Annotated in this window: 25 protein-coding genes (2 of these 25 cut by a window edge); 13 read left to right on the top strand and 12 right to left on the bottom strand. The window is 72.6% G+C overall.

Translation table 11 applies throughout. The features are described 5' to 3' along the window. The 3 genes from ACIGAN_RS03805 to ACIGAN_RS03795 form a co-directional block, all read right to left on the bottom strand. Nucleotides 1-109, bottom strand: partial view of a hypothetical protein gene (locus tag ACIGAN_RS03805; RefSeq protein WP_365096959.1) — the 5' portion only. 173 nt of this gene lie to the left of the window's left edge; the window shows 109 of its 282 coding nt (coding positions 1-109); its start codon is at nucleotides 107-109; its stop codon lies beyond the left edge, outside the window. A 70-nt stretch (nucleotides 110-179) separates the two neighbouring features. Then, nucleotides 180-866, bottom strand: coding sequence for a response regulator transcription factor (locus ACIGAN_RS03800; RefSeq protein WP_365742603.1), 687 nt, complete (start codon nucleotides 864-866; stop codon nucleotides 180-182). Then, nucleotides 838-2,142 carry a sensor histidine kinase gene (locus tag ACIGAN_RS03795; protein WP_399854678.1) on the bottom strand — a complete coding sequence of 435 codons (1,305 nt, stop codon included), beginning with the start codon at nucleotides 2,140-2,142 and terminating at the stop codon, nucleotides 838-840. Before ACIGAN_RS03795 ends, ACIGAN_RS03800 begins: the two co-directional genes overlap by 29 nt. Before the next feature lie 273 nt (nucleotides 2,143-2,415). Here ACIGAN_RS03795 and ACIGAN_RS03790 point away from each other — a divergent pair, with 273 nt between their 5' ends. From ACIGAN_RS03790 to ACIGAN_RS03755, 8 genes are all read left to right on the top strand, one after another. Then, nucleotides 2,416-3,204, top strand: coding sequence for an ABC transporter ATP-binding protein (locus ACIGAN_RS03790; protein ID WP_365096966.1), 789 nt, complete (start codon nucleotides 2,416-2,418; stop codon nucleotides 3,202-3,204). After that, on the top strand, nucleotides 3,204-5,780 hold the full coding sequence (locus ACIGAN_RS03785; protein WP_399854677.1) for an FtsX-like permease family protein: 2,577 nt from the start codon (nucleotides 3,204-3,206) through the stop codon (nucleotides 5,778-5,780). Before ACIGAN_RS03790 ends, ACIGAN_RS03785 begins: the two co-directional genes overlap by 1 nt. 227 nt (nucleotides 5,781-6,007) lie before the next feature. Continuing rightward, nucleotides 6,008-6,982 (top strand): LacI family DNA-binding transcriptional regulator, encoded by a 975-nt coding sequence (locus ACIGAN_RS03780; protein WP_365096970.1) that lies wholly within the window; start codon nucleotides 6,008-6,010, stop codon nucleotides 6,980-6,982. A gap of 292 nt (nucleotides 6,983-7,274) precedes the next feature. Beyond that, nucleotides 7,275-8,630 carry an ABC transporter substrate-binding protein gene (locus ACIGAN_RS03775; RefSeq protein ID WP_399854676.1) on the top strand — a complete coding sequence of 452 codons (1,356 nt, stop codon included), beginning with the start codon at nucleotides 7,275-7,277 and terminating at the stop codon, nucleotides 8,628-8,630. A gap of 66 nt (nucleotides 8,631-8,696) precedes the next feature. Continuing rightward, nucleotides 8,697-9,608, top strand: a complete 912-nt coding sequence (locus ACIGAN_RS03770) for a carbohydrate ABC transporter permease (RefSeq protein WP_399854675.1) — start codon at nucleotides 8,697-8,699, stop codon at nucleotides 9,606-9,608. Continuing rightward, a complete protein-coding gene (locus ACIGAN_RS03765; RefSeq protein WP_365742615.1) occupies nucleotides 9,605-10,504 on the top strand; it encodes a carbohydrate ABC transporter permease in 900 nt (299 codons plus the stop codon). The genes ACIGAN_RS03770 and ACIGAN_RS03765 overlap by 4 nt, the downstream gene beginning before the upstream one ends. Next, on the top strand, nucleotides 10,501-12,534 hold the full coding sequence (locus ACIGAN_RS03760; RefSeq protein WP_399854674.1) for a beta-galactosidase: 2,034 nt from the start codon (nucleotides 10,501-10,503) through the stop codon (nucleotides 12,532-12,534). The genes ACIGAN_RS03765 and ACIGAN_RS03760 overlap by 4 nt, the downstream gene beginning before the upstream one ends. A gap of 54 nt (nucleotides 12,535-12,588) precedes the next feature. Then, nucleotides 12,589-14,742: an alpha-galactosidase gene (locus ACIGAN_RS03755; protein WP_399854673.1), complete on the top strand. Its 2,154-nt coding sequence runs from the start codon at nucleotides 12,589-12,591 to the stop codon at nucleotides 14,740-14,742. An 8-nt stretch (nucleotides 14,743-14,750) separates the two neighbouring features. Here the strand turns inward: ACIGAN_RS03755 and ACIGAN_RS03750 are convergent, their stop codons facing one another. Beyond that, entirely contained in the window at nucleotides 14,751-15,944 is a 1,194-nt protein-coding gene (locus ACIGAN_RS03750) for an alkane 1-monooxygenase (RefSeq protein WP_365742621.1), read from the bottom strand. Nucleotides 15,945-16,176: 232 nt separating this feature from the next. Between ACIGAN_RS03750 and ACIGAN_RS03745 the strand changes: the two genes are divergently transcribed. Next, complete coding sequence (locus ACIGAN_RS03745; protein ID WP_399854672.1) at nucleotides 16,177-16,845, top strand: TetR/AcrR family transcriptional regulator; 669 nt, start codon at nucleotides 16,177-16,179, stop codon at nucleotides 16,843-16,845. Between the two features lie 51 nt (nucleotides 16,846-16,896). Here the strand turns inward: ACIGAN_RS03745 and ACIGAN_RS03740 are convergent, their stop codons facing one another. From ACIGAN_RS03740 to ACIGAN_RS03705, 8 genes are all read right to left on the bottom strand, one after another. Further along, nucleotides 16,897-17,121, bottom strand: a complete 225-nt coding sequence (locus tag ACIGAN_RS03740; protein ID WP_399854671.1) for a hypothetical protein — start codon at nucleotides 17,119-17,121, stop codon at nucleotides 16,897-16,899. 167 nt (nucleotides 17,122-17,288) lie between these two features. Next, nucleotides 17,289-18,452: a hypothetical protein gene (locus ACIGAN_RS03735; RefSeq protein WP_399854670.1), complete on the bottom strand. Its 1,164-nt coding sequence runs from the start codon at nucleotides 18,450-18,452 to the stop codon at nucleotides 17,289-17,291. Nucleotides 18,453-18,907: 455 nt separating this feature from the next. Continuing rightward, nucleotides 18,908-20,665 (bottom strand): ThuA domain-containing protein, encoded by a 1,758-nt coding sequence (locus ACIGAN_RS03730; protein ID WP_365096997.1) that lies wholly within the window; start codon nucleotides 20,663-20,665, stop codon nucleotides 18,908-18,910. A gap of 16 nt (nucleotides 20,666-20,681) precedes the next feature. Further along, the gene (locus ACIGAN_RS03725) at nucleotides 20,682-23,525 is read right to left on the bottom strand and encodes a PQQ-dependent sugar dehydrogenase (protein WP_399854669.1); all 2,844 of its coding nucleotides are present in this window, start codon (nucleotides 23,523-23,525) and stop codon (nucleotides 20,682-20,684) included. A 342-nt stretch (nucleotides 23,526-23,867) separates the two neighbouring features. Next, nucleotides 23,868-24,698, bottom strand: a complete 831-nt coding sequence (locus ACIGAN_RS03720; protein WP_399854668.1) for a VC0807 family protein — start codon at nucleotides 24,696-24,698, stop codon at nucleotides 23,868-23,870. Nucleotides 24,699-24,759: 61 nt separating this feature from the next. Further along, nucleotides 24,760-25,380, bottom strand: a complete 621-nt coding sequence (locus tag ACIGAN_RS03715) for a TetR/AcrR family transcriptional regulator (protein WP_399854667.1) — start codon at nucleotides 25,378-25,380, stop codon at nucleotides 24,760-24,762. A gap of 67 nt (nucleotides 25,381-25,447) precedes the next feature. Continuing rightward, nucleotides 25,448-26,452 (bottom strand): Gfo/Idh/MocA family protein, encoded by a 1,005-nt coding sequence (locus ACIGAN_RS03710; RefSeq protein WP_399854666.1) that lies wholly within the window; start codon nucleotides 26,450-26,452, stop codon nucleotides 25,448-25,450. Continuing rightward, entirely contained in the window at nucleotides 26,449-27,825 is a 1,377-nt protein-coding gene (locus tag ACIGAN_RS03705) for an NDP-hexose 2,3-dehydratase family protein (RefSeq protein WP_399854665.1), read from the bottom strand. The genes ACIGAN_RS03710 and ACIGAN_RS03705 overlap by 4 nt, the downstream gene beginning before the upstream one ends. A gap of 445 nt (nucleotides 27,826-28,270) precedes the next feature. Here ACIGAN_RS03705 and ACIGAN_RS03700 point away from each other — a divergent pair, with 445 nt between their 5' ends. From ACIGAN_RS03700 to ACIGAN_RS03685, 4 genes are all read left to right on the top strand, one after another. Then, entirely contained in the window at nucleotides 28,271-40,729 is a 12,459-nt protein-coding gene (locus ACIGAN_RS03700; protein ID WP_399854664.1) for a type I polyketide synthase, read from the top strand. 24 nt (nucleotides 40,730-40,753) lie between these two features. Then, a complete protein-coding gene (locus tag ACIGAN_RS03695; protein WP_399855317.1) occupies nucleotides 40,754-55,663 on the top strand; it encodes a type I polyketide synthase in 14,910 nt (4,969 codons plus the stop codon). A gap of 234 nt (nucleotides 55,664-55,897) precedes the next feature. Further along, nucleotides 55,898-56,965, top strand: coding sequence for a glucose-1-phosphate thymidylyltransferase (locus tag ACIGAN_RS03690; protein WP_365099088.1), 1,068 nt, complete (start codon nucleotides 55,898-55,900; stop codon nucleotides 56,963-56,965). After that, a protein-coding gene (locus ACIGAN_RS03685; RefSeq protein WP_399854663.1) for a futalosine hydrolase crosses the window boundary here: on the top strand, nucleotides 56,962-57,671 show its 5' portion. The gene runs 49 nt beyond the window's last position; the window shows 710 of its 759 coding nt (coding positions 1-710); it begins with the start codon at nucleotides 56,962-56,964; its stop codon lies beyond the right edge, outside the window. The genes ACIGAN_RS03690 and ACIGAN_RS03685 overlap by 4 nt, the downstream gene beginning before the upstream one ends.

Below are 57,671 nucleotides of genomic sequence, written 5' to 3'. Positions count from 1 at the left end.
TGTGGTCCAGGCGGGCGATCCGCCGGTCCAGCCGACGGGCCCGGCTCTCGAACGTCGCCATGACCGTCAGTCCGACGAGGACGACGAGCAACCCGATCAGTGTGTGCATGACAGTGCCTTTCCGGTGGGGTGGTACGGGCCGGGAGCGCTCCGGGCACGGCGTGCCCGGGCCTCCGGAATCAGGGCTGTGCGGGTCCGCGGGCCGGGCGCGGCTCCACCAGGCCCGAGTCGTAGGCGAGGACGACCGCCTGCACCCGGTCGCGCAGGCCGAACTTCTCCAGGATGTGCGCGACGTGCGTCTTCACCGTCGTCTCGCCGATGTTCAGCTCCACGGCGATCTCGGAGTTGGACAGTCCGCGCGCCAGGACCCGCAGCACGTCCAGTTCGCGACCGGTCAGCACGTCCAGACGCGGGGGAACCGGGGGAGCGGCGTCCGAGGGGAGGCGGGCGAAGCGCTCCAGCAGGCGCCGGGTGACCCGGGGCGCGAGCACGGCCTCGCCGGCGGCCACCGTTCGGATGGCCGAGACCAGGGAGTCGGCGGGACCGTCCTTGACGAGGAAGCTGCTCGCCCCGGCCCGCAGGGCGTCGACCACATGCTCGTCCAGGTCGAACGTGGTCAGGACGACGACCCGGCTGGGCAGACCGCTCTCGGCGATCAGCCGGGTCGCCTCGACCCCGTCCATCCGCGGCATGCGGATGTCCATGAGGACGATGTCCGGTGACAGCCGCCGGGTCGCCTCGACGGCCTCGTGACCGTCGGCCGCCTCGCCGACGACCTCGATGTCGGGCTCCGCCTCCAGGATGTAGCGGAAGCCGGTCCGGATCATCGGCTGATCGTCAGCCAGCAGGACGCTGATGGATCCCATGGCGCGCACGTTCCCCCTCGTTCGTGATGCCGTCGTCCTCGGGCAGGTCCAGGACGGCGTGGATGCAGTAGCCGCCGCCCGGGCGGTCACCGGTGTGCAGTGTGCCGCCCGTGGCGGCGATGCGCTCCCGCATCCCCAGCAGACCATGACCGGAGCCCTCCGCGGCCACGGGGGGCCCGGCCGCGGCCTGGCCGGTGCCGCCCGGCCCGTCGTCGCAGACGCGGACGTGCAGCCGGCCCGGTTCCTCCTCCCACAGCAGCCGCACCCGGGCGCGGGTGGCGCCGGCGTGCTTGACGGTGTTGGTGAGCGCCTCCTGCACGACTCGGTACACCGTCAGGTGGTAGCCCGCGGGCAGCGCCACCTCCGGGCCCGACACCTCGTAGTCGACGTCCAGGCCGGTGGCCCGCACGGCGTCGACGAGGGCGGGCAGCGCCTCGATGGTCGGCTGGGGCGGTTCCTTCGACGGTGCGCCTTCCGCGTCCTCCTCGGTGCGCAGCACGTCCAGCAGCCGGCGCAGCTCGGTGACGGTGTCCCGGCCCGTCTGCTCGACGGTGGCGTGCAGTTCGTGCGCCTTGTCGGGCGAGCGGTCCTGGATCCGGTCGGCCGCGATCGTCTGCACCACCATCAGGCTCACGTTGTGGGCCACGATGTCGTGCAACTCGCGTGCGATCCGCGCCCGTTCCTGCATCACCGCGGCCCGCGCGTTGGCGGCCTGCTCGCGTTCCAGGGCGGCCGCGCGCTGCATGGCCTCGTCCCGTACGGCCGTCCGGGCCCGGGACAGCCGGCCCAGGGCCCACGCCGCCAGCAGCAGCACCGCGTCGGTCAGCAGTGCCGCGAGCCGGTGTCCCGCCGGTGCGAGGAAGGCCTCCGTCAGCGCGCTCAGCGGAATGAACACGGCCGCGACGAAGGTCGTCACCCTCGGCGAGCCGCGTACGGCCGTCAGGAACACGGCGGTGGCCACGGCCAGGTAGGTGGGACCGATCGACGTGCCCTCGGGGCCGGCGAGCTGCGGGACGTAGGACAGGTGCTGCAGCGTCCCGGCCGCGACCGCCATCACCAGCAGGCCGGCCAGCGGCGCTCGGCGGTGCACGGCCAGGGGGAGCGTGCACAGCAGCACCAGCACGAGCCACCACGCGTCCGGCTGCCGCAGGGACACACTGTCCGGGGGGATTGCCTGCGGCAGGGCGAGGCACGCGGCCGCCGCCAGGACGGCCAGCGTCGCGTCCGTCACCGCGGCGGGCACCTGACGGCCCGCGAGTGACCCCGGTTCTTTCATGCTCCCACGGTAAAGGGCCTGCTCATCCGGCCTGCCCCCTCCGGGGTCGGAATCGTGTGGCCGCCTTCCTCCTCCCGGTCTCCTCCCTGAGGAGGAGACGCGCCCCGCACGAGGTGGCGGTGTACCCGGCGATCTCGTCCCGGCGGCGGAAGCCCCGGCGCGCCTCACCCGCCGGGCGGAGCGGGTGATTCGACGTACCGGCGGAGGTCACGGGCCCCGGACGCCGGTGGACTGGACACATCCCCGCACCCCTCGACGATCCAGAGGCAGCACATGCTCGGAACACGCGGCCGGAACGCCACCCCCGGCGCCCCCATCGGCATCGACCCGTCCCTCACCGCCGTACGCCTGACCCAGGTGACCAAGAAGTACGGCCGCGGGCCGTCGGCGGTCGTCGCACTCGACGACGTCAGCACCGGCCTCCCCGCCGGCGGCTTCACCGCCGTCATGGGCCCCTCCGGCTCCGGCAAGAGCACCTTCCTGCACTGCGCCGCCGGGCTCGACCGGCCGACGTCCGGAACCGTGCAGCTCGGCGGGCAGGATCTCGGCGAGCTGGACGAGAAGCAGCTCACCCGGTTCCGCCGGACCCGCATCGGCTTCGTCTTCCAGGCCTTCAACCTGCTGCCGTCGCTCACCGTCGAGCAGAACGTCACCCTGCCCCTGCGGCTGGCCGGGACGCAGCCGGACCGCGACGCGCTCCACGGCGTCATGGCCGCGGTCGGCCTCACCGGGCTGCTCGGCCGGCGCCCCTCGCAGCTCTCCGGCGGACAGCAGCAGCGGGTCGCCATCGCCCGCGCCCTCGTCACCCGCCCCGAGGTGATCTTCGCGGACGAACCGACCGGCGCGCTCGACCCCGACACGGCCGACGAGATCCTCGCCCTGCTCAGGCAGGCGGTGACCGACCTGCACCAGACCGTGGTGATGGTCACGCACGACCCGGTCGCCGCCCAGCACACCGACCAGGTCCTCTTCCTCGCCGCAGGGCGCGTGGTGAGCCGTGTGGACTCGCCGTCCGCCGCCGAGGTCAAGAGCGTCATGACCGAGCTGCGGAGGACCCGCTGATGCTGCGGATCGCCCTGGCCACCCTGCGCGCCCGCGGCGGGGCTTTCGCCGCCACGTTCACCGCGCTCCTGCTCGGCGCGGCCGTGATCAGCGCGTGCGGCGTCCTGCTGGAATCCGGGCTGCGCTCCGCCCTGCCGCCCGAACGGTACGACAGGGCTCCGCTGATCGTCGCCGGCCGGCAGTCCGTCGACCTCGACGTGAAGTCCGCCGACGGAACCGACTACCGCAGCTCCCAGCCGCTGCTGGAACGCCCGCGCCTCGACGCCTCCCTGGCCCGCGACCTGGCCGCGGTCGACGGGGTCGCGTCCGTGGTGCCCGACCGCCGCGTCACGGTGCGTCTGCTGGCCGCAGGGGGTGCCGTCACCGGCGCCAACGGGTCCCTGCCGCAGGCGCACACCTGGTCGAGCCGCGTTCTCGGAGGCTTCCGTCTCACCGAGGGGAGCGGCCCCAGAGGGGCCCACCAGGCCGTCCTGGACACCCGCCTCGCGGCACGCGCCGGGGTACGGACCGGCGACACCGTCCGGCTCATGACCGCGTCCACGCCGCTCACCTTCCGGGTGGCCGGACTGGTGGCCCTGGACCGGGACCGCACGCCCCGCCAGGCGGTCCTCTACGTCTCCGGAGCCGCGATGCAGCGGCTCGCACCCCACTCCGGTGCCTCCGCCGACGCGTTCGGCGTGTTCACCACGCCCGGCACCGCGCCCGCCACGGTGGCGCCCGCCCTGGAACGGGTGCTGGCCGGACACCACGCGGCCGTGTACACGGGGGACGCACGCGGTGAGGCGGAGTTCACCGACATCGCCGTAGGCGCGGCCAACCTCGTAGGGCTGGCCACCGCCATCGGCGGCAACGTCCTGCTCGTGGCCGTGTTCGTGCTGTGCGCCACCACGTCGCTCGCCGTCCGCCACCGCCGTCGCGAGATGGCCCTGCTGCGCGCGATCGGCACCACGCCCGGGCAGCTGTACCGCATGATCACGGCGGAGTCGGCGGTGGCGGGCCTCGTCGCGGGTGTCCTCGGCTGCCCGCTGGGCGTCGCGGTCGTCCACTGGCTGAGCGGACAGTTCGCCGGACGGGGCCTGGTGCCGCCGGACTTCCGGCCGGTCATCGGCCCGCTCCCGTTCCTCACCGCCGTCGGCGCCACCGTGCTGACCGCGGTGGCGGCGACCTCCGTCGCCGCCCGGCGGGCCGCCCGCGTCCGCCCCACCGAGGCGCTGCGCGAAGCCGCCGCCGAACCGGCGGGCCTCGGCAGGGGCCGCCTGATCACCGGCGGTGTCCTGCTCGTGCTGGCCGTGTCCGCGCTGGGCCTCGGCCTCGGCTACCGCACCGACTTCCTCACCCTCGTCGGACTGGCCAACTCCCTCGTGCTGCTGCTCGTGATCGCCGCCGCGGTCCTCGGACCGCTGATCGCCCGCGCCGCCACGGCCCTCCTCGCACCGCTGATGGACCGGACCGGTGTCACCGGCTGGCTCGCCGCGGTCAACTCGCGTGCCGGGGCCGCCCGGACGGCGGCCGCGATCACCCCCATCGTCCTCGCGGTGTCCTTCGCCGCGACGGTCGTCTTCACCCAGACCACCCAACTGAGCCGGTCCGCCGACGAGATACGCTCCGGCACCGTCGCCGACCACGTGGTCACCGCGCCCGCCGGCATGTCACCGGAGCTCGCGCGCCGGGCCGCCGAACTGCCGGGGGTGACGGCCGCCACCGGTGTGGTCCGCTCCAAGGCGATCGGCGTGGGTTCGCTGCTCGGCACGCAGGAGACCGTCTCGCTGACCGCGCAGGGACTGCGGCCCGCGGCCCTCTCCGCCACCGTCGACCTGGACGAACGGGAAGGAGACCTCTCCGCTCTGGCCCCGGACACGGTCGCCCTCAGCACCACGGCCGCCTCCTGGCTGGGACTGGGTGTCGGCGACCGGGCCCGGCTGTACCTCGGGGACGGTACGCCCTTCACCGGCGAGGTGATCGCCGTCTACGGGCGCGGACTCGGCTTCGCCGACCTCACCTTCGACCACGACCTGCTGCTGTCCCACACCACGGCGGGCCTGGACCAGGCGGTGCTGGTCCGGTCGGCCCCCGGCGCCGGCGGCGACACCGCGCGCGCACTGTCCGCGCTGGCACGGGACTACCCGGGTGCCACGCCGAGCGGCGCACTGGCCGCCGACGCACAGGTGGCGGAACAGCGGGCCGTGGCATGGGTGAACTACGTGGTGGTCGGGGTCATCCTCGCGTACACCGCCCTCACCGTCGTCAACACGCAGGCGATGAACACCGCCTCCCGGCGCAGGGAGTTCGCGCTGCTGAGGCTCACCGGCAGCAGCCGGGCCCAAGTGCTGGGGATGGTGCGGCGGGAGAGCTTCGCGGTGGTGGCGGTCGGAGGGATCCTGGGCACGCTGCTCGCGGTGCCGCCGCTGGCCCTGGTCGCCCTGGCGCTGACGGGCGGACCGGTCCCGGCCGTGCCGCCGCTCGGCTGGCTCGCGATCGTCGGATCGACGGCGCTGCTGGCCATGGCCGGCGCGATGCTGCCCACCCGCCTGATGCTGCGCGTCCGCCCGGTGGACGCGATCGGGACGAGGGAATGACGGAGGGCAGCGTGGCTCGGTGAGGTCATGGGCACATGGCCGCCAGGCGCCGGAACCACCCGACCGGGTCCGGCAGCCAGAGGCCACCAGCCCAGGACCTCCGGGCACCGGCCCCAGGCTCGCGGCCAGCCGTGTTCCCGACATGGAAGCGCTTCCATCGGCACATCTCCCGTGAAGTAGGGTGACGGCGCACGAAGGGAGCGTGAGCAGTGCAAGAGCGGGTCACCATGGCAGACGTCGCCCGTGCGGCCGGAGTCTCCACCGCCACGGTCTCCTACGTCCTGTCCGGCAAACGGGCCGTCGCACCCGGGACGCGGGCGGCGGTCGAGGCCGCCATCTCCGAGCTGGGTTTCACCGTGAACACGGCGGCGCGCACCCTGCGGACAGGCCGGTCCAGCCTGGTGGCGCTGATCGTGCCCGACATCGCCAATCCCTTCTTCGCCCAGCTCGCCGCGACCCTGCAGGAGGAGTTGCGGGGCATGGGCATCCATGTCGTCGTGTGCAACACACGGGCCCGCCGGGACGAGGAGCGCGCGCTGCTGGCCGAGGCGGTGCAACAGCGTTTCGCCGGTGTCGTGATCACGCCCTTCCGGCTGCTGCCCCGTGACATGCAGACGCTGACCGACGCCGGGATTCCCGTGGTGGTCAGTGCCGACGTTCCGTTCGGTCCGGTCGATCTGGTGACGCCCGACGCTCGCATCGCGACGCGGCAGGCTCTGGAGCGCGTGACCGCCGCGCAGCGCCGCCGCATCGCGATGATCGCGGGCCCCCGCGATGCGACGGGCGGTGATCCACGTCTGGAGCTTCTCCGGGCCCTGGCCCGCCAGTTCGGTACCTCCCTGCCGCGGGAACTGGTGATCCGGGGCGAGCACACCCGGGAGGCGGGGGCGGACGGGTTCGCTCAGTTGATGAGCCGGCGCTACCGGCCGGACGCCGTGTTCTGCGCCAACGACGTGATCGCCATCGGTGCCATGGACAAGGCGCGGGAACTGGGTGTCGCCATCCCCGGTGAGGTGGCCCTGGTGGGGCACGACGACGCCTCCTTCGCCTCTTTGGTGCATCCGCAGCTGACGACGATCCGCTACTCCGCCGAGAGCGTCGGCCGGGCCGCCGCCCGGCTCCTCAAGGAACGACTCGACGGCCGCAGCGTGCATCGGGTGGTCCATGTGAAGGCGGAGTTCATCGCGCGGGCCTCGGCCTGAACTGTCGCTCAAATCGGTTCATAGTGGGTGAACTGGCGCCCACATACTTCGGTGAGCCACCGTAGCGTAATCGATTCCGTCTTGCGAGGGCCTGGCGCAAGTCGGCTCCCTGGCTCGATAAAAGGCCAGCTCAGAGGGGTGTTTGGCGCTTTCGGGCCTCGGCTGCAACGGTCACGATGAGGGCTCGATTCTCATCAACGTGTGTCGACACTGTTGACTTCTGTGGATTCCTGTTGTGAAGGTTGCGGCCACCGCTTCTCCGAGGCGGACCCTGAACGCAAGGAGCAACCTCATGGCAACGCGTGATCGCACTTCAGCTCTGCTCAGGCGCTGCGTCGTCGGTGCGACGGTCATGGCCCTCGCCGCGGCCACCGGCTGCGGAGGCGGCGGCGAGGACGACGCCGCGGCGGACACGTCCTGCGAGAAGTCCTCCGGCAAGGTCACCTTGCAGTACTGGTCCTGGGTCCCGGGCATGCAGGAGGCGGTGGACGCGTGGAACAGGAAGAACCCCGACATCCAGGTGAAGCTCAAGACCACGCCCGCGGGCAACGCCGGCACGTACCAGAATCTGTCCAACGCCCTGAAGGCCGGCAAGGCCCCCGACCTCGGTCAGATCGAGTACGACTCACTGGCGAGCTTCCGTCTCAAGGACGGCCTGCGTGACATCTCCTCCTGTCCTGGAGTGGAGGCGGCGGGGGAGAAGTTCGTGGACTGGACCTGGTCACAGGTGGAATTCGGAGCCAACGGGGAGGACGGCGTCTGGGCGGTGCCGCAGGACACCGGTCCCATGGCGCTCTTCTACCGCAAGGACATCTACGACCGGCTCGGGCTCAAGGCGCCGGCCACCTGGGACGAGTACGCCGACCAGGCCCGTGAGTTGAAGCAGGCGGGCAAGTACATCACGCACTTCTCCCAGACCGACCCCAACTGGTTCACCGGCCTGCTGTGGCAGAACAAGGCCACCATGTTCGAGCGCGACGGCGACGCATGGAAGGTCACCGTCGACCGGCCCGAGAGCCGTCAGGTCGCCGACTACTGGCAGAAGATGATCGACGACAAGCTCGTCGCCACCGACCTGCAGGGCTTCTCGCCCGCGCTGTACAAGGCGTGGAACTCCGGCGAAGTGGTCACCTGGATCAGCGCCGCCTGGGGCTACAGCACCATCCGCGACAACGCCAAGTCCACCGACGGCAAGTGGGCCGTGGCGCCGATGCCGCAATGGCAGGCGGGCTCGAAGCAGGCCGGCAACTGGGGCGGCTCCACCACGGCGGTACTCGGCAAGAGCAAGCACCCGGCCGAGGCGGCCGAGTTCGCTCTCTGGCTGAACACCGACCCCGAAGCGCTGGAGATCCTGAACCGCGAGGGCGGGCTCTACCCGGCCGCGAAGGCCGGCCTCGACCTGCCCGCATTGAAGAAGCCGGTCGACTTCTACGGTGGGCAGAAGATCTTCGACGTGTTCGCTCAGGCCTCCGCGAACGTGGACACCGACTTCACGTGGGGCCCGACCATGACCGACACCTACCGCTACCTCAGCGACGGCACCGCCGGGGTGATCGGCGGCAAGAACACCCTCGCCGACGTGCTGAAGCAGACCGACTCCCAGAGCGTCGAATCCCTGCGCAAGCAGTCCCTCGACGTCGCGGACTGACCGGACCTCCTCCCCGTCCTTCCCTGCCGCCCGCGCGGCAGGGATCAGCACCCGCAAAGGCTCTCCGTGACTCCCACCACCGTCCGACCCGGGCCGCGCCGCCGTCCGCGCCGAACCCGCGCGCCCTACGCCTTCCTGGCTCCGTTCCTCATCCCGTTCGTCCTGTTCACCCTCGTGCCGGTCGGCTACGCCTTCTGGCAGAGCCTGCACAAAACCGAACGCACCGGCGGCACCTTCGGCCGCACCCAGTCGGTCTTCGCCGGATTCGAGCAGTACGCCGACATCCTCCAGGCGGACTTCTTCACCGACAGCGTGCTGCGCGTCGCCGGCTTCGCCCTGGTCCAGATCCCGGTCATGCTCGCCCTCGCCCTGTCCCTCGCCCTGCTGCTGGACTCGGCGGTCGCCCGCGCCAAGCGCTTCTTCCGCCTGGTGTACTTCGTGCCGTACGGCATCCCCGGTGTGGTGGCGGCACTGATGTGGGCGTTCCTGTACGACCCCCGCCTGTCGCCCGTCGTGGATCTGCTCGACTCCGCCGGAGCGCGCGTCGACCTGCTCGGTCCCGGCGCCGTCCTGTGGTCCATCGGCAACGTCGTGACCTGGACGTACACCGGCTACAACATGCTGATCCTGTACGCCGCCCTGCAGGCGGTCCCCTCCGACATCGAGGAGGCCGCCCGGATGGACGGAGCCACCGGCTGGACCATCGCCCTGCGCATCAAGCTCCCGATCATCCGGCCGGCCCTCGTCCTCACGGGCGTGTTCTCCATCATCGGCACCTTCCAGCTCTTCACCGAGCCGCAGGTCTTCCGTTCCATCTCCACGAGCGTGACCAGTACCTACACCCCCAACCTCGCCGCCTACTCGCTCGCCTCCGGTGACGACTACAGCGGCGCGGCGGCCCTGTCGGTCATCCTGGCCGCGGTCACGTTCCTGCTGTCCTTCCTCTTCCTCCGCTTCACCGCAAGGAGGCAGGCATGAGCCTCCTCACCCGCACCGCGGGAGCCCACGCGACCTCGGCACCGGCCGGACGCCGCCCCCGGATCAGCGCCTCGACCGTCGTCGCCGTGACCTTCATGGTCCTGGTCGCCTGTTACATGCTGCTGCCGGTCTACTGGCTGCTCATCTCCTCCACCAAGAGCCAGAGCGACCTGGTCACGACCCCGGGCCTGCTGCCCGCTGCGTGGCACCTGGGCGACAACCTGACCTCGCTGTTCTCCCAGCAGGACGGCGTGTTCGCGCGCTGGCTGCTCAACAGCCTGCTGTACGCCGGTGCCGGTGCTGCCGTCGCCACGCTGCTGGCCGCCGCGGCCGGCTACGCCCTGGCCAAGTACGCGTTCCGGGGGCGCGAGCTGGTCTTCTCGATCGTCCTGGGCGGTGTTCTCGTACCGGCGACCGCTCTCGCCCTGCCCCTGTTCCTGCTGTTCGCGCAGGTCGATGCCACGAACACCTTCTGGTCGGTCTTCCTGCCCAGCATCGTCAGCCCGTTCGGCGTCTATCTCTCCCGTATTTTCGCCGCCGCCTCGGTGCCGGACGAGGTGATGGAGGCCGCCCGTATGGACGGGGCGGGCGAGTTCCGCATCTTCCGCACCATCGCCCTGCGGTTGATGGCGCCGGCGCTGGTCACCATCTTCCTGTTCCAGTTCGTCGTCATCTGGAACAACTTCCTGCTGCCGCTGGTGATGCTGCAGGACGACCGTCTCTACCCGGTCACCCTCGGCCTGTTCACCTGGCAGTCGCAGACCAGTCGGCTGCCCGAGTTGCAGACCCTCACCATCGTGGGCGCGTTGATCTCCGTCGTCCCCATCGTCCTCACCTTCCTCCTCCTGCAGCGCTACTGGCGCGCCGGACTCGCCGCCGGAGCCGTGAAGTCGTGAACCACCCCCTGACCGAACTCAACCGGCGGCTCGGCGGCATCGCGTACGGCGGGGACTACAACCCCGAGCAGTGGCCGCGGGAGACGTGGCACGAAGACGTACGCCTGATGCGCGAGGCCGGGGTCAACCTCGTCACCGTGGGAGTGTTCTCCTGGTCGCGCCTCCAGCCCCGGCCCGGCACCTACGACTGGAGCCTGCTCGACGAGGTGCTCGGCCTGCTGCACGAGAACGGCATCGCCGTGGACCTCGCCACCGCGACGGCCGCCCCACCTCCGTGGTTCACCCGCCGGCACCCCGACGCGAGGCCCGTGACCGCCTCGGGCACCCGGCTGTCCCACGGCAGCCGGCAGGTCTTCTGCCCCAGTCACCCGGCCTACGCCGCGGCCGCCGACGCCCTGGTCGCTCAGCTGGCGGCACGCTACGGTGACCACCCCGCCCTCGTGATGTGGCACGTCCACAACGAATGGGGCAACCACAACGCCCTGTGCTACTGCGATGTCAGCGCGAGCGCCTTCCGGACCTGGCTGCGCGAGAGGTATCGCGAGCTGGACACCCTCAACGAGGCGTGGGGGACGGACTTCTGGGGCCAGCGGTACAGCGACTGGGAGGAGATCGACCCGCCGCGTGAGACGACAGCCTTGCGCAACCCCGGGCAGGAACTCGACTACCACCGGTTCTCCTCCGACGCCCTGCTCGACCGTCACCGCGCGGAGGCGGCCCTGCTGCGCCGCTTCGCACCCGGCACGCCCCTGACGACCAATCACCTGGGAACCCTGGAGAAGAAGGTCGACGCCTACGCCTTCGCTCCGGAGTGCGACCTGATCTCCGTGGACCACTATCTCCCCGCCGCCGACCCGGACGGGCACATCGACCTCGCCCTGAACGCCGACATGACCCGGGGCATGGCAGCCGGCCGGCCCTGGCTGCTCATGGAACACTCGACCTCGGCCGTGAACTGGCAACCCGTCAACGTGGCCAAACGCCCGGGGGAGATGCGGCGCAACAGCATGGCGCACCTGGCCCGAGGCGCGGACGGCATCATGTTCTTCCAGTGGAGGCAGTCCCGCGCGGGCGCCGAGAAGTGGCACTCCGCCATGCTGCCCCACGGCGGCACCGACACCCGGATCTGGCGTGAGGTACGGGCGCTCGGAGCAGACCTGGCAAGCCTCGCCGACGTGGTGGGCACACGCGTCCGGGCCGACGTCGCGCTGCTCTTCGACTGGAACAACTGGTGGGCGCTGGAACTGCAGGCCCGCCCCTCGGCCCGCACCCGCTACCTCGACCTGGTGCGCGAGTGGTACGAGGCGCTGTGGGCCCTGAACATCACCTGCGACGTCATCCCACCGGGGCAGGATCTGACGCCGTACAAGGCGGTTCTCGCCCCCAACCTGTACCTCCTCGCCGACGAGCACGCCGACGCCCTCACCCGGTACGTGCGTCAGGGCGGCCATCTCGCCGTCGGCTGCTTCAGTGGGGTGGTGGACGCGCGCGACCAGGTCCGTCCGGGCGGCTACCCGGGCGCACTGCGTGAGGTGCTCGGGCTGCGCGTCGACGAGTACCTGCCGCTCCGGACGGAGGACACGATCCGGTTGAGCGACGGCAGCGTGGCGGTCCAGTGGGCCGAACGCGTCGAGCCGCGCGGATGTACCGCCACGGTGCGCTTCGCGGACGACGCGGGCGGAGGCCCGGCTCGGGGCGGACCCGCCGTCACACGGCATGCCTACGGCGCGGGAACCGGCTGGTACGTGGCCACCAGGGCCTCCGGACCCACCTTGCGGGAAGTGGTCCGGCAGGTCGCCGAGACGGCGGGCCTGCGCTCCGTGGCCGACGTCCCCGAGGGCGTCGAGGCGGTGCGCCGTACCGGGCCCGGAGGATCGTTCCTCTTCCTGATCAATCACACCGACGGCGACGTCGACGTGCCGGTCGGCGGGCTCGGGCTCCTGGACACCGTGAGCGATGGCTCTCACACGAAGATCCCGGCCGGCGGTGTGGCCGTCCTCCGCGAGGAACGGCCGCCGCAGCAGGCCTGACCCGGCAGTCACGTCCCTACCGTGCCCATCCCCCTTGCCTCCAGGAGTGTCCTGATGTCCGCCCAGACGACCGCGCAGCTCCACCACGGGGCAGTGGAGATCGACGAACCCAGTGGCACCGTGCTGCTGCGCACCGCGACCTGGTGCTACGTCCTACGCGTCGACTTCCGTGAGGGGACCGTGCGCCATGTGCACTGGGGCGCGCCTCTTCCTTTGGCCGACGCCGCGAGGCTGCCGGTATGGGCCGAACACGACGACAGTTTCGCCGGCCGTTCGGACGGCGTGGAGGAGTACCCGGTCGAGGGAGGCGCACGGTTCGGCGTGCCGGCGCTGGAGGTGCGGTTCGCCGACGGCAGCAACCCGGTCGAGCCCGGAGTCGAAGGGTGGAGGATCGTCCGCGAGGGCCACGTCGCCATCCTGCAACGCGACAGGTCGCGGCCACTGGCATGGGAACTGCACTACCGGGTGCAGCCCGGCGGGGACATGCTCGAGCGCTGGACGGAGCTGACGCACACCGGCCAGACCGGTGCCCAGGCGTTGCTCCTGTGGCGCAGCGCCGCCGCGCACTGGCCGCTGCCCCAGCGCGCGGACTGGAGGCTGTCCTCCGTCCACGGCGGCTGGTCCGCGGAGAACCGGCTGGAACGGTGTCCTCCGGCGGTCGGAGAGACGACGCTGACCAGCCGTCGCGGTCATACCGGCCACCACGCCGCGCCCTGGGTCATGCTCGACGCCGCGGGCGCCGCCGAGGAGAGCGGCGAGGTCTGGGCCATGGCCCTGGCCGCCGGCGGCAGCTGGCGCCTCACGGTGCAGCGCACCGCGGCCGGCCGCGTGGGCGTCGTGGCGTCCGAAGGCCACGAGGGTGTCGAGATCGCCCTCCCTCCGGGTGGGCGGCACATCACGCCGGTCAGCGTGGCGGTGTACAGCCCGGACGGCTTCGGTGCCGTCAGCCGCGCATTCCACACCTATGTGCGCCGCCATGTTCTGCCGCACCCGGACGAACTCCGGCCGATCCTGTACAACTCCTGGGAAGCCACCTCCTTCGAGGTCAGCGAGGAGAACCAGCTGGCGCTGGCCCGGCGCGCGGCCGACCTGGGGGTGGAGCTGTTCGTGGTCGACGACGGCTGGTTCGGTACCCGGGACGACGACCGGTCGGGTCTCGGCGACTGGACGCCGCATCCGCGCCGCTTCCCCAGAGGCCTGCGCCCCTTGGCCGACGAGGTGCACCGGCTGGGCATGGCGTTCGGAGTGTGGGTGGAACCGGAGATGGTCAACGCCGACAGCGACCTGTACCGCGCCCACCCTGACTGGGTGGTGCATCTGCCCGATCGCTCCGCCACCGAACTGCGCCACCAACTGGTGCTCGACTTCTCCCGGTCGGAGGTGACGGACTGGGCGTACGGATGGCTGTGCGATCTGATCGGTGACCACGACGTCGACTTCCTCAAGTGGGACTTCAACCGCTCCTTCACCGAAGCCGGTGCGCACGCGGGTGGGCCGGACGCGCGCAGCGTGTACGTGGAACACGCCCGAGGCCTGTACCGGTTGCTGGACCGGCTGCGGGCGACGTTCCCGCGCCTTCGCGTCGAAGGGTGCGCCGGCGGGGGAGGGCGGATCGATCTCGGCATGCTGGGGCGCAGCGATCAGGTGTGGACCTCGGACAACACCGACGCGGTGGACCGGCTGACCATTCAGCACGGTTTCGGGCAGCTCCACCCGGCCGCGGTGATGTCGGCCTGGGTGACCGACAGCCCCAATCCGCTGACGGGCCGCGCCGTCCCCCTCGCCTTCCGCTTCCACTCGGCCATGGCGGGAGTCCTGGGGCTCGGAGGCGACCTGACGAAATGGAGCGCGCGAGAGCTGACCGAGGCGGCTCGTCTGGTCGCGCAGTACAAGGACATCCGGCCGGTGGTGCAGCACGGGCTCCAGTACCGGCTGCTCGCACCGGGACAAGGACCTCTGACAGCCGTTCAGTACGCGAGTGCCGACGCCGACCGGGTGGTGGTGTTCGTGTGGCGGCCCACCGCCTCGTTCGGGCCCGGCCATCCACCGCTGCGGCTGCGCGCGCTCGATGTGCGGGGCCGCTACCGGGACGAGGACACCGGTGCAGTGCGGACGGGGCAGACCCTGATGGGCTACGGGCTGCCTGTCCCTCGGCTTCCGGCCGGTGACTGCGCGAGCGCCCTGGTCCGGCTGCGGCGAGTCGGCTGACGGCGGCGTCAGGCACTTCTGCGCGAGGAAGTCGTCCCGGACGGCGCCGGACTGTCGTGGGGTATGCCGAGGCGGCGGCGCATGCGGGGGTGGAGGTTGGCTCGGGACAGGTCACCCTCGTAGTGCGCCGCAAGCCGCGGGTCCATCACCCTGCGCCACAACGGGGGGAACCAGGCCAGCACGATCATCGACGCGTACCCGGAGGGCAGTTCGGGCGCCTCGTCGAAGTGCCGCAGGGTCTGGTACCGGCGCAGCGGGTTCGCGTGGTGATCGGAATGGCGCTGCAACTGGAAGAGGAACAGGTTGCTGACAGTGTTGTTGCTGTTCCAGCTGTGCCGTGGTGCCACCCGCTCATAACGGCCGTCAGGGCGGCGCCGGCGGAGCAACCCGTAATGCTCCAGGTAGTTGACCGTCTCCAGCAGACAGGCGCCGAGGGCGGCTTGCAGCGCGAGGTACGGCAGGACCGCGAGACCGAAGCCCGCCGTCAGCAGGGCGAACAACACGGCGGACATCGCCCAGGCGGTCAGGATCTCGTTGTGCGGGCCGAGAACCGGCCGGCTGCGCCGGCTGAGGCGGCGCTTCTCCAGGTGCCAGGCGGAGCGCAGGCCCCCGAACACGGCACGAGGCAGGAAGCGGTAGAAGTTCTCCCCCATGCGGCTGCTCGCCGGGTCCTCCGGTGTGGCGACCCGGATGTGATGGCCGTGGTTGTGCTCGACGTAGAAGTGCCCGTACCAGCTCTGGGCGAGTGCCATCCGGCTCAGCCGTCGTTCCAACTGCTCGCGCTTGTGGCCGAGTTCATGGGCCGTGTTGATCGCTACGCCCGCGACCACGCCCGTGGTGACGGCCAGTCCGAGTGCGTCGACGACGGGCAGGTGACCCGTGGACCACATGCCGCAGGCCCACACCAGAGCGCCGAACTGGAGAGGCAGATAGAGGTAGGTGCACCAACGGTAGTAACGGTCGGCCTCCAGCGCCGCCATCACCTCCTCCGGCGGATTGGCACTGTCCCGGCCCGTCAGGTGGTCGAGGACCGGGACGAGCACGAAGGCGAAGAAGGGTCCCCACCACCAGAAGACCCCGGCGTTCGTGACGGACACGAGGGCGCCGGCCTGGAAGGGAAGCGTCGGTACGGCGAGTGCGAGCAGCCACAGGGGTCGTTTACGGTCCCGCCAGGGACGGACACGGTCCGGAGTCGGCTCCATCAGGACTCCCTTCGAGTTCGATGAGGGACGCACGCTGCTGCCGACCGGTCATCCGGCCGGCAGCAGCGTGCGCTGGAGGGGTCCTACGACAGTGGCAGGTCGCCGAGCCGCTGACAAAGGCGGCGCAGTGTAAACGTTCTGACGGGTCGTCATATGAGGCTGATCGAAGTCGCGGCGGCCCGACGCGGCGGTCTTCGAGGCGAGGCAGACCGCCCCTCAATACCCTGTGCCTATGACAGAGCCTGCAACGAGGAAGGCGGATGCGCGGGCGTCCACTGCCGACTCGCCCCCCGATCCGCCGAGGGTCGCCTGGCGCAAGAGCATGCGGGAGCGGGTACTGCGGGAGGCGTGGCTGCTGGCCGCCGAAGCGGGCTGGGACCGGGTTCGGGTGGCGGACCTGGCACAGCGGGCAGAGGTGTCGCGTCCCTCCGTCTACGCCGAGTTCGGTGACCGTGCCGGGATCGGGCGGGCGTTGGTGCACCGGGAGACCGAGCGCTTCCTGCTGGGCGTCGGCGCCGTGCTGGACGGCGCACGCGACGACATCTTCGCTGCTGTGACTGCCGGTGTCGCGCACGCCCTGGCCGAGGCGGAGCGCAGCCCCTTCATAGCGGCCGTGGTGACGGCTGCCCGAGGGGGAACGGACGCGCTGCTCCCGTTCCTGACCAGTCGGCCGGATCCCGTGTTCTCCGAGGCCCGCCGTCTGGTCGCGGCGTGGCTGGAGACCGCGGCGGCCGGTGTTCCCCCGGCGCGGCGTGCCGAGGCGGCGGACGTGGTGGTGCGCCTGACGATCAGCCACATGCTGCAGCCGTCCGCGGATCCCTCGGCCGTGCCCGAGCGGGTGGCCCGCGTCACCTGCGCCGTCCTCGGTCTCCCGTCGCCCGCCACCGAGCCGGAGTGGTGAACCCCCTGGAGCCCGCCCGGCCCCGCACCGGCAGGCGCGGCCGGCCGGCGATCACGACCGTCCCCGGGCGGGTCCGGACAGCACTGCCCCTGCCGTCACGACACGGTTGCTCAGACTGGACAGGCCGATCCGGACACCCCGGCGGGCCAGGTGGTGGCGCAGCCGTTCCAGGGACAGGCCCCGGCGCTGGATGGCCGACTTGAGCGCCACGTCGAACGGTTCGGTATACAACTGTGCGCTGCCGGACGGCTTCTCGGCATTCTCGAATCGCGACATCACGTCACCCGCGTCCGCGTCGAGCGGTCGGCGCCATGCGAACGGTCTGTCGATGCGACCGCTGTGTACGGCGATTGTCGCCGCTCGTGTGCCGGTGGCCCAACCACGCACGGCGGCATCCAGGACGGCCGTCCGCAGTTGCGTGACCGGCCGCCCTGGGTGGGGTGCTACGGAATGGTGACCCCGAAGTCGCGGTTGGCCGTCGCGAAGTCCTGGAAGCCGAGGCGGTTGCCGCCGGCGCGGGTGACCGTGCCGTTGGCGACGACACCACCCGAGCCGTTCGACGAGTACACGGATCCGCCGCTGTCACCCCCTCGCGCGGCCGTCTGCCCCTGGACCTGTTCGGCCTCGACGAGGTCCTCGCTGTCCTGCCAGAAGAAGAGGACCTTCAGGTTGCACACCGGTGCTCCGGTCGCCTCGGCGCTGGTCACGCCGGACTGGCACAGGTACTGGCCCACGAAGACATGTCCCCACCCGACCACGTCGACACCGGTGTTGCTGTCGCCACCGCCGATGTACATACGGTTCTCGCTGTCGGCGGGGACCAGGCCGATGTCGTGGTCGTCGTGACCCGCGCTGACGTTGCCGATGAACTCGCCTTTGCCGTCCGCGATGCGGTGTCCCACCTGCCCGCAGTGCTCGGCGGTCAGGAGGTAGCGGCGATTGGACGCGTCACGGACGCCGAACCCGGAGGTGCACAGCGTGCTCGCCGTCTGGTTCCAGGTTCGTGCACCGCCCCACCATGGGCGTGAGTCGTCCTGGCGGGAGACGTTCTTCATGGGCTTCTCGTACAGGACCTCGAGCGGGACGTCGGCCCGCTCGCCGAGCGCCGCGAGGTTCTCGGTGGCCCGTGCGGCGCGGTCCGGGTGCGCGGTGAGCACCAGGCCGCTGCCGTCACCGGGGCTTTTCACGCCGTGGAACCCGCTGCCGGGGTTGGCGTCCAGCCACGCGCGGATCCTGCCGGCGGCGGCCCGCAGCTCGGTCTGCGAGTGCGCTGCGCGCCGTACCCGCACCGCCACCCGACGAGCCGCGTCCTCCACCGCCTCCGCGACGGACGCCGGAACCTTCCCCTTCCACCACAGGGTGACGTCGTGGTCGCCCAGGACGATGCCGGCGTAACCGCCTCGCGTGTCGCTCTCGATCGCGGCGCGTATGCTCTCGGCCGCCCGCACCAGGGGGCGTTGGGCGTGCGACCGGTCCACCGCGGATGCCGGGGCCGCCGCCTCGGAGGCCTGGGCAGGCGGGGAGCCGGGCGCGATCAGTGCGCTCGACGACAGTGCGGCGGCCAGCAGGATGCCGGCCCGCCGGATCGTTCTCCTCGACGCATGCATGGTGCGACTCCTTGACGAGTGGGGGGGGTGGAGTTCTCGACGACCCGAGGAGATGTCTCCTCCCGTCGGATGACAGCGCACCGCGGGTCGTCGCGGCAACGCGTGGACCGAGGGCCGGCCACCCCGCAATTTCGACCCAACGGCGTCGGACGTAGGCGAGGAACGTCGGTGCAGGTGGCGAGGTTTCGGAGGGGGGCCGTCGGCTCGGTGGTCAGGACGGACAGCCGCGGGTGTTGCCCCAGGTGCCGTCCGGAGGTATGGGGGCGCGCCCGTCGCAGACGTCCCCACCGGGCGGGAGATGCCGCCGCGGCGTTCACCGGTGTGCAGCATTCGGCGGGCTGCCGCTGCCCACCCCGGCCGTGTCGAGCACCGCCGGAGATGGGTGAGGGCCGGGGTGTCTGCCAGCCCTCACCGTCAGGTGGTGTGTGTCATGCCAGGGCTGCCGTTCACGAACGTCAGGGAAGGGTCCACTTCTGGTTGGGGCCGGTGTGGCAGGTCCACAGGTGGACGGGGGTGCCGTCGTTCCAGGTGCCGCCGGAGGCGTCGAGGCATTTGCCGGACTGGGGGTTGCGGATCGTGCCGTCGGCCTGTGGGGTCCATTTCTGGGCGCCGGTGCCGTTGCAGGTCCACAGCTGGATTCTCGTGCCGTCGGCGGTGGCGCCGCCGGAGATGTCCAGGCACTTGCCGAGGGCGCGCAGGGTGCCGTCGCCGGGCAGGGTCCACTGCTGGGCGGTGCTGGCGTTGCAGGTCCAGAGCTGCACCTTGGTGCCGTCGGCGGTCTGGGCGTTGTCGATGTCCAGGCACTTGCCGTTGACGCCCTTCACCTCGCCCGAGCGGGGGCCGGGCGAGGTGCCGCCGCCCTGCTTGATGCGGATGTTCCGGAACGACACCGAGTCGCCGTCACCGTGGTTCTGCAGGCCGATGTGGCCCTGCCTGAGGGAGCGCGCCGGGTCGGTGTTGGTGAAGTCGTTGATCTTCCGGCCGTTGAGGAAGATCTCCAACCGCTCCCCGGTGACCCGCAGTTCGTAGGTGTTCCACTCGCCCGGCGGGTTCAGTGCCGCGTCGCGCGCGGGGAGGTCGGCGGACTTGAAGCCGTAGACCGCGCCGGTGGTGCGCGCCGCCTCGTCGGTGGCGTCGATCTGGATCTCGTAGCCGTTGTCCACCGCCGACCACGGGTCGTCCGACGCCGGGAAGCCGATGAAGACGCCGGAGTTGTCGTCGCCGTCCGCGCGCCAGTCCAGTTTCAGCGAGTAGTCGCCGGTGAACTCCTTCGCGGAGTGCCACAGCATGCCGAGCCCGCCGTGCGAGGTGAGGGTGCCGTCGGCGAGCGTGAAGCCGCCCGGGCCCGCCTGCTTCCAGCCCGCGGTGCCCGAGCCGTCGAACAGCGGCGTGTAACCGGTCTCCGGACGGCAGTCGGCCTCGGTCATGCCGGCGGCCCAGCGGACACCGCCGAGCAGATGGCGGCGGAAGGCGGGTTCGCTGTACGACTCGTCGGTGTGGCCGCCACCCGTGTAGAAGGCCCGGCCGCCCTGGTAGTCCTTGCACCAGGCGATCGGATGGTCGCCCGACATGGTGCCGCCGGAATAGCTCGACTCGTCGAGCGCGGCCAGCACATGGGCCGTGGTACGCGGATTGGTGCGGTAGTTGTACCACTCGTCGGTGCGCTGCCAGGTGCCGCCGAGGTGCGCGGTGGCGTCGTGCGCACGGTCCTCGACCTCGACGGTGGCGGACTGGATGGCGGGATGGGAGTGGAACAGCGCACCCGCCAGCCCTGCGTAGAAGGGCCAGTCGTACTCCGTGTCGGCCGCGGCGTGGATGCCGACGTACCCGCCGCCGCCCTGGATGTACTGCTCGAACGCCGTCTGCTGGGTGCCGTTGAGCACGTCACCCGTGGTGGACAGGAAGGCGACCGCCTTGTACTGGGCGAGGTTGCCGGGGATGAAGGCCCCTGCGTCCTCGGTGGCGTCGACGGTGAAGTTGTGGGCCGCGCCGAGATCGCGGAGCGCCGCGATGCCCTCGTCGATGGAGGAATGGCGGAAGCCCGCCGTCCTGGAGAACACGAGGATCTTGTAGGCCGGGTCGGCGGCCGCCGCCTTCGTCCCGGTGCTGACCTGAGCCTGGTTCACCGGACCCGGCGCGGCGACGGACTGCGACGTCAGGCACAGCGCGGCGCCGGCGAACAGACCGAGAAGTGCCTTGAATCGGATACGCATGACGGGCGCCTCCTTTCTACGGAAGGGTCCACTTCTGGTTGGGGCCGGTGTGGCAGGTCCACAGGTGGACGGGGGTGCCGTCGTTCCAGGTGCCGCCGGAGGCGTCGAGGCATTTGCCGGACTGGGGGTTGCGGATCGTGCCGTCGGCCTGTGGGGTCCATTTCTGGGCGCCGGTGCCGTTGCAGGTCCACAGCTGGATTCTCGTGCCGTCGGCGGTGGCGCCGCCGGAGATGTCCAGGCACTTGCCGAGGGCGCGCAGGGTGCCGTCGCCGGGCAGGGTCCACTGCTGGGCGGTGCTGGCGTTGCAGGTCCAGAGCTGCACCTTGGTGCCGTCGGCGGTCTGGGCGTTGTCGATGTCCAGGCACTTGCCGTTGACGCCCTTCACCTCGCCCGAGCGGTCGGAGCCGGAGGTAGTGAGGGAGTACTCGTCCACGTCGAACAGCGAACCGCTGCCGCCCTTGAAGACCAGGTGCAGTGTCGTGGAGCCGGAAGGTTGGTTGCTCAGCGCGGTGGTGACGTCCTGGAAGGTCTCCCAGCCGCCGGTGACCGGTACGGTCGCGGTGCCGAGCAGGGCACCGGTCGGAGATCCGGCGCGGACCTCGATGGTGCCGCCGGTGCCGCCGGAGGAGACCCGAGCGGTGAACCGGGTGGCGTTGGCGAGGGCGTAGGGCGTGAAGGAGATCCAGTCGCCGTTCTCGATGTGGCCGACCGTCCTGCCGCCGTGCGCCGGGGTGTGGCTGACCACCTGGACGCCGAAGGAGTCGCCGTAGTGCTCGGCCTGCCGGTGGCTGGGCTGGGTGACGTGCTGGTCGTGCGTGGTCAGCGCGGGCTGGCCGCTCGCGCCCTTGTCGGTGTACTCGGCGTCGACGACGCCGAAGATGTTGGCGTTGGGGTCGTGTTCACCGTCCGCGAGCGTCCGCAGGGTGCCGGAGCAGCCGGTGGCCGACGTCTGGGGATGTCCGTGGCTGTCGTGCCCGACGATGAACGTGACTTTGACCTTGATGCAGTCGATCGTGCCGTCCTCGGGGTCGGTGACCGTCACCTTGAACGGGATCGCGGCGCCGAAGTCGTAGATGCTCCCGTCCGCGGGCAGGTCGAGCCTCACCGTCGGAGCGGTGTTGCCCACGGTGATCTGGACGGACGCCGTGGCCGACTTCCCGGTCGTGTCCGTCACCTTGAGGGTGGCCGTGTACTGGCCGTTGGCGGTGTAGGTGTGCGAGGGGTTGGCAGCGGTGGAGGTGGCGCCGTCGCCGAAGGTCCAGGCGTGGCTCAGGGCGTCACCGTCGGCGTCGGAGCTGCCGGCGGAGGAGAAGGACACCGTCAGGGGAGCCTTCCCCGAGGTCACGTCGGCCTTGGCCTGGGCCACCGGCGCGTGGCCGTCCGTGACGTGCTCGATACGGTACAGCGCGGAGTTCGCGTCGCCGTTGAAGTAACCGGTGCCGTAGTCGAGGACGTACAGGGCGCCGTCCGGGCCGAAGGCCATGTCCATCACCTGGGTGCCGCTCCAGGGGAAGGCGTTGATGGACTGCACGGTCCCGTCGCCGGAGGCTTCGACGCGCTTGATCCAGCGGCGGCCGAACTCGCCGGCGAAGAAGTCGCCGTCGTACTCCTGGGGGAACTTGACCTGGGAGGAGGAGGCGGCGTCGTAGCGGTAGACGGGGCCGCCCATGGGCGACTCGGAGCCGTTGCCGAACTCGGGTACGGAGCCGCCGTCGTAGGGGATCCAGGCGGGTTGCGCGGGCGGCAGGTCGGTGAGGCCGGTGTTGCGCGGCGAGGTGTTCCTCGGCGCGGCGCAGTCGAACCTGGCGCCCGAGGTGCCGCCGGCGAAGTCGTAGTCGACGTAGGCGTCGTTCTTGCCGGTGCAGTACGGCCAGCCGTAGTTGCCCGCCTTCGTGATGCGGTTGAACTCGACCTGGCCGGCCGGGCCGCGGGAGGCGCTGGCCGTACCGGAGTCCGGGCCGTAGTCACCGAGGTAGACGATGCCGGTGGCCTTGTCGACGCTCATCCGGAAGGGGTTGCGGAAGCCCATCGCGTAGATCTCCGGCCGCGTCCTGGCCGTGCCCGGGGGGAAGAGGTTGCCCGACGGCACGGTGTACGACCCGTCGGCGTTGACCTTGATGCGCAGCACCTTGCCCCGCAGGTCGTTGGTGTTGCCCGAGGAACGCTGGGCGTCGTAGGCGGGGTTGCGTGAGGCGCGCTCGTCGATGGGTGTGAAACCGTCGGAGGCGAAGGGGTTGGTGTCGTCACCCGTCGACAGGTACAGGTTGCCCTGCGCGTCGAAGTCGATGTCCCCGCCGACGTGACAGCAGATGCCCCGTGAGGCGGGGACGTCGAGGATCTTCTTCTCGCTCGTCGGATCGAGGGTTCCGGCGCTGGTCAGGACGAAGCGGGAGAGCCGGTTGACGCCGTCGAAGGGGGCGAAGTCCGCCGCCGACCCGTCGGAGGGCGCGTCACCGCCCGGCGTGCTCTGTTTGGGGGCGTAGTAGAGATAGACGAACCGGTTGGACGAAAAGCCGGGGTCCACGGCGACGCCTTGCAGGCCCTCCTCGTCATGGCTGTACACCTCCAGCTTGCCGGCCACTTTGGTGGTGCCGACCGCGTCGGTGAGCCGGACGGTGCCGTCCCTGGAGGTGTGGAGCACCGAACGGTCCGGCAGGACGGCGAGCGTCATCGGCTCGCCCGTCTCGGCAACGCCCTTGGCGAGCGTGACCTGTTGGAACTCGGCGGCGGCAGCGCGGGGTGCCACCTCGGCGCCCGCCGGAGCGGCCGCGGCTGTCCCGGGCACGAGGCAGCCGACGGCACACACCAGCGCCGTCACAAGCGTACGAACGAGTCTGGGTCTGACCACTTTTGTGCGCACAGAAGTCTCCCGGAGGGGTGGGGGACGGCAGGCCGGTGTCGGGTCCGCCGGGGGAGCTCAGGCGCGCGCCGTCGCGCCGTCGGGCCGGTTGCATGTGCATGACCAACCCGATGCCAAGGAAGTTAGCGGCCCAGTTTCCCGGACGTAACCCCTTTCGCAGCGGGTCTCGATACTTTTTCCATGATCAGGACAAAGTGGGAGATCGATTCGGCCGCCGCCGATCGGGACGTCGGGCAGGGTGGGCCGAGGCGACATGTGGTACCCCCTGCACCTGCACGGGCGCACAGATGACCGCGCGGCAACGCCGTGAGCCCGTGCGACACAGCCGCGGTAGTCACGTGTTCATGAACGGTCCCCGGTGCGCTCGCCGTGGTCCGTCCGGGCCGCGGGGAAGAAGCGGCGGCCCGGCCTGCGGTCGCCGAAGATCTTGGCCAGCGTGCGCGTCCGGAACAGCACCACCTGGGTGATCACCTGCAATCCGATCCAGGACGCGGCGTACAGGACTCCGTCCAGGGCGGGCACGGTGTCGACGGGCAGGGTGTACGCCATCACCACGCGCAGCAGTGCGTCGCACAGCAGACCCACGCCCCACAGGACCGTCAGCCCGCGCCACACCCGCCGGAAGGCCGCGTCCGTCTCCCACAGCCTCTCCAGCACCGCCGTCCGCCCGGGCAGCAGCGTGCGCAGGGCCTGGTAGGTGAACGGCCGGGCGGTGCACAGCGTCACCAGCAGCCAGACGCCGGCGAGTGCCGTGAACAGGCCGTTGCGCGCCAGCGCGATACGCGGGTCGGACGTCATCAGTGATGCGACGGCGCTCACCAGGAGCAGGGCCGTGGTGAAGACGCCGATGGCGTCCAGCTTCCGTCGCTCGATCGCGGAGTAGAGCGTGTGCAGGGCCGGCGCGGAGCCGCTCAGCAGCAGAGCGGTGATCTCGCTGGTACCGGCGGCGCGCAGCATGTAGTAGAGCCCGACCGGCAGCACGATGTCGCACAGGATGGTGAGGGCGAACTCCCGGCGGGGGGAGGATGTCTCCGGTGTCTCCGGTGTCTCCGGTGTCTCCGGTGACTTCGGCGTCTTCGGCGTCTTCGGCGTTTTGGATGTCTCGGCGGACGGGCCGGGAGGGCCGTCGGTGGGGGAAGCCGTGGGGCCGGGGCGCGGTGTGGGGGAGGTCATGAACGGTGCTCCTGTGGTCGAGCCGGCGGCCGGACGGCTCGGTGGAGGGGGTGGGGGGACGCTAGGTCGGCCGGGTACAGCGATCGAAGATGTCCGCCAACTCCCGTGCGACGTCCTGAAGGTGAGTGAACTGACCGCACAGGTGGTGGCGCAGTACGCTGTCGGTGGCGCCGCGTACGGCCAGAGCCATGGTGCGGCAGTCGAACGTGCCGAACTCGCCCGCCTCACGGCCCTGCTGGAGAAGTGTCACGAGGTACTCCACCGACGTGACGGTGTGCTCGACGTCGTCCAGACCGCTGATCCGCCCGTCCCGGACCATGCGGACGATCTCCATGAGCGCCCGCGCCTGGAGGGGATGGCGGGCGACGAAGTCGAAGCTGGAGGTGATGTATGCGGTCAATCTCCCCCGGTGGGTCGTCGCCTCGGCGATCCGCGCGGCCGTCAATTCCCGCGCCTGCCCGATGACCGTGTTGGCGACCTCGGCGAACAGTTCCGGCTTTCCGGAGAAATGATAGGAGATCATCCCCGTGCTGCTGAGTTTCGCCTGCTGCGAGATCCTGGTGAACGACGCCTTCGCGTAGCCGCTTTCCGCGAGGGCTTCGATAGCCGCCTGGACTATCTGCGCTCGCCGTGCCTTCTGGGTGAATGTGCGAGTTTTCGCCTGAGCTACGTTGGCCATCATGATGTCAAATTAGCATGATCAGGTTTGGGTTTATCCCCATGGATTTTCGGCCTGCTTGGCCGCGCGTTCAATCGACCGAAAAGCGTCGCGCCGTGGCGCGCACGGCATCCACCAGCTCCATCGCCGCGATCGCCTCCGCACGGACCCCGCTCTCCGCGACCCGGGCCCCGCCCTCGCGCACCTGCCGGGCGAACGCTTCCAGCAGCGACTGCAGTTGGTCCGCCGCGGGCAGCAGCAGGTGCTCCTGGCGGTCCTGCTCCTCCACCACCACCAGCGGCTGATGAGCGGGCGGCGGGGTGAACGCCCGTGTCACGGTGACCCGGGCCCGGTCACCCCACACGGTGTACGTCGACGCGTAGGCGTGCTCGAACCCGAAGGCCACCACGGCCAGTACACCGGACGGTGACACCAGCAGTGCCTGGCCGGACAGGTCGAGCCCGTCCTCGGCGCGCACCCGCAGGGTCGCCCCCGCCACCTCCAGGCCGGGCCCCAGCAGCAGCGAGGCCGCCCGCAGGGGGTACACCCCGACGTCGAGCAGCGCGCCGCCGCCCAGCCGGGCGTCGTGGCGGATGTCGTCCTCGGGGAGCGGAGGGATGCAGAACGCGGCGTGGAAGGAGGCCGGCCGGCCGAGCCGTCCCGACTCCATCAGGTCCCGGACGTAGGCGTGTTGCGGATGGTGCGGAAACATGAAGTTCTCCCGCAGCACCAGATCCCGCTCCGCGGCCAGCGCGCACAGCGCCCGCGCCTCGGCCGCGTCCACTCCGATCGGCTTCTCCACCAGAACGTGCTTGCCCGCCTCGAGCGCCTGCTCGGCGAAGCGGCGGTGCAGCCCGGTCGGCGTCGAAATGTACACCGCGTCGACGTCGGGCCTGTCCAGCAGGGCGTCGACGTCCGTCTCGGCCGCGCACCCGAAGTGCTCCGCGAACCGCCGGGTCTTGGCCTCCGAACGGCCGGCCACGGCCGTCAGCCGCAACCCGGGCGTGCGGACCACCGTGGGCAGCACCCGGCGCCACGCGATCGACGACGTCCCCAGCGCGCCCAGCCGGACCGTGCGCTCCCCGGCCCCCGTCACAGTGACCTCCAGGCGGCGATCAGCGTGCGGGCCTGGACGTTGAGGTGGTGGTCGTAGCGCAGCAGCTCGTCCACCTGGCGCAGCGACACCCAGCGGAACTCGTCGGACACCAACGGCAGATCGTCGTCGATCTCGATGACGACGTAGTGGTTCTGGGCGTGCAGGAAACGTCCGCCCTCCTCCGAGAGCTTCACGTCGTAGACGGCGCCGGCCCGGCGGGCGAGCACCTCGTCCAGGTAGGCCGGCTGGAGGCCGGCCGGCAGGTGCGCGTAGTTCTCCGGCGTGCACTGCAGGGTCGGGCCCAGTTCCACCACCGACACGAAGCCGGGTTCGGCGCGGGCCCGCAGCAACACGTGCGGAACGCCGCGCCACCGCCGCACGAACAGGGCGGTCAGACCCGTTCCGTGCGGCTTCAGCAGTGGCTGCGACCAGGCCCGCACCTCCCGGCGGGCCGAGGCGACGTCCACCGCCACGATGCTGAAGTGCTGGCCGCGCTCATGGGACACCTCGGTGTCGCCCATGTTCCAGCCGCCGGTCTTCGACAGTCCGATCGCGGTGACCCGGACCTCGTGCTCGGCCCGGCGGCGGGTGATCCAGCTGCGGATGTCGGCGTCCGAGTGCACCGCCTCCACCGCCCGCGCCTGCGCCTGCCAGTCCGGCATGCAGGACAGCACGGTGCGCGCGTCCATGTTCACGAGGTTCTCCTCGCGCAGGAGCGCGTTGACCTGACCCAGGGTCAGCCAGGCGAAGTCCTCGCCCGCCTCGACGTCCGGACCCACCGCGATGATCATGTTCCGGTTTCGTTTCCGCAGGAACCAGGAGCCCTGTTCCGACTGCAGCACGTCGGCCACCACCGACCCCAGCTCGGGACGGCGGAAGCGATCGAGATACGGAACCTCCGAACCCCCGTGCACCCGCATGTAGTTGCTCTTCGTCGCCTGGACGGTCGGCGACAGCTGCACCCCGTTCACGTTCCCGGGCTCGGACTTGGCCTGCATCAGCAGATGCGGTATCCCGTCGAAGTCACGCAGCGCGATGCCCAGGATGCCGATCTCCGGCTGGTTGATGATCGGCTGCTCCCAGGCCGGCACCGGACCGAAATCCGAGGACACCCGCAGCCCGTGCACCGAGAAGAAGCGCCCGCTGCGGTGCCGCAGGTCACCGGTGAGGTCGTCGAAGGACCAGCCGTCGAGTTCCGCGAACGGAATCCGCTCCACCCGCTGCGCCTGCGCCCGGCGACGGTCCTCCAGCCACGCCGCCAGATCGGCACGGGACAGCACGCCGCCGTCGACGGCCGCCGCGGACGCGGCCAGGCTCGCCGCGGTCGGCATCCGCACGGAGCGCGACGGCACCGGCGCGGTCGTTGGTGTCATGGATACGACCTTCTCTCATTCAAGGAGCCCGGCCATACGGACGGTTCACCGGCTGGAGCGCCGTTGGTCGCACGTCCGCACAGAAAGAAGGGCACCCGCGTCGAAAGGAGCGGCAGTCGAATGCCGCCGCCTCCAGCGTGCCCGCCGCAATTCGAGCATTCGCCTAGTCATTCCGTCTTGCGACCCGCTCCCCGGACTCGCTATGGGACGGCACCGGCCGACGGCCGAGACGGGCGGTGGCGGGATGCGCGCGGCCGTGACAGCCGGACTCCCGCGCCCGTCCCGGGACCGGCCGGCGGCCCGGCCGGGGCCGGGTTCCGCACAGCACCCCGCACGCCTAGGAATTCCCCTAGAGCGTTTTGCGCCGCCGCCGAACACTCCCCGAGCGCGTGCGAACGTGAGGGCTGCTCCCGTCCTCACGCCCTCGGTATCTGGAGTGCCATCGATGAACGAGCCGGTGCCCACCGACCTCCGGAACGTCGTGCCGGGCCACGAACCCGTGGCCGTCGTCGGTCTCGCGTGCCGGCTTCCCGGAGCCGACGGCCCGGCCGCCTACTGGGACCTCCTCACCGCGGGCCGCAGCGCCGTCGTCGACACCCCGGACGACCGCCGCGAGGGCACACCGGACGACGGCTGGCCCACTCCGAACGGCGGCACCGCCCCCCACCGCGGCGGATACCTCACCGCGCCCGCCGACTTCGACGCCGCGTTCTTCGGCATCTCGCCCCGCGAGGCCGACGCCATGGACCCGCAGGCCCGGCTCGCCCTCGAACTGGGCTGGGAGGCACTGGAGCACGCCGGTATCCCCGCCGCGTCCGTACCCCGCGCCACCGCCGTCCACATCGGCGCGGACGTCTGCGACTACGCCGACGTCGTACGGCGGTCGGGCACCGAACCCGGACACCACACCCTCACCGGACTCAACCGCGCCCTCATCGCCAACCGGCTGTCCTACGCACTCGGCGTCAACGGCCCCAGCATGACGGTGGACAGCGCCCAGTCCTCCTCCCTGGTCGCCGTCCAGCTCGCCTGCGACAGCCTCCGCCTCGGCGACTGCGAACTCGCCCTGGCCGGCGGCGTGCACCTCAACCTCAGCCCGGAAAGCTCCCTGGCCGCCGCCCAGTTCGGGGCACTCAGCCCGGACGGCGCGTGCCACACCTTCGACGCCCGGGCCAACGGCTACGTACGCGGTGAGGGCGGCGGCGTCGTCGTCCTCAAACTCCTCGACCGGGCCCTCGCCGACGGCGACCACGTGTACGCCGTCATCCGCGGCGGCGCACTCAACAACGACGGAACCGGCACCAGCCTCACCACCCCCGACGCCGCCGCCCAGCAGACGGTCCTGCGCACCGCCTACGAACGCGCCGGCGTCGACCCCGCCGACGTCGGCTACGTGGAACTCCACGGCACAGGCACCCGCGTCGGCGACCCCGTGGAGGCACACGCCCTCGGACAGGTCCTCGGCAACGCCACCGGCCGCCGGAGCCCCCTCGCCGTCGGATCGGTGAAGACCAACATCGGTCACCTGGAGGGCGCGGCCGGCATCGCCGGGCTCATCAAGACCGTGCTGTGCCTCTCCCACGGCCACCTCGTGCCCAGCCTCAACCACGAGCGGCCGAACCCGGCCATCGACCTCGACCGGCTCGGCCTGCGCGTCCAGCGGGAACTCGCCCCCTGGACCCCCGACACCCCCGGGGCCCCGCTGCGGGCCGGCGTCTCCTCCTTCGGCATGGGCGGAACCAACGCCCACCTCGTCCTCGAAGCCGCCCCCACCCCCACACCCGAGGCACCTCGCCCTCCTCGCGGCGCCCCCGCCACCGTCCCCTGGCTGGTGTCCGCCCACACCCCCGAGGCCCTGCGCGCCCAGGCCGAACGCCTCGACGGCCACGTCCGCGCCCACCGGCCCGACCCGGTCGACACCGCCTACTCCCTGCTCACCACCCGCACCCACCTGGAACACCGGGCCGTCGCCGTCGGCACCGACACCACGAGCCTGCTGGACGCACTCGCCACGGCCGTACCCGCCGGACCGGTCGACGGCGACATCGACCGGCCGGTGTTCGTCTTCCCGGGCCAGGGCAGCCAGTGGCACGGCATGGCCGCCGAACTCCTCACCACCGCACCCGTCTTCGCCGACCGCCTCGCCGCGTGCGGACGCGCCCTCGCCCCGCACGTCGACTGGGACCTCGAAGCCGTACTGCGCGGTGACCCCACCGCCCCGCCCCTGGACCGCTCCGACGTCGTCCAGCCCGTCCTGTGGGCCGTGATGGTGTCCCTGGCCGCCCTGTGGCAGGCACACGGTCTGCGGCCCGCCGCCGTCGTCGGACACTCCCAGGGCGAGATCGCCGCCGCCTGCGTGGCCGGCGCCCTGAGTCTCGAGGACGCGGCACTGGTCGTCGCCCTCCGCAGCAAGATCCTCGTCCCCCTCGAAGGCCGCAGCGGCATGGTGTCGCTCGCCCTGTCCCCGGACGCCGCCCGCGACTTCACCGCCCGCTGGGGCGACCGCGTCACCGTCGCCGCCCTCAACGGCCCCTCCTCCACCGTCGTCTCCGCCGACGCCGACACCGTCGCCGACCTCCTCGCCACCGCCGACCGGGAGAACGTACGGGCCCGCCGCGTCGGAATCGACTACGCCTCCCACTCGGCGCACGTCGAACCCGTCCGCGACGACATGCTGCGCCTGCTCGCCCCCATCACCCCGCGCCCGCCCCAGGTGCCCTTCCTGTCCACCGTCACCGGCGACTGGCTGCAAGGCCCGGCCACCGACGCCGCCTACTGGTACGACAACCTGCGCCGACCGGTCCTGCTCGAACCCGCCGTCCGCGCCCTGACCGCCGCCGGACACGGAGCCTTCGTCGAGGTCAGCCCGCACCCCGTCCTCACCGGCCCGGTCCAGCACACCGTGGAGGCGACCGCGGGCCGGAACCACGCGGTCGTCACCGGCACCCTGCGGCGCGACGACGGCGGCCCCATGCGCTTCCAGACCTCCCTGGGCGCCCTGTGGGCCCGGGGCGCCGACGTCGACTGGACACCGGTCTTCTCCGGCCTCGCACCCCGCCGGACCGAACTCCCCACCTACGCCTTCCAGCGGCGCCGCCACTGGATCTCCGGTGCGGACACCCCGGCCGCCCCCGACACCGACACCGCCGCCCCGGCCCGCCACTCCACCGCCCCGGCACGGCGTGCGGCCACGTCGGACGCCACGCACCACGCCCCCGCCGGCCCCTCCGGCGCCGACCCCCTGCGCCTCGTCCAGGAGAGCACCGCCGTCGTACTGGGCCACCCGGACCCCGCGGCCGTCGACCCCCGACGCTCCTTCAAGGACCTCGGCATCGACTCCGTCACCGCCGTGGAACTTCGGGACCGGCTCAACGCCCTCACCGGAGGCGACCTCCCCGCGACCGCGGTCTACGAGTACCCGACCCCCGCCCGCCTCGCCGACCGCCTGCGCGCCCCCGGCGACGACCCCGCGACCACGCCACTCACCCTCGCCGGCCCCACCGGCGCCGACGACCCCATCGCGATCGTCTCCATGGGCTGCCACCTCCCCGGCGGCGTACGCAGCCCCGAGGACCTGTGGCGCCTCGTCACCGACGAGGCGGACGCCCTCACCGCCTTCCCCACCGACCGCGGCTGGGACCTCACCACCCTCTTCCACCCCGACCCGGACCGCACCGGCACCACCTACGTCCGCGAAGGCGGATTCCTGCACGACGCCGCCGAGTTCGACGCCGGCTTCTTCGGTATCTCGCCGCGTGAGGCGACGGCGATGGACCCCCAGCAGCGGCTGCTGCTGGAGACCACCTGGGAGACCCTGGAACGCGCCGGCATCGACCCCCGCACCCTGCACGCCACCCCCACCGGCGTGTTCGTCGGCGCCACCGCCCCCGAGTACGGGCCCCGACTCCACGAAGCCACCGAAGCCGTCGAGGGACACGTCCTCACCGGCACCACCGCCAGCGTGGCCTCGGGCCGGATCGCCTACGCGCTGGGGCTTGAGGGTCCGGCGGTCACTGTCGACACCGCTTGCTCGTCCTCGCTGGTCGCCCTGCACCTGGCCGTGCGCGCCCTGCGCAACGGCGACTGCTCCCTCGCCATCGCCGCCGGCGCCACCGTGATGTCCGGCCCCGGCATGTTCGTCGAGTTCAGCCGCCAGCGCGGCCTGGCCCCCGACGGCCGCTGCAAGCCGTTCGCCGCCGGAGCCGACGGCACCAACTGGGCCGAGGGCGTGGGCGTACTGCTCCTGGAGCGGTTGTCGGACGCGCGGGCGCGGGGGCATCAGGTGCTGGCCGTGGTGCGGGGTTCTGCCATCAATCAGGACGGTGCGTCGAACGGGCTGACGGCTCCGAACGGTCTTGCACAGGAGCGGGTGATCCGTGCTGCGCTGGCGGACGCGGGGGTGTCGGCGGCGGACGTGGACGTGGTCGAGGCGCACGGCACGGGCACCAAGCTGGGTGACCCGATCGAGGCGCAGGCCATCCTCGCCACGTATGGCCGAGACCGGGACGCCGACCGTCCGCTCTGGCTGGGCTCGGTGAAGTCCAACATCGGTCACACCCAGGCCGCCGCCGGGATAGCCGGGGTCATCAAGATGGTCGAGGCGATGCGCGCGGGCGTCGCCCCCAAGTCCCTGCACGCCGAGGAGGCGACTCCGTACGTCGACTGGTCGTCGGGTTCGGTGGAGTTGCTGGGGCGGGCTCGGGAGTGGGAGGCGCCGGATGGGCGTCCTCGGCGGGCGGGGGTGTCGTCGTTCGGGATCAGTGGGACGAACGCGCACGTGATCCTGGAGGAGGTTGAGGCGGCGGACGTGGTGGAGGCCGCGGAGCCGTCTGTGGGCGGGGGCGAGGTCGTCGTTCCGTTGCTGGTGTCGGCTCGTTCCGAGGAGTCGCTGGCTGGGCAGATCGAGCGGTTGAACGCTTTCGTGGGGTCGGCTTCGGTGCGTCCGGTGGATGTGGCGTGGTCGTTGGTGACGTCGCGGTCGGTGTTCGAGCATCGGGCGGTGCTGGTGGCGGGTGAGCCGGTGGCGTCGGGTGTGGTGTCGGCGTCGGCTGGTTCGCCGGTGTTCGTGTTCCCGGGTCAGGGGGCGCAGTGGGTGGGGATGGCGGTCGAGCTTCTCGACTCCTCGCCGGTGTTCGCGGCGCGGTTCGCGGAGTGCGCTGAGGCGCTGTCGCCTTTTGTCGGCTGGTCGTTGGTTGATGTGGTGCGTGGTGAGGGGGATGCTCCGGGGCTGGACCGGGTGGATGTGGTGCAGCCGGTGTTGTGGGCGGTGATGGTGTCGCTGGCTGCGGTGTGGGAGTCGTTCGGGGTGCGGCCGGCTGCTGTGGTGGGTCACTCGCAGGGTGAGATCGCTGCGGCGGTGGTGTCGGGTGCGTTGAGTGTGGCGGATGGTGCGCGGGTGGTGGCGTTGCGGTCGCAGGCGATCGTGGCGATCGCGGGCCGTGGCGGCATGGTGTCGGTGGGGCTGTCCCATGAGGGTACTGTCGAATTGATCGGCCGGTGGGAGGGTCGGATTTCGGTTGCGGCGGTCAACGGGCCCACCTCCACGGTGGTGTCGGGTGACGCCGACGCGCTGGACGAACTGGTCGTGCATGCCGAGGAGTCGGGTGTGCGGGTGCGTCGTGTCGAGGTGGACTACGCCTCGCATTCGGCGCATGTCGAGGCCATCGAGGGCGAGTTGGCCGAGGTGCTGGCTCCGGTGGTGGCGGGAGAGCCGTCGGTGCCGTTCCTGTCGACGGTGACGGGGGAGTGGATCACCGGCGGTGAGACGGATGCCGGGTACTGGTATCGCAACCTGCGGCAGACGGTGTTGCTGCAGCCCGCGATCGCCGCGCTGGTCGCCGAGGGGCATGGCGCGTTTCTGGAGATGAGTCCGCATCCGGTGCTGACCGTGCCGGTGGCGGAGACCGTGGAGGCGGCCGGTGCGGACGCCGTGGTGGTCGGTTCCCTGCGGCGGGGCGAGGGCGGCCTGGACCGTCTGTACGTGTCCTTGGGTGAGGCGTGGGCGCGTGGTGTCGCGGTGGATTGGACGGCTGCCTTCGAGGGGCTGTCGCCGCGCCGTGTCGACCTGCCCACCTACGCCTTCCAGCGCCGCCGTTACTGGCTGGAGGCGCCGAAGGCCGGGCAGAAGGCCGCCGATCCGGTCGAGGAGCAGTTCTGGCGGACGGTGGAGGAAGGCGATCTGTCGGAGCTGGCGGAAACCCTCGGTGTCTCCGACCAGGACGGGCTGCACGCCGTCGTCCCGGCACTGGCCGCCTGGCGCAAGGCGCGCCAGAAACGAGCCACGGTGGACGGCTGGCGTCACCGTGTCGAGTGGCGAGCCCTTCCGGCTGCGGCCGCTCCGGTCGCCGTCGAAGGCACCTGGCTGCTCGTCGTCCCCACAGCCGCCGAGGGCGGCGGTGCGGCCACCGCGGTGCGGGCCGCACTCGAGGACCGAGGCGTCCGCACCCTGACCCTCGCCGTCGCGTCCGGGGACATGAACCGGGCGGACCTTCAGGCGCTGCTCGGCCGGACCGGCGGTGCCGAGGCGGTCACCGGTGTCCTTTCCCTGCTGTCCCTCGACACACGGCCGCACCCGGAGCACCCTGCCGTTCCGCTGGGACTGGCCGGCACCCTCGCCCTCGTCCAGGCCCTCGGCGACGCGGGGATCGAGGCGCCGCTGTGGTGCGTGACCCAGGGGGCCGTGGGAACGGGCCCGCACGACGCGCCGACGTCCCCCGTCCAGGCCGGTGTCTGGGGCCTGGGCCGGGCAGCCGCTCTGGAGCACCCCAGGCGGTGGGGCGGTCTCGTCGACGTCCCCGCGACTTGCGCTCCCGGCACCCTCGCCCTGCTGCCCGACGTCATCGCCGCGGGCGCCGAGGAGGACCAGATCGCCCTGCGAGACGGCAAGGCGTACGGCCGCCGGCTCGTCCACGCTCCCACGGGCGGCAGGACGGCCCCGCGTGCCTGGACGCCGCGCGGCACCGTCCTCGTCACTGGAGGCACCGGCGCGCTGGGAGCCCACGTCACCCGCTGGCTGGCGGACAACGGCGCCGACCACGTCGTCCTCACCGGACGGACGGGCGACGGCCCGCACGTCGAGGAACTCCGCACCGAACTGCGGTCGCGCGGCACCCGGCTCACGGTCGCCGCCTGCGACACGGCCGACCGTGAGGCGGTGGCGGGCCTGGTCGCTCGCCTCGCCGCGGACGGCACCCCCGTACGCTCCGTCGTGCACGCGGCGGGCGTGAGCGTGCTCGGGCCGATCACGGAGACCGGCGTGGACGACCTCGCGGCCACCCTCTCCGGAAAGGTGCTGGGCGCGGAACACCTCGACGCGGTCCTCGACACCGAGCGACTGGACGCCGTGGTCTACTTCTCGTCCATCTCCGGCACCTGGGGCGTCGCCGACCACGCCGCGTACGGCGCCGCCAACGCCATCCTCGACGCCCGTGCCCAGCGCCGCCGAGCCGACGGGGCCCCCGTCCTCTCCGTCGCCTGGGGACCCTGGGCGGGCGGCGGCATGATCGCCGAGTCGGTGCAGGACGACCTCCGGCGCAGGGGCGTCCCCGTGATCGAGCCCGGCTCCGCGATCGCCGGACTCCAGCAGGCCCTGGACCACGACGACACCTGTGTCGCCGTCGCCGACGTGAACTGGAGGCGGTTCGCCGAGGTCTTCACCTCTGTGCGCGGCAGCGCACTCCTGCGGGAGCTGCCCGACGCCGTGGCGCCCCCCTTGGACGAAGGCGGCGAGGGGACCGACGCCCATGGGTCCACCGGCGCGCTGGGCGACATCGCGGCGCTGGAGCCCGCCCGCCGGCCGGCCGCGCTGCGCGCGCTGGTCAGCGCCCACGTGGCCGCCGTACTCGGACACACCCCCGCCGAAGCCGGCGCACTCGGCGACGAGACGGCCTTCAAGGACATGGGCTTCGACTCCCTGACCGCCGTCTCCCTGCGCGACCGGCTCAACCGCGCCACCGGACTGACCCTGCCCACCACGGTCGTCTTCGACCACCCCAGCATCACGGCCCTGGCCGCCTACGTCGACGAGCGCGCGTTCGGCCGAACGGAGCGGGAGCCGCAGCGGGCGACGGCTGCCGACGCCGGTGGCACGGACGAGGTCCGGGGGGACGACCCCATCGCGATCGTGTCCATGGGGTGCCGTTTCCCCGGCGGCGTACGCAGCCCCGAGGACCTGTGGCGACTGGTCGCCGACGAGGTGGACGCCATCACGCCGCTGCCGGCCGACCGCGGCTGGGACCTGGACGCCCTGTACGACGCCGACCCCGACCACCTGGGCACCAGCTACGTCCGGGAGAGCGGATTCCTCGACGGGGCGGCCGAGTTCGACGCAGGTTTCTTCGGTATCTCGCCGCGTGAGGCGACGGCGATGGACCCGCAGCAGCGGCTGCTGCTGGAGACCACCTGGGAGACCCTGGAACGCGCCGGCATCGATCCCAAGACGCTGCGCGGCAGTTCGACGGGTGTCTACATCGGCCTCACCGACCAGGAGTACGCCACCCGGCTGCGCGCCGCGTCCGGCGACAACGAGGGCTACCTCGCCACCGGAGCCGCGGCCAGCGTGGCCTCGGGCCGGATCGCCTACGCGCTGGGGCTTGAGGGTCCGGCGGTGACCGTCGACACCGCCTGTTCGTCCTCGCTGGTCGCCCTGCACCTGGCCGTGCGGGCCCTGCGCAACGGCGACTGCTCCCTCGCCATCGCCGGGGCCGCCACGGTGATGGCGGGCCCGGGCGCGTTCGTCGCCTTCAGCCGGCAGCGGGCGCTCGCCCCCGACGGCCGCTGCAAGCCGTTCGCCGCCGACGCGGACGGGTTCGCCCTCTCCGAGGGAGTGGGCGTGTTGCTGCTGGAGCGGCTGTCGGACGCGCGGGCGCGGGGGCATCAGGTGCTGGCTGTGGTGCGGGGTTCGGCCATCAACCAGGACGGTGCGTCGAACGGGCTGACGGCTCCGAACGGTCCTGCGCAAGAACGGGTGATCCGTGCTGCGCTGGCCGACGCCGGGGTGTCGGCGGCGGACGTGGACGTGGTCGAAGCGCACGGCACGGGCACCAAGTTGGGCGACCCGATCGAGGCGCAGGCCATCCTCGCCACGTATGGCCGAGACCGGGACGCCGACCGTCCGCTCTGGCTGGGCTCGGTGAAGTCCAACATCGGCCACACCCAGGCCGCTTCCGGCATGGCCGGCGTCATCAAGATGGTCGAGGCGATGAGGGTCCGAGCACTGCCCAAGTCGCTCAGGGCCGAACGGCCCAGCACGATCGTGGACTGGTCGTCGGGTTCGGTGGAGTTGCTGGGGCGGGCTCGGGAGTGGGAGGCGCCGGATGGGCGTCCTCGGCGGGCGGGGGTGTCGTCGTTCGGGATCAGTGGGACGAACGCGCACGTGATCCTGGAGGAGGTTGAGGCGGCGGACGTGGTGGAGGCCGCGGAGCCGTCTGTGGGCGGGGGCGAGGTCGTCGTTCCGTTGCTGGTGTCGGCTCGTTCCGAGGAGTCGCTGGCTGGGCAGATCGAGCGGTTGAACGCTTTCGTGGGGTCGGCTTCGGTGCGTCCGGTGGATGTGGCGTGGTCGTTGGTGACGTCGCGGTCGGTGTTCGAGCATCGGGCGGTGCTGGTGGCGGGTGAGCCGGTGGCGTCGGGTGTGGTGTCGGCGTCGGCTGGTTCGCCGGTGTTCGTGTTCCCGGGTCAGGGGGCGCAGTGGGTGGGGATGGCGGTCGAACTGCTCGATTCGTCGCCGGTGTTCGCAGCGCGGTTCGCGGAGTGCGCTGAGGCGCTGTCGCCTTTTGTCGACTGGTCGTTGGTCGATGTGGTGCGTGGTGAGGGGGGTGTGCCGGGGCTGGACCGGGTGGATGTGGTGCAGCCGGTGTTGTGGGCGGTGATGGTGTCGCTGGCTGCGGTGTGGGAGTCGTTCGGGGTGCGGCCGGCTGCTGTGGTGGGTCACTCGCAGGGTGAGATCGCTGCGGCGGTGGTGTCGGGCGCGCTGAGTGTCGAGGATGGTGCGCGGGTGGTGGCGTTGCGGTCGCAGGCGATCGCGGCGATCGCGGGCCGTGGCGGCATGGTGTCGGTCGGGCTGTCCCATGAGGGCACTTTGGGGTTGATCGCCGGGTGGGAGGGTCGGATCTCGGTTGCTGCGGTCAACGGGCCCACCTCCACGGTCGTCTCCGGTGATGCGGACGCGCTGGATGAGTTCGTCATGCGTGCGGAGCATGAGGGCATTCGGGTGCGTCGTATCGAGGTGGACTACGCCTCGCACTCGGCGCATGTCGAGGCCATCGAGGCTGAGTTGGCCGAGGTGCTGGCTCCGGTGGTGGCGGGGGAGCCGTCGGTGCCGTTCTTGTCGACGGTGACGGGGGAGTGGATCACCGGCGGTGAGACGGACGGGGGGTACTGGTATCGCAACCTGCGCCAGACGGTGCGGTTGGAGCCGGCCGTCCGTCAGCTCGCCCAGTCCGGGCACGGTGCGTTCCTGGAGATGAGTCCGCACCCGGTGCTGACCGTCCCAGTGGCGGAGACGGTGGAGGCGGCGGGCGCCGATGCCGTGGTCGTGGGGTCGCTGCGGCGGGGCGAGGGCGGCCTGGACCGTCTGTACGTGTCGTTGGGTGAGGCGTGGGCGCGTGGTGTCGCGGTGGATTGGACGGTCGCCTTCGAGGGGTTGTTCCCGCGCCGTGTGGACCTGCCCACCTACGCCTTCCAGCGCCGCCGTTACTGGCTGGAGGCGCCGAAGGCCGAGCAGCGGAACTCCTCCGATCCGATGCAGGAGCGGTTCTGGCGCACGGTGGAGGAAGGCGACCTGGAGGAGCTGGCCACCACGCTCGGGGTGTCCGACCGGGACGGGCTGCGAGCCGTCGTCCCGGCGCTGGCCGCCTGGCGCAAGGCGGGCAAGGAGCGGGCGACGGTGGACAGCTGGCGGTACCGGGTGGTCTGGCGACCTCACGAGCTGCCCGCCACCGCGCCCCTGCGCGGCACCTGGCTCCTCGCCGTCCCCGAGACGTGGACCGACGGCGAGCTGATGCCGCGGACACGGGACGTGCTGGAAGAGGCGGGCGCTGACGTCGTGTGCCTCACCGTGCCCGAGAACGCGGATCGGGCGGTGGTCGCCGACCGGCTGGCCGCCGTCACCTCCCCTGCGGAACCGCCCGCGGGAGTGCTGTCACTCCTCGCGCTGGACGACACCCCCGACAAGCGGAGCAACGGCGTCTCACGGGGCCTTCTGGCCTCCATGGCCCTGAGCCAGGCACTCGCGGACACCAAACTCGTCACCGCCCTGTGGACGGTGACGCGGGGAGCGGTCGCCGTGGACGCGGCTTTGGAGGCGCCGAACGCCGGCCAGGCCGCCGTATGGGGCCTGCTGAGGGTGGCCGCGCTCGACGATCCGGAGCGGTCCGGTGGCCTCGTCGACCTCCCCGCCGGAGACGGGGCGCACGCGCTGCTGTCCCGCCTGCCCGCCCTGCTGGCCGAGCCCGGCGCAGGCGACGGCGCAACAGGGGGCAGGGAGACGGAGTTCGCCGTCCGCGCCGGTGGTGTCCGCGTCCGGCGCATGATCCGCTCGCCCCGGCGCCCGGAGCCGACGGCCGCCGGTTCCGTCTGGAAGCCCCGCGGAACCGTCCTCATCACCGGAGGCACCGGTGCGCTCGGCGCCCACGTGGCCCGTGACCTCGCCCGCGACGGCGTCGGCCACCTGCTGCTCACCAGCAGGCGCGGCCCCGACGCTCCCGGCGCGGCCGAACTGGAGCGGGAACTGACCGCCCTCGGCTGCCGGGTCACCATCGCCGCCTGCGACGTCGCCGACCGCACCGCGCTCGCCGCGCTCCTGGCCGGCGTACCGGACGACCTGCCGCTCACGGCGGTCGTCCACACCGCCGGGGCCGTCGACCTGGCCAGGCCCCTCACCGAGATCGACGCGGACGAGGCCGTCGACCTCATGCACGCCAAGGTCGTCGGCGCCCAGAACCTGCACGACCTGCTGGGCGACCGGCCGCTGGACGCCTTCGTACTGTTCTCCTCCGGCGCCGGGGTCTGGGGCAACGGCGGACAGGCACCGTACGCCGCCGCCAACGCCCACCTCGACGCATTCGCCCAGCGACGCCGGGCCGCGGGGCTGCCCGCCACCTCGATCGCCTGGGGCGCCTGGGCGGGCGGCGGCATGGTCGACGCCGAGGTCGCCGAGCAGCTCCTGCGCCGTGGCGTGCCCGCCATGGAGCCGAGGCCCGCCGTGCGCGCGCTGCGCGAGGCGGTCGCGGACGGTGAAACGACCCTGGTCGTCGCCGATATCCGGTGGGACCGCTTCGTACCGGCGTACTGCGCGCACGGTCACCGGCCGCTCATCGACGAGGTGCCCGAGGTCCGGGACCTGCTGGCGGAACGCCGCGAGGCGGAGGCCGCCCCGGATGCCGGCACCGCCGCGGCCCACGGACTGCGCGGGGAACTCGCCGCTCTGCCGCCCGCCAAGCGGCACCGACGCCTGGTCGACCTGGTCCGGACCCACGTCTCCACGGTTCTGGGCTCCGGCGACGGTGTCAGGGCGGGCAAGGCGTTCCGTGACATGGGCTTCGACTCGTTGACGGCGGTCGAACTGCGCAACCGACTCGGCGCGGCGCTCGGTACCCGCCTGCCCGCGACGATCGTGTTCGACCACCCGACGCCGAAGGCGCTGGCCGACCACCTCGAAGCCGAACTCTTCCCGGACACCACTCCCGGCGACGCCCTCGACCCCCGGCTGCGGGAGATCGAAGCGGCCTACCGGGCCGCGGCCGACCCGGCCGACAGGCAGGCACTCACCAACGCGTTGCGCGGCCTGCTGGACAGCTGGACGGCACCCACCGACGAGCCGGCGCAGACGGCCGTCGACGAGGAACTGGTCGGCGCCTCCGACCAGGACATGTTCGACCTGATCGACAGGGAACTCGGGATCTCCTGAGCGGTCCCCCGACACGATCTCCCGATTCTCGAAGGGCTGACTGCCATGGGCAACACGGACACCACCGAGGACAAGCTCCGCGAGTACCTCAAGCGCGTCACCACCGACCTGCGCCAGACACGGCGCCGGCTCACCCACCTGGAGACGCGGGCGCACGAACCCATCGCCATCGTGGCGACCGCCTGCCGTATGCCCGGCGGCGTGCGCACCCCCGAGGACCTGTGGCAGGTCGTCGCCGACGGCGTCGACACCGTCTCGGACCTGCCGACCGACCGTGGCTGGGACCTGGACGCGCTCTACGACCCGGACCCCGACCGGGTCGGCACGAGCTACGTCCGCCAGGGCGCCTTCCTGCACGACGCCGCCGAGTTCGACGCCGGCTTCTTCGAAATCTCGCCGCGTGAGGCGACGGCGATGGACCCGCAGCAGCGCCTGCTGCTGGAGACCACCTGGGAAGCGTTCGAGCGGGCCGGCATCGATCCGACCGCCCTGCGCGGCAGCGACACGGGCGTCTTCATCGGCGCCAGCAACCAGGCGTACGCCAACGACGGCACGGGCGCCCCCGAAGGCGTCGAAGGGCACCTGCTGACCGGCGGATCCGCCGCGGTCCTGTCCGGCCGTATCGCCTACAGCCTCGGCTTCGAGGGCCCCGCCGTCAGCCTCGACACCATGTGCTCCTCGTCGCTGGTCGCGCTGCACCTCGCGGTCCGCGCCCTGCGCTCCGGCGAATGCTCCATGGCCGTCGCCGGCGGTGCCACCGTCATGGCCACCATGCGCAACTTCATCGAGTTCAGCCGTCAGCGCGGACTCGCGCCCGACGGCCGCTGCAAGCCGTTCGCCGCCGGAGCCGACGGCACCGGCTGGGGCGAGGGCGTCGGCGTGCTCCTGCTGGAGCGGCTCTCGGACGCACAGGAGCGCGGCCACCAGGTCCTCGCGGTGGTGCGGGGCTCCGCCATCAACCAGGACGGCGCGTCCAACGGTCTCACCGCGCCGAACGGTCCCTCGCAGCAGCGGGTCATCCGCGCGGCCCTCGCGGACGCCGGGGTGTCGGCGGCGGACGTGGACGTGGTCGAGACGCACGGTACCGGCACCAAGCTCGGCGACCCGATCGAGGCACAGGCGCTCCTCGCCACCTACGGCAGGGAACACGACGCCGACCGTCCCCTCTGGATCGGCTCCCTGAAGTCCAACATCGGCCACACCCAGGCCGCCTCGGGCATCGCCGGTGTCATCAAGATGGTCGAGGCCCTGCGGCGCGACATCGTCCCCAAGTCCCTGCACGCGGACGAACTCACCCCCCACGTCGACTGGTCCTCGGGCGCGCTGCGCCTGCTCACCGAACCCGTCTCCTGGCCCGAGCACGACCGGCCGCGCCGCGTCGGCGTCTCCTCCTTCGGCGGCAGCGGCACCAACGCACACGTCGTCATCGAACAGGCGCCCTCCGTCGAGGAGTTGGAAGCCTCCGACACCGAGCGACCCGACACCGAGCGGCCCGGGACCGTCGTACCGTGGCTGCTGTCCGCGCGCTCCGAGACCGCGCTGCGGGAGCAGGCCCAACGGCTCGCCGAGCGCGTGCAGTCCGCGGACCTCCGCATCGCGGACGTCGCCCACACCCTGGCCACCGGCCGTGCCGCCCTGGAGGAGCGCGCGGTGGTCGTCGGCGCCGACCGCGACGCCCTTCTGGACGCCCTGCGCGCCGTGGCCCGCGGCGAACAGCCCGCCAACACCGCACGCGGCCTCACCACGAGCCCCGGCGAGACCGTCGACCCGGTGTTCGTGTTCCCGGGGCAGGGGGCGCAGTGGGTGGGGATGGCCGTCGAACTTCTCAACTCCTCGCCGGTGTTCGCGGCACGGTTCGCGCAGTGCGCTGAGGCGCTGTCGCCTTTCGTGGACTGGTCGTTGGTCGATGTGGTGCGTGGTGAGGGGGATGCTCCGGGGCTGGACCGGGTCGATGTGGTGCAGCCGGTGCTGTGGGCGGTGATGGTGTCGCTGGCTGCGGTGTGGGAGTCGTTCGGGGTGCGGCCGGCCGCTGTGGTGGGCCACTCACAGGGTGAGATCGCTGCGGCGGTGGTGTCGGGCGCACTCAGTGTCGAGGATGGCGCGCGGGTGGTGGCGTTGCGGTCGCAGGCGATCGTGGCGCTGGCCGGACGTGGTGGGATGGTGTCGGTGGCGCTGTCTCATGAGGACACCGATGCTCTGATCGGCCGGTGGGAGGGCCGGATCTCGGTTGCTGCGGTCAACGGGCCCACCTCCACGGTTGTCTCCGGTGATGCGGACGCGCTGGACGAACTGGTCGTGCATGCCGAGGAGTCGGGTGTGCGGGTGCGTCGTGTCGAGGTGGACTACGCCTCGCATTCGGCGCATGTGGAGGCCATCGAGGCTGAGTTGGCCGAGGTGCTGGCTCCGGTTGCGGCCGGGGAGCCGTCGGTGCCGTTCCTGTCAACGGTGACGGGGGAGTGGATCACCGATGGTGAGACGGATGCCGGGTACTGGTATCGCAACCTGCGGCAGACGGTGTTGCTGCAGCCCGCGATCGCCGCGCTGGTCGCCGAGGGGCATGGCGCGTTTCTGGAGATGAGTCCGCATCCGGTGCTGACCGTTCCGGTGGCGGAGACCGTGGAGGCGGCCGGTGCGGACGCCGTGGTGGTTGGTTCCCTGCGGCGGGGCGAGGGCGGCCTGGACCGTCTGTATGTGTCGTTGGGTGAGGCGTGGGCGCGCGGTGTGGCGGTGGACTGGACGGTCGCCTTCGAGGGGCTGTCGCCGCGCCGTGTCGACCTGCCCACCTACGCCTTCCAGCGCCGCCGTTACTGGCTGGAGGCGCCGAAGGCCGGGCAGAAGGCCGCCGATCCGGTCGAGGAGCAGTTCTGGCGCACCGTTCAGGAGGGCGACCTCCAGGACGTCGCCCGCACCCTCGGACTGGACAGCACCGAAGGACTGGGCGACATCGTCCCGGCACTGGCCGCGTGGCGGCGGGCCGGTCGCGACCGTGCCACGGTGGACAGATGGCGCTACCGGGTGGTCTGGCGTCCCTACGACCTGCCCGCCGCCGGCACCCTGCACGGCACCTGGCTCCTCGCCGTCCCCGAGACGCACCTGCGGTCCCCCCTGGTCGCCGCCGTGGCCCGTACCCTCGCCCAGGCGGGCGCGACCACCGTCACCCTCGCCGTGGACGCCGGCGATCCGGACCGCGCCCGGGTCGCCGCCCGGCTCGCGGACGCCGTCTCCGTCTCCGGGCCGGCGTCCCTGCAAGGCGTCGTCTCGCTGCTGGCGCTCGACGAGCGAGCCGCCCCCGGCCACCCGGGTGCCACCGCCGGCATGACCTCCTCCCTCGTCCTGCTCCAGGGGCTGCTGGACGCCGATCTCGACGCCCGGCTGTGGATCCTGACCAGCGAGGCCGTCACCACCGGAACCGGCGACACCGTTCGCAACCCGCTCCAGGGCGCCCTGTGGGGCTTCGGACGCGTCGTCGCCCTGGAGCAGCCCCGGCGGTGGGGCGGACTGGTGGACCTGCCCGCCGAGTTGGACGAGGAGACCGCGCGTGGGCTCGTCGCCGTTCTCGCCGCCCGCGCCGACGAGGACCAGACCGCCCTGCGCGGCCGGACCGCCCACATCCGCCGTCTGGTGCGGGCCCCGCTCGCCGGACGCACCGCACCGCGCGCCTGGCGCACCAGCGGAGCCGCGCTGGTCACGGGCGGCACCGGCGGCCTCGGCGCCCACACCGCCCGACTGCTGGCCCGCAAGGGCGCCGAGCACCTGGTGCTGACCAGCCGCCGCGGACCGGACGCCCCCGGCGCGGCCGAACTGCGCGAGGAACTGACCGCCCTGGGCTGCCGCGTCACCATCGCGGCCTGCGACGTGGCCGACCGCGACGCCCTGGAACGCCTGGTGGCCGAGGTCGAGTCGGACGGGCCCGCCATCCGGACCGTCGTGCACACCGCCGGCGTCGGCATGCTCGCGCCCCTCGCCGAAACCGACCTGGACTTCTTCGCCGAGGGTGCCCGCGCCAAGCTGCTCGGCGCGGCCAACCTCGACGCCGTCTTCGACCACGACCGGCTGGACGCCTTCGTCCTCTACTCGTCCGTCGCAGGCACCTGGGGCAGCGGCGACCACGGCGCGTACTCGGCCTCCAACGCCTACGTCGACGCGCTCGCCGACCACCGCAGGGCCCGCGGCCTGACCGGAACGTCCATCGCGTGGGGCATCTGGAGCCCCGAGGGCGGCGGTATGGCCGTCAACGTCGTGCGCGAGCAGCTGCGCTGGCGCGGCATCCCGTTCATGGACGCGGAACTGGCCGTCACCGGCCTCCAGCAGGCCCTGGACCACGACGACACCTTCCTGGCCGTCGCCGACATCGACTGGGAACGCTTCGTCCCCGTCTTCACGGCCGCCCACCCCCGGCCCCTGCTGCACGAGGTCCCCGAGGTGGCCGAGGCGATGCGGGCCGACGAGCCCGACGTGGCCCAGGCCGCCGACCGACTCGGCGGCCTGCGCGCGGAACTGGCCGCCCAGCCGGGCGCCGAGCGCGTGCGCACCCTCACCGACATCGTGCGCACCCAGGTCGCCGGCGTCCTCGGCCACGCCGACGGCACCGAGATCGCCTCGCAGCGCGCCTTCCGGGAACTCGGCTTCGACTCCCTCACCGCCGTCGAACTGCGCAACCGCCTCAACACGGCGACCGGACTGAGCCTCCCCGCCACCGTCGTGTTCGACTTCCCCAACGTTCACGAACTCGTCCGGCACCTGCTCGAACACCTCGTCCACGACACGGCGGACGAGCCGGCCGCCACCCTGCCCGCCACCCCGGCGGACAGCCCCGCACACCGGGACGAACCCATCGCGATCGTCTCGATGGGCTGCCGCTTCCCCGGAGGCGTCCACTCGCCCGAGGACTTCTGGCGACTCGTCCTCGACGAGACCGACGCCATCTCCCCCCTGCCCGCGGACCGACACTGGGACGTGGCGAACCTGTACGACCCCGACCCTGACCGGCCGGGCACCACCTACGCCCGCGAGGGCGGATTCCTGCACGACGCCGCCGAGTTCGACGCCGGGTTCTTCGGTATCTCGCCGCGTGAGGCGACGGCGATGGACCCGCAGCAGCGGCTGCTGCTGGAAACCAGCTGGGAGACCCTGGAGCGGGCCGGTATCGCCCCCGACAGCCTGCGCGGCAGCGACACGGGCGTCTTCGTCGGCGTGTCCCACCAGGGGTACGGCGCGAGCGGCGAGGTGCCCGAGGGACTCGAAGGACACCTGATCACCGGTACCGTCACCAGCATCGCCTCCGGCCGTGTCTCCTACACCCTGGGGCTCGAAGGCCCGGCCGTGACCCTGGACACCGGCTGCTCCTCCGCACTCGTCGCCATGCACCTGGCCATCCGGTCCCTGCGCTCCGGCGAGTGCTCCCTCGCCCTGACCGGCGGCGCCGCCGTCATGGGCGAGCCGATCGGCCTGGTGGGCTTCAGCCGCCAGCGGGGCCTGGCGGTGGACGGCCGCTGCAAGGCCTTCGGCGCCGACGCCGACGGCATGGGCATGGCCGAGGGCGTGGGCGTGCTGCTCCTGGAACGGCTGTCGGACGCCCGCGCCAACGGCCACCAGGTCCTGGCCGTCGTGCGCGGCTCGGCCATCAACCAGGACGGGGCCTCCAACGGCCTCACCGCGCCCAACGGCCGCTCCCAGCAGCGCGTCATCCGCGCCGCACTGGCGGACGCCGGGCTGTCCGGCGCGGACATCGACGCGGTCGAGGCCCACGGCACCGGCACCAAGCTCGGCGACCCGATCGAGGCGCAGGCCATCCTCGCCACCTACGGGCAGGAACACGCCGCCGACCGCCCGCTCTGGCTGGGCTCGGTGAAGTCCAACATCGGCCACACCCAGGCCGCTTCCGGCATGGCCGGCGTCATCAAGATGGTGCAGGCCATGCGGCACGGCACCCTGCCCCGCACCCTGCACGCCGACACGGTCTCCCCGTTCGTCGACTGGTCGGCCGGACATGTGGAGGTCCTCACCGAGACCCGGCCCTGGGACGCGGACGGCCGTCCACGCCGGGCCGCCGTCTCGTCCTTCGGCGTCAGCGGCACCAACGCCCACGTGATCCTCGAACAGCCCGCTACAGAGCCGGACTCCACCGAACCGGCCCCGGCCCCGGCCGGCACCGTCGTGCCGTGGCTGCTCTCCGCCCGCTCCGCGGACGCGCTGCGGGAGCAGGCCGAACGACTGCTGGCCCACCTGGCGGACACCACACCCGACCGCGCCGACGTGGCGCACTCCCTCCTCACGGGCCGTGCCGCCCTGGAGGAGCGCGCGGTGGTCGTCGGCGCCGACAACGACAGCCTCCTCGCCGGAGTACGCGCCCTCGCCACCGGCACGACCACCCCCGGCCTCGCCCGAGGCACCACCCAGCGCATCGGCGAGACCGTCGACCCGGTGTTCGTGTTCCCGGGTCAGGGGGCGCAGTGGGTGGGGATGGCCGTCGAACTGCTCGACTCCTCGCCGGTGTTCGCGGCGCGGTTCGCGCAGTGCGCTGAGGCGCTGTCGCCTTTCGTGGACTGGTCGTTGGTCGATGTGGTGCGTGGTGAGGGGGGTGCGCCGGGGCTGGACCGGGTGGATGTGGTGCAGCCGGTGTTGTGGGCGGTGATGGTGTCGCTGGCTGCGGTGTGGGAGTCGTTCGGGGTGCGGCCGGCCGCTGTGGTGGGTCACTCTCAGGGCGAGATCGCTGCGGCGGTGGTGTCGGGCGCACTCAGTGTCGAGGATGGCGCGCGGGTGGTGGCGTTGCGGTCGCAGGCGATCGTGGCGCTGGCCGGACGCGGCGGGATGGTGTCCGTCGCGCTGTCCCACGAGGACACCGATGCTCTGATCGGCCGGTGGGAGGGTCGGATTTCGGTCGCGGCGGTCAACGGGCCCACCTCCACGGTGGTGTCGGGCGACGCCGACGCGCTGGACGAACTGGTCGTGCACGCCGAGGAGTCGGGTGTGCGGGTGCGTCGTATCGAGGTGGACTACGCCTCGCACTCGGCGCATGTCGAGGCCATCGAGGCCGAGTTGGCCGAAGTCCTGGCCCCCGTCGCGGCCGGGGAGCCGTCGGTGCCGTTCCTGTCCACGGTGACGGGGGAGTGGATCACCGGCGGTGAGACGGACGGCGGGTACTGGTATCGCAACCTGCGCCAGACGGTGCGGTTGGAGCCGGCCGTCCGTCGGCTCGCCCAGTCCGGGCACGGTGCGTTCCTGGAGATGAGTCCGCACCCGGTGCTGACCGTGCCGGTGGCGGAGACCGTGGAGGCGGCGGGCGCGGATGCCGTGGTGGTCGGTTCCCTGCGGCGGGGCGAGGGCGGCCTGGACCGTCTGTACGTGTCGTTGGGTGAGGCGTGGGCGCGTGGTGTCGCGGTGGACTGGACGGTCGCCTTCGAGGGATTGTCGCCGCGCCGTGTCGACCTGCCCACCTACGCCTTCCAGCGCCGCCACTACTGGCTCGAACCGGTCGGCCGCCCGGCCGCTGCCGACACGGGCTCCGACGGCGTGGACGTCCTCGACGACGACTTCTGGACCAGTGTCGAGAACCACGACCTCGACGCCCTCGCCGGAGACCTCGGCATCGACGACGTGCGCTCACTGGCCAAGGTCGTACCGGCGCTGTCGTCCTGGCGGCGCGACCGCATCAACCGCTCGACCCTCGACGGCTGGCGCTACCGGGTGACCTGGCGGCCCCGCGCCGAACAGCCCGCCCGCGCCGCCGAACTCCCGGGGGTCTGGCTGGTGGTCGTACCCGCCGGGTACGAGGCCGACCCCTTCGTACGCACCGTCCTCGACGCCGTCGAAGGGCACGCGAGCGACGTACGCGTCATGGCCGCCGGAGAGCCCGAGGCCGAACGCGACCGCATGGCGGACCTCGTACGGCAGCACACCGCGGACACCACCTTGGGCGGAGTGCTCTCGCTGCTCGCGCTGGACGAGACGCCGTGGTCGGGGGAGGGCGTGCTGCCCACCGGCATGGTGCTGATGACCGCCCTGCTCCAGGCGCTCGGCGACGCACGGGTCGACGCACCCGTGTGGTGCGCCACGCGCGGGGCCGTCACCGTCCGCCGCGGCGACCCGCTCGTCAGCCCGCTGCAGGCGATGAGCTGGGGCCTCGGACGCATCGCCGCCCTGGAGTACCCGCAGCGCTGGGGCGGTCTCGTCGACCTGCCCGAGACGCTCGACACACGGGCCGCGCGGCGCCTGGCCACCGCCCTGTCCGGGGCGCTGGAGGAGGACCACGTCGCAGTGCGCCCGTCCGGGATCTTCGCCCGCCGGCTGGTGCGCGCCGGCGACGGACCGCGCCCCGCAGGCACCTGGACGCCGTCCGGCACCGTGCTCGTCACCGGCGGCACCGGCGGTCTCGGCCGGCACGTCGCCCGCTGGCTCGCCCGCGGCGGCGCCGAGCACCTGGTGCTCGTCTCCCGGCGCGGCCCGGCCGCACCCGGCGCCGACGGCCTCGTGGCCGAACTCGCGGAACTCGGCACCCCCGCCACGGTCGTCGCCTGCGACGTGTCCGACGCGGCAGCCGTCCGGCGACTCGTCGACGACCTGCCCGGGGGCGGCACCCTGACCGCCGTCTTCCACACGGCGGGCATCATCGACGACGGCCTCATCGACGCCCTCACCCCGCAGCGGGCCCACGACGTACTGCGGCCCAAGGCCGACGCGGCGCTCGCCCTCGACGCCGCCACCCGGCACCTGGACCTCGACGCGTTCGTCCTGTTCTCCTCCATGGCGGGCACCCTCGGCGGACCCGGCCAGGGCAGCTACGCCGCCGCCAACGCCCACCTCGACGCCCTCGCCGCCCGCCGGCGCGCCGAGGGACTGCCCGCCACCTCGATCGGCTGGGGCACCTGGGCCGGCGGCGGCATGGTCGGCGAGGAGGTCGCCGAACGGCTGCGCCGCGACGGCGTGCCGCCGATGGACCCCGAACTCGCCGTCGCCTCCCTGCAGAAGGCGCTCGACCAGGACGAGGAGTTCCTCATCGTGGCCGACGTCGACTGGAAGCTCATCACCGCCCGGGCCTTCGCCGCACTGCGCGAACTCCCCGAGACCCGGGCCGCCGTCGCCGACCGTGCGGCTGAGCGGGAGGCCGAACCGGTCGACGGGCCGCCGCTCGTCAAGCGGCTGGCCGCCCTGGCTCCCGCCGAGCGCCGTGCCGCCCTGCTCATGGAGATCCGCACGCAGGCCGCCGCCGTCCTCGGGCACGACGACGCCGCCGCCGTTCCCGAGGGCCGCGCCTTCCGCGACCTCGGCTTCGACTCGCTGACCGCGGTCGAACTGCGCAACCGGTTCGCCGAGGCCACCGGGCTGCGGCTGCCGGTCACGCTCGCCTTCGACCACCCCACCGCGTCCGCCCTCGCCGCCCACCTGGACGGCGAACTGTTCGGCGGGCAAGCCGTCGACGCCCTGCCCGCCCTGCCCACGGCGTCCGTGACCGACGACCCCGTGGTCATCGTCGGCATGGGCTGCCGCTTCCCCGGCGGCGTCACCTCCCCGGAGGAGCTGTGGCAGCTCGTCGCCGACGGCACCGACGCCATCACCCCGTTCCCCGGCGACCGCGGCTGGGACATCGAGAACCTGTACGACCCCGACCCCGACCGCGTCGGCCACTCCTACGCCCGGCACGGCGGATTCCTGCACGACGCCGACCGGTTCGACCCGGCGTTCTTCGGTATCTCCCCGCGTGAGGCGGTCGCCATCGACCCGCAGCACCGGCTGCTGCTCGAAACCTCCTGGGAGACGTTCGAACGCGCCGGCATCGACCCGGAGGGGATGCGCGGCGCCCGGGCCGGCGTGTTCGTGGGCTCCAACTACAACGACTACGCCCGCAGGGTGAGCAAGGCCCCCGAGGAACTGGAGGGCTACCTGGCCACCGGCAGCGCGAGCAGCGTCGCCTCCGGCCGGATCGCCTACACCTTCGGCCTCGAAGGCCCCGCCGTCACCGTCGACACGGCCTGCTCCTCGTCGCTGGTCGCCCTGCACCTGGCCGTGCAGGCCCTGCGGTCCGGGGAATGCGAACTGGCCCTGGCCGGCGGCGTCACCGTGATCTCCACTCCGGACACGTTCGTCGAGTTCAGCAGGCAGCGCGCGCTGTCGCCCGACGGACGCTGCAAGCCGTTCGCCGCCGAGGCCGACGGAGCGGGCTGGGCCGAGGGCGTCGGCCTGCTCCTGCTGGAACGCCTCTCCGACGCCCGCCGCAACGGGCACCCGGTCCTCGCCGTCGTCGCGGGCACCGCGGTCAACCAGGACGGTGCCTCCAACGGACTGACCGCGCCCAGCGGCCCCGCCCAGCAGCGCGTCATCCGCCAGGCCCTCGCCTCCGCCGGGCTGTCCCCGGCCGACGTCGACGCCGTCGAGGCGCACGGCACCGGCACGAGACTCGGCGACCCGATCGAGGCGCAGGCCCTGCTCGCCACCTACGGCCAGGACCGGCCCGCCGAACGCCCGCTGTGGCTGGGGGCGCTGAAGTCCAACATCGGGCACACCCAGGCCGCCTCCGGTGTCGCCGGCGTCATCAAGATGGTGATGGCGATGCGGCACGGCATCCTGCCGCGCACCCTGCACGCCGACCGTCCCTCCCCGCACATCGACTGGTCCAGCGGCGCCGTGCGCCTGCTGCACGAGCAGCGGGTCTGGGAACCGGGCGACGGGCCCCGGCGCGCCGGCGTCTCCTCCTTCGGGGTCAGCGGCACCAACGCCCACGTCATCCTCCAGGAGCCGGACCTGCCCGCACCGGCGCAGCCGCAGCCCGGCGCCCGGCCCGCGCGGGCACTTCCCTGGCTGCTGTCCGCCCGCGGCACCGCCGCCCTGCGCGACCAGGCCCGCCGCCTCCTGGACCACCTCACCGCCCACCCCCGGACCGCGCCGGCCGACCTCGCGCTGTCCCTGGCGACCACCCGCGCCCGGCTGGAGGACCGGGCGGCCGTCGTGGCCGACGGCACCGACACCCTCACCCAGGCGCTCACCGCCCTCGCCGAGGGCCGGGAACACCCCCAGCTGATCACGGGCCGCGGCCGCGGCGGCAGGACGGCGTTCCTCTTCTCCGGCCAGGGCACCCAGCGCCCCGGGACCGGCCGGGCCCTGTACGAGACCCACGACGTGTTCGCCGACGCGCTCGACGCCGTCTGCGCCCACCTCGACGCCCACCTCGGCACACCGCTGCGCGACGTCCTGTTCGCCGAACCCGGCAGCGCGGAAGCTGCCCTGCTCGACCGCACCGACTACACCCAGGCCGCACTGTTCGCCGTGCAGGTCGCCCTGTACCGGCTGCTGGAGAGCCTGGACGTACGGCCCGACGTGCTGCTCGGCCACTCCGTCGGCGAGATCGCCGCCGCCCACGCCGCCGGCGCCCTCACCCTGGAGGACGCCTGCCACCTGGTCGCCGTGCGCGGCCGGCTCATGGCCGGCCTCCCCGAGGGCGGCGCCATGATCTCCGTCCAGGCCCCCGCGGAGGAGGTGGCACCCCTGCTCGCCGCGTACGAGGGCCGGGTGTCCGTCGCCGCCGACAACAGCCCCCTCGCCACCACGCTGTCCGGCGACGAGGGCGACGTCACCGCGCTCGCCGCCGAACTCGCCGCACAGGGCCGCAGGACCCGCCGCCTCAACGTCAGCCACGCCTTCCACTCGCACCACATGGACGGCATGCTCGACGCCTTCGCCGAGCACACCGCGGGGCTGGCGCACGAGGTCCCCGAACTGCCGGTGGTCTCCACCGTCACCGGACGCCCCGTCACCGCCGCCGAACCCCTCGACGGCGCCTACTGGGTGCGCCAGGTCCGCGAAAGCGTCCGCTTCCGGGCCGGCGTCCGCACCCTCCAGGAGCAGGGCGTCACCACCTACGTGGAGATCGGCCCGGGCGGCGTGCTCACCGCGCTCGCCGGGGAATGCGCCGGCGACGACGCCCTCCTGGTGCCCACCCTCGCCCGGGACACCGAGGAGGACCGGTCGCTGACCACCGCCCTCGCCCGGCTGCACACCCACGGCCACCACGTCGGCTGGGACACCTGGTTCGCCCCCACCGGTGCCCGGCGCACCGACCTGCCGACCTACCCCTTCCAGCGGCGCCGCTACTGGCTGGAGGCGACCGGCAGCGCCGGCGGCCCGGACTCCGTACGGCACCCCCTGCTCACCGCGGCCGTGCCGCTGGCCGACGGCGACGGCCTGCTCCTGACCGGCACCATCTCCGTGGACAGCCGGCCCTGGCTCGCCGACCACGCCCTCGACGGCCGGATCCTGTTCCCCGGCACCGCCTTCCTGGACCTCGCCCTCGAGGCGTGCGCCCACGTGGGCGCAGGCCGCGTCGGCGACCTCACGCTGAACACGCCGCTCGTCCTGCCCGGACACGGCGGCGTGCAGCTCCAGGTCGGCGTCTCGGCGCCCGGCCCGGACGGCGACCGCACGCTGACCGTGCACTCCCGACCCGTCACCGGCGACGGCGCGGACGCCCCCTGGACCCGGCACGCCGAAGGCGTCCTGTGCGCCGCCCCGGCGGCCGCCGGCGAGCCCGCTCCGGCCACCTGGCCGCCGCCCGGCGCCACCCCCGTGGACGTGAGCGGCCTGTACGAGGGGATCGCCGAGCGCGGCTTCGCCTACGGCCCCGCCTTCCGCGGGCTGCGCGCCGCCTGGCGCGACGGCGACACGGTGTACGCGGAGATCGCTCCCGAGGACGGCGAACACCTCCAGGGCACCGACCGGTTCCGCATCCATCCCGCTCTCCTCGACGCGGCCCTGCACACCGTGGCCCTCACCGCCACCGACGGCACGGGCACCGTGTTGCCGTTCGCCTTCCAGGACGTCACCCCGCACGCCGCCGGGCCCGACGCCCTGCGGGTGCGGCTCGTGCCGGCCGGGGAGCACACCCACCGGGTGACGCTCCTCGACGGCACCGGGGCGCCGGTCGCGGAGATCGGCACGCTCGCCCTGCGGGCCGTGGACACCGCGGCCCTGCCGGCCACCGCGGGCGCCGGCGCGCTGCACACCGTCCGCTGGACCCCGGCGGCCCCCGCCGGACCGTCCGGCGCCGTCGCCCCGCCGCACCTCGTGGGCCCGGCGGCGGACCTCGCCGGCCACCCGGTCCTCGACCAAGCCGTGCGGTACGCCGATCCGGCCGCGCTGGCCGCGGCGACCACCGGGACCGCCGCACCGCGCACCGTGCTGGCCGTCGTGCCGACGCCCGACGACGACACCGATCCCGCCACCGCCGCCCGGCAGGCCACCCACCACGTGCTGCGGCTGGTGACCGAGTGGCTCGCGCAGGACGCCCTCGCCGCCTCCCGGCTGGTCCTGCTGACCCGCCACGCGGTCACCACCGGTCTCGGCGACGCCTCCCGCACCGATCCCGCGCACGCCGCCGTATGGGGCCTGGTCCGTGCGGCGCGGACCGAGAACCCCGGCCGGTTCGCGCTCATCGACCACGACGGCACGGCCGCCTCCCTGGCCCTGCTGCCCACCGCCCTGGCCGGCGAGGACAGCGAGACCGCACTGCGGGACGGGGCCGCCCTGGTCCCGCGGCTGACCCGCGCCACACCCGACACCGACGCGCCCGACGCCGTCGGCGACGGCACGGTGCTCGTCACCGGCGCCGGCGGCGTCCTGGCCCGGCGGATCGCCCGCCACCTGGTCACCGCGCACGGCACCCGCTCGCTGCTGCTGGCCGGACGGCGCGGCGCCGCCGCCGAGGGCATGACCGAACTGTGCGAGGAACTGCGCGCCCACGGCGCCCGCGTCACCGTCGCCGCCTGCGACGTGGCCGACCGGCAGGCCCTGACCGCGCTGCTCGCCCAGGTCCCCGACGACCGGCCGCTGACCGCGGTCGTGCACACCGCCGGCGTCCTCGACGACGGCATCGTGCAGTCGCTCACCCCGGAACGCCTGGACACCGTGCTGCGCGCCAAGGCCGACGCGTCTCTGCTGCTGGCGGAACTGACCCGCGACACCGGCGCCGCGCTCGTCCTGTTCTCCTCCCTCGCCGGCACCCTCGGCGGGGCCGGACAGGCCAACTACGCGGCCGCCAACGCCTTCCTCGACGCGTTCGCCGCCCGCAGTACCGCCGCCGGACGCCGCGTGCAGTCCCTCGCCTGGGGCCTGTGGGCGGAGCGCAGCGGAATGACCGGCACGCTGGCCGAGACCGACCTGCGCCGCATCGCCCGCAGCGGCCTGCGCCCCATGGAGACGGCCGACGCGCTCGCCCTGCTCGACACGGCGCTGCGCAGCACCCAGGCCTGGTTCGCCCCCGCGGACCTGGACACCGGCGCGCTGCGCGGGCCGGACGGCGCGGTGCCCGACCTGCTCCGCGACCTCGTTCCCGCCCGCGCCCGGCAGGCGGCCCCTACGGGCCCCGCCGCGCCGGCCACCGCCCCCGCCGGGGACAGCCTGCGCGAACGGCTGGCCGGGCTGGACGCGGACGCCCGCCACAGTGCCGTACTGGAAGCCGTGCTCGCCCAGGCGGCCCTGGTCATCGGCCACGACACCCCCGACTCCCTCGATCCCGAGCGAGGCTTCCTGGACATCGGCTTCGACTCCCTGACCGCCGTCGAACTGCGCAACCGGCTCGGCACGCTCGCGGGCGTACGGCTGCCGGCGACGCTCATGTTCGACCACCCCACGCCCGAGCGGCTCGCCGCCCACCTGCTGGAGCGGATGGCCCCGGCCGAACCGCCCGCCGCCTCCCCGGCCGCCGCGGACCGGCTGGAGCAACTGGAGGCGCGGTTCGCGGAAGCGCTGGCGGACCCGGACCTCCACGCGGGGCTGCGGGTGCGGCTGCGCGATTTCCTGGCCCGGCTCGACGGCGCCCCGGCACCGGTCCCGACGCCGGTCCCGACGCCGCCCCCGGCACCGGGACAGGGCCCGGACGCACTCACCGACGAGGTCTCCGACGAGGAACTCCGCGCCTTCCTGGAGGGCGACCTCGACGACGCCTGAGCACCGGCCTCCGGCCGCCGCGGCGCGGACCCGTTCCCGTCGCGGCGGCCCCCGGCCCGCACACCGACTTCGATCCCGACCCCGACCGACCCGCCGACCGCCCGATCCGTCCCACGACCCGAACATGACCCGGCGCCCGCACGACCGCGGGCGTCCCCGCCCACCGATCCGCTCCACACGGCCGGGAACCCCCAGCCCCGCCGGCCGTCCGCCCCTTGTCACCTGGATGGAACAGTGAAGGCTCTTGTGCTCGCGGGGGGATCCGGTACGCGACTGCGACCGATCACCCACACGTCCAGCAAGCAACTGGTCCCGGTCGCCAACAAGCCGATCCTCTTCTACGGACTGGAATCCATCGCCGCCGCCGGCATCACCGAGGTCGGCGTCATCGTCGGCAGCACCGCCGCCGAGATCCAGGCCGCGGTCGGCGACGGTTCCGCCTTCGGCCTCGACATCACCTACATCCCGCAGAGCGAACCCCTCGGTCTCGCCCACGCGGTCCTCATCGCCCGGTCCTTCCTCGGCGACGACGACTTCGTGATGTACCTCGGCGACAACTTCGTCCTGGACGGCATCAGCGACGTCGTCGACGAGTTCCGCAAGAACCCCTGCGACGCGCAGATCCTCCTCACCCGCGTCAGCGACCCCACCGCCTTCGGCGTGGCCGTGACCGACGACCAGGGCAACGTCGTCGAACTCGAGGAGAAGCCGCGGACCCCGCGCAGCGACCTCGCCGTCGCCGGCGTCTACCTGTTCAGCCCCGTCGTCCACGACGCCGTCCGCGCCATCCGGCCCTCCGCCCGCGGCGAACTGGAGATCACCGACGCCCTCCAGTGGATGATCGACCGGCGGATGACCGTGCGCTCCACCGTCATCACCGGCTACTGGAAGGACACCGGCAACGTCACCGACATGCTGGAGGTCAACCGCACGCTCCTGGAACGCCTCCAGCCCCGCGTCGACGGCTGCGTGGACGACGAGAGCGAGATCATCGGACGGGTCAGGATCGAGGCCGGGGCCCAGGTCCGGCGCTCCCGCATCGTGGGCCCCGCCATCATCGGCGCGGGCAGCGTCGTCACCGACTCCTACATCGGACCGTCCACGTCGGTCGCCGAGGAGTGCCTGATCAGCCACAGCGAGATCGAGTACTCCATCGTCCTGCGGGAGTCCTCCTTCGACCGCATCCGCCGCGTGGAGGGGTCCCTCGTCGGACGCAACGTCAAGGTCACCCTCGCTCCCCGGCTGCCCGCCACCCACCGCCTCGTGATCGGGGACCACGGACAGGTCCAGTTCTCGTCATGAGCGGTGTCCGTGTCCTCGTCGTCACCGCGGTCGCCGCCGAACGCGACGCCGCGGCCCGCGGGTTCGGTCCCGCGGCCACGTCCCCGCCGCCCGCGCCCGCGCCGTCAGGGCTGGACGCGGTCCGCGTGACGCCGGGCGGCGACGGTCCCGGTCACCGGCCGGTCCGCGCCGACCTCGTCGTCGGGGGCGTCGGACCGGCCGCGTCGGCGGCGAGCACCGCGACCGCGCTGACCGCGGCGGCCGCCCGCGGCGAACCCTACGACCTGGTCGTCTCCGCCGGCATCGCGGGCGGCTTCGCCCCGGTCGCGGCCCTCGGCTCCGTCGTCGTCGCCGACCGGGTCATCGCCGCCGACCTCGGGGCCGACTCGCCCGACGGGTTCCTGCCCGTCGACGCCCTCGGCTTCGGCACCACCGCACACACCTGCGCGCCCCACCTCGCCGCGGCCGTCGCCCGCGGGCTCGGAGCCGTCCACGCCCCCGTCCTGACCGTCTCCACCGCCACCGGCACCGCCGAACGCGCCGCCGTACTGCGGGAACGTCACGGCGCCGCCGCCGAGGCGATGGAGGGGTTCGGGGCCGCCGAGGCCGCCGCCGGGCACGGCACACCGTTCCTGGAGATCCGCACCATCTCCAACGCGGTCGGTCTGCGCGACCGCTCCGCCTGGCGCGTCCCGGAGGCACTGGCCGCCCTGCGGGACACCTTCGC

The organism is Streptomyces sp. NPDC085931, from assembly GCF_044540565.1.
In the GTDB taxonomy this organism is placed as follows: domain Bacteria; phylum Actinomycetota; class Actinomycetes; order Streptomycetales; family Streptomycetaceae; genus Streptomyces.
This window is presented reverse-complemented; position numbering and strand designations above follow the sequence as displayed.

Bases quoted from the DNA above. Each gene is read 5' to 3' on its own strand.
- ACIGAN_RS03800 (WP_365742603.1), bottom strand. From the start codon at position 866: ATGGGATCCATCAGCGTCCTGCTGGCTGACGATCAGCCGATGATCCGG.
- ACIGAN_RS03795 (WP_399854678.1), bottom strand. From the start codon at position 2,142: ATGAAAGAACCGGGGTCACTCGCGGGCCGTCAGGTGCCCGCCGCGGTG.
- ACIGAN_RS03790 (WP_365096966.1), top strand. From the start codon at position 2,416: ATGCTCGGAACACGCGGCCGGAACGCCACCCCCGGCGCCCCCATCGGC.
- ACIGAN_RS03785 (WP_399854677.1), top strand. From the start codon at position 3,204: ATGCTGCGGATCGCCCTGGCCACCCTGCGCGCCCGCGGCGGGGCTTTC.
- ACIGAN_RS03780 (WP_365096970.1), top strand. From the start codon at position 6,008: ATGGCAGACGTCGCCCGTGCGGCCGGAGTCTCCACCGCCACGGTCTCC.
- ACIGAN_RS03775 (WP_399854676.1), top strand. From the start codon at position 7,275: ATGGCAACGCGTGATCGCACTTCAGCTCTGCTCAGGCGCTGCGTCGTC.
- ACIGAN_RS03765 (WP_365742615.1), top strand. From the start codon at position 9,605: ATGAGCCTCCTCACCCGCACCGCGGGAGCCCACGCGACCTCGGCACCG.
- ACIGAN_RS03755 (WP_399854673.1), top strand. From the start codon at position 12,589: ATGTCCGCCCAGACGACCGCGCAGCTCCACCACGGGGCAGTGGAGATC.
- ACIGAN_RS03750 (WP_365742621.1), bottom strand. From the start codon at position 15,944: ATGGAGCCGACTCCGGACCGTGTCCGTCCCTGGCGGGACCGTAAACGA.
- ACIGAN_RS03745 (WP_399854672.1), top strand. From the start codon at position 16,177: ATGACAGAGCCTGCAACGAGGAAGGCGGATGCGCGGGCGTCCACTGCC.
- ACIGAN_RS03740 (WP_399854671.1), bottom strand. From the start codon at position 17,121: ATGTCGCGATTCGAGAATGCCGAGAAGCCGTCCGGCAGCGCACAGTTG.
- ACIGAN_RS03735 (WP_399854670.1), bottom strand. From the start codon at position 18,452: ATGCATGCGTCGAGGAGAACGATCCGGCGGGCCGGCATCCTGCTGGCC.
- ACIGAN_RS03730 (WP_365096997.1), bottom strand. From the start codon at position 20,665: ATGCGTATCCGATTCAAGGCACTTCTCGGTCTGTTCGCCGGCGCCGCG.
- ACIGAN_RS03720 (WP_399854668.1), bottom strand. From the start codon at position 24,698: ATGACCTCCCCCACACCGCGCCCCGGCCCCACGGCTTCCCCCACCGAC.
- ACIGAN_RS03715 (WP_399854667.1), bottom strand. From the start codon at position 25,380: ATGATGGCCAACGTAGCTCAGGCGAAAACTCGCACATTCACCCAGAAG.
- ACIGAN_RS03705 (WP_399854665.1), bottom strand. From the start codon at position 27,825: ATGACACCAACGACCGCGCCGGTGCCGTCGCGCTCCGTGCGGATGCCG.
- ACIGAN_RS03700 (WP_399854664.1), top strand. From the start codon at position 28,271: ATGAACGAGCCGGTGCCCACCGACCTCCGGAACGTCGTGCCGGGCCAC.